At 43.9% G+C, this 52,358-nt stretch carries 44 protein-coding genes, 6 pseudogenes and 1 riboswitch (1 of these 51 only partly in view); of the genes and pseudogenes, 20 read left to right on the top strand and 30 right to left on the bottom strand.

Annotated elements, in window-relative coordinates:
• Positions 1-173: 173 nt before the first annotated feature.
• Entirely contained in the window at positions 174-551 is a 378-nt protein-coding gene (locus IEX81_RS12930; RefSeq protein ID WP_188803972.1) for a calcium-binding protein, read from the bottom strand.
• A gap of 860 nt (positions 552-1,411) precedes the next feature.
• Between IEX81_RS12930 and IEX81_RS12925 the strand changes: the two genes are divergently transcribed.
• The 3 genes from IEX81_RS12925 (at position 1,412) to IEX81_RS12915 (ending at position 4,301) form a co-directional block, all read left to right on the top strand.
• Positions 1,412-1,897 carry a glycosyl-4,4'-diaponeurosporenoate acyltransferase CrtO family protein gene (locus IEX81_RS12925; protein ID WP_229727610.1) on the top strand — a complete coding sequence of 162 codons (486 nt, stop codon included), beginning with the start codon at positions 1,412-1,414 and terminating at the stop codon, positions 1,895-1,897.
• A gap of 26 nt (positions 1,898-1,923) precedes the next feature.
• Positions 1,924-3,069: an MGDG synthase family glycosyltransferase gene (locus IEX81_RS12920; protein ID WP_188803969.1), complete on the top strand. Its 1,146-nt coding sequence runs from the start codon at positions 1,924-1,926 to the stop codon at positions 3,067-3,069.
• A gap of 314 nt (positions 3,070-3,383) precedes the next feature.
• Complete coding sequence (locus tag IEX81_RS12915; RefSeq protein WP_188803967.1) at positions 3,384-4,301, top strand: lysylphosphatidylglycerol synthase transmembrane domain-containing protein; 918 nt, start codon at positions 3,384-3,386, stop codon at positions 4,299-4,301.
• Positions 4,302-4,418: 117 nt separating this feature from the next.
• On the opposite strand, the gene IEX81_RS12910 is transcribed toward IEX81_RS12915, so the two are convergent.
• Together IEX81_RS12910 and IEX81_RS12905 are read right to left on the bottom strand one after the other, a co-directional pair.
• Positions 4,419-4,766 carry a P-loop NTPase family protein gene (locus IEX81_RS12910; protein ID WP_188803965.1) on the bottom strand — a complete coding sequence of 116 codons (348 nt, stop codon included), beginning with the start codon at positions 4,764-4,766 and terminating at the stop codon, positions 4,419-4,421.
• A 45-nt stretch (positions 4,767-4,811) separates the two neighbouring features.
• Entirely contained in the window at positions 4,812-5,009 is a 198-nt protein-coding gene (locus tag IEX81_RS12905) for a hypothetical protein (RefSeq protein WP_188803963.1), read from the bottom strand.
• An 88-nt stretch (positions 5,010-5,097) separates the two neighbouring features.
• On the opposite strand from IEX81_RS12905, the gene IEX81_RS12900 reads away from it, so the two are divergent.
• The gene (locus tag IEX81_RS12900; RefSeq protein WP_188803961.1) at positions 5,098-6,552 is read left to right on the top strand and encodes a PQQ-dependent sugar dehydrogenase; all 1,455 of its coding nucleotides are present in this window, start codon (positions 5,098-5,100) and stop codon (positions 6,550-6,552) included.
• A 210-nt stretch (positions 6,553-6,762) separates the two neighbouring features.
• Here the strand turns inward: IEX81_RS12900 and IEX81_RS12895 are convergent, their stop codons facing one another.
• Positions 6,763-7,320: an ECF transporter S component gene (locus tag IEX81_RS12895; protein ID WP_188803959.1), complete on the bottom strand. Its 558-nt coding sequence runs from the start codon at positions 7,318-7,320 to the stop codon at positions 6,763-6,765.
• Positions 7,321-7,434: 114 nt separating this feature from the next.
• Positions 7,435-7,566: riboswitch (FMN riboswitch) on the bottom strand.
• A 187-nt stretch (positions 7,567-7,753) separates the two neighbouring features.
• A complete protein-coding gene (ppsA, locus tag IEX81_RS12890; protein WP_188803987.1) occupies positions 7,754-10,369 on the bottom strand; it encodes a phosphoenolpyruvate synthase in 2,616 nt (871 codons plus the stop codon).
• A gap of 550 nt (positions 10,370-10,919) precedes the next feature.
• Between ppsA and IEX81_RS12885 the strand changes: the two genes are divergently transcribed.
• The 3 genes and pseudogenes from IEX81_RS12885 to IEX81_RS12875 form a co-directional block, all read left to right on the top strand.
• Entirely contained in the window at positions 10,920-11,378 is a 459-nt protein-coding gene (locus IEX81_RS12885; RefSeq protein WP_188803957.1) for a VOC family protein, read from the top strand.
• A 74-nt stretch (positions 11,379-11,452) separates the two neighbouring features.
• Positions 11,453-11,626 (top strand): hypothetical protein, encoded by a 174-nt coding sequence (locus IEX81_RS12880; RefSeq protein WP_188803955.1) that lies wholly within the window; start codon positions 11,453-11,455, stop codon positions 11,624-11,626.
• Positions 11,583-11,843, top strand: a pseudogene (locus IEX81_RS12875) (IS4 family transposase); the annotation flags it as partial. The gene IEX81_RS12880 and the pseudogene IEX81_RS12875, both read left to right, overlap by 44 nt.
• A 45-nt stretch (positions 11,844-11,888) precedes the next feature.
• Here the strand turns inward: IEX81_RS12875 and IEX81_RS12870 are convergent.
• From IEX81_RS12870 to IEX81_RS12840, 7 genes and pseudogenes are all read right to left on the bottom strand, one after another.
• Positions 11,889-12,356 (bottom strand): annotated as a pseudogene (locus IEX81_RS12870) (transposase); the annotation flags it as partial.
• Positions 12,357-12,693: 337 nt separating this feature from the next.
• Complete coding sequence (locus tag IEX81_RS12865; RefSeq protein ID WP_188803985.1) at positions 12,694-13,686, bottom strand: tRNA dihydrouridine synthase; 993 nt, start codon at positions 13,684-13,686, stop codon at positions 12,694-12,696.
• Between the two features lie 929 nt (positions 13,687-14,615).
• Positions 14,616-15,587: an NAD(P)H-dependent flavin oxidoreductase gene (locus tag IEX81_RS12860; RefSeq protein WP_188803951.1), complete on the bottom strand. Its 972-nt coding sequence runs from the start codon at positions 15,585-15,587 to the stop codon at positions 14,616-14,618.
• 148 nt (positions 15,588-15,735) lie between these two features.
• Positions 15,736-16,053, bottom strand: coding sequence for a hypothetical protein (locus tag IEX81_RS12855; protein WP_188803949.1), 318 nt, complete (start codon positions 16,051-16,053; stop codon positions 15,736-15,738).
• A 137-nt stretch (positions 16,054-16,190) separates the two neighbouring features.
• Positions 16,191-16,694, bottom strand: coding sequence for an acetone carboxylase subunit gamma (locus IEX81_RS12850; protein WP_188803947.1), 504 nt, complete (start codon positions 16,692-16,694; stop codon positions 16,191-16,193).
• 20 nt (positions 16,695-16,714) lie between these two features.
• Positions 16,715-18,988 (bottom strand): hydantoinase B/oxoprolinase family protein, encoded by a 2,274-nt coding sequence (locus IEX81_RS12845; protein ID WP_188803945.1) that lies wholly within the window; start codon positions 18,986-18,988, stop codon positions 16,715-16,717.
• A gap of 21 nt (positions 18,989-19,009) precedes the next feature.
• Positions 19,010-21,157, bottom strand: a complete 2,148-nt coding sequence (locus IEX81_RS12840; protein ID WP_188803943.1) for a hydantoinase/oxoprolinase family protein — start codon at positions 21,155-21,157, stop codon at positions 19,010-19,012.
• A gap of 287 nt (positions 21,158-21,444) precedes the next feature.
• Between IEX81_RS12840 and IEX81_RS12835 the strand changes: the two genes are divergently transcribed.
• Both IEX81_RS12835 and IEX81_RS12830 read left to right on the top strand, forming a co-directional pair.
• A complete protein-coding gene (locus tag IEX81_RS12835; RefSeq protein ID WP_188803941.1) occupies positions 21,445-23,439 on the top strand; it encodes a sigma-54-dependent Fis family transcriptional regulator in 1,995 nt (664 codons plus the stop codon).
• Positions 23,440-23,547: 108 nt separating this feature from the next.
• Positions 23,548-24,792 carry an ISL3 family transposase gene (locus IEX81_RS12830; RefSeq protein ID WP_188803939.1) on the top strand — a complete coding sequence of 415 codons (1,245 nt, stop codon included), beginning with the start codon at positions 23,548-23,550 and terminating at the stop codon, positions 24,790-24,792.
• 345 nt (positions 24,793-25,137) lie between these two features.
• On the opposite strand, the gene IEX81_RS16885 is transcribed toward IEX81_RS12830, so the two are convergent.
• A complete protein-coding gene (locus tag IEX81_RS16885; protein ID WP_373292380.1) occupies positions 25,138-25,335 on the bottom strand; it encodes an immunity protein YezG family protein in 198 nt (65 codons plus the stop codon).
• A gap of 148 nt (positions 25,336-25,483) precedes the next feature.
• Positions 25,484-26,038, bottom strand: a complete 555-nt coding sequence (locus IEX81_RS12820; protein WP_188803937.1) for a DUF1643 domain-containing protein — start codon at positions 26,036-26,038, stop codon at positions 25,484-25,486.
• A 408-nt stretch (positions 26,039-26,446) separates the two neighbouring features.
• On the opposite strand from IEX81_RS12820, the gene IEX81_RS12815 reads away from it, so the two are divergent.
• The 9 genes and pseudogenes from IEX81_RS12815 to IEX81_RS12780 all read left to right on the top strand — a co-directional run bounded on the left by IEX81_RS12815 (position 26,447) and on the right by IEX81_RS12780 (position 32,982).
• On the top strand, positions 26,447-26,962 hold the full coding sequence (locus IEX81_RS12815) for a DUF6431 domain-containing protein (protein ID WP_229727609.1): 516 nt from the start codon (positions 26,447-26,449) through the stop codon (positions 26,960-26,962).
• A gap of 48 nt (positions 26,963-27,010) precedes the next feature.
• Positions 27,011-27,232: pseudogene (locus IEX81_RS12810) on the top strand (helix-turn-helix domain-containing protein); the annotation flags it as partial.
• A 214-nt stretch (positions 27,233-27,446) separates the two neighbouring features.
• Positions 27,447-28,040, top strand: a complete 594-nt coding sequence (locus IEX81_RS16725; protein WP_308424088.1) for a DUF6431 domain-containing protein — start codon at positions 27,447-27,449, stop codon at positions 28,038-28,040.
• A gap of 144 nt (positions 28,041-28,184) precedes the next feature.
• Positions 28,185-29,560 (top strand): annotated as a pseudogene (locus tag IEX81_RS12805) (transposase).
• A gap of 7 nt (positions 29,561-29,567) precedes the next feature.
• Complete coding sequence (locus IEX81_RS12800; protein WP_188803935.1) at positions 29,568-30,359, top strand: ExeA family protein; 792 nt, start codon at positions 29,568-29,570, stop codon at positions 30,357-30,359.
• Entirely contained in the window at positions 30,349-30,540 is a 192-nt protein-coding gene (locus IEX81_RS12795; RefSeq protein ID WP_188803933.1) for a hypothetical protein, read from the top strand. The genes IEX81_RS12800 and IEX81_RS12795 overlap by 11 nt, the downstream gene beginning before the upstream one ends.
• A gap of 297 nt (positions 30,541-30,837) precedes the next feature.
• A pseudogene (locus tag IEX81_RS12790) lies at positions 30,838-31,971 on the top strand (transposase); the annotation flags it as partial.
• Entirely contained in the window at positions 31,964-32,764 is an 801-nt protein-coding gene (locus IEX81_RS12785; protein ID WP_188803931.1) for an ExeA family protein, read from the top strand. The pseudogene IEX81_RS12790 and the gene IEX81_RS12785, both read left to right, overlap by 8 nt.
• Entirely contained in the window at positions 32,761-32,982 is a 222-nt protein-coding gene (locus IEX81_RS12780) for a DUF5348 domain-containing protein (protein ID WP_188803929.1), read from the top strand. The genes IEX81_RS12785 and IEX81_RS12780 overlap by 4 nt, the downstream gene beginning before the upstream one ends.
• Positions 32,983-33,017: 35 nt before the next feature.
• On the opposite strand, the gene IEX81_RS12775 is transcribed toward IEX81_RS12780, so the two are convergent.
• Positions 33,018-33,248, bottom strand: a complete 231-nt coding sequence (locus IEX81_RS12775; RefSeq protein WP_188803989.1) for a hypothetical protein — start codon at positions 33,246-33,248, stop codon at positions 33,018-33,020.
• A 511-nt stretch (positions 33,249-33,759) separates the two neighbouring features.
• Between IEX81_RS12775 and IEX81_RS12770 the strand changes: the two are divergent.
• Positions 33,760-34,122: pseudogene (locus IEX81_RS12770) on the top strand (transposase); the annotation flags it as partial.
• Here IEX81_RS12770 and IEX81_RS12765 read toward each other — a convergent pair.
• The 12 genes from IEX81_RS12765 to IEX81_RS12710 form a co-directional block, all read right to left on the bottom strand.
• Positions 34,087-35,577 (bottom strand): LlaJI family restriction endonuclease, encoded by a 1,491-nt coding sequence (locus tag IEX81_RS12765; RefSeq protein WP_188803923.1) that lies wholly within the window; start codon positions 35,575-35,577, stop codon positions 34,087-34,089. The pseudogene IEX81_RS12770 and the gene IEX81_RS12765 overlap by 36 nt on opposite strands.
• Positions 35,577-37,229 carry an AAA family ATPase gene (locus tag IEX81_RS12760; protein ID WP_188803921.1) on the bottom strand — a complete coding sequence of 551 codons (1,653 nt, stop codon included), beginning with the start codon at positions 37,227-37,229 and terminating at the stop codon, positions 35,577-35,579. The genes IEX81_RS12765 and IEX81_RS12760 overlap by 1 nt, the downstream gene beginning before the upstream one ends.
• A 13-nt stretch (positions 37,230-37,242) precedes the next feature.
• Positions 37,243-38,601: a restriction endonuclease gene (locus IEX81_RS12755; RefSeq protein WP_188803919.1), complete on the bottom strand. Its 1,359-nt coding sequence runs from the start codon at positions 38,599-38,601 to the stop codon at positions 37,243-37,245.
• Between the two features lies 1 nt (position 38,602).
• Entirely contained in the window at positions 38,603-39,664 is a 1,062-nt protein-coding gene (locus IEX81_RS12750) for a DNA cytosine methyltransferase (protein WP_188803916.1), read from the bottom strand.
• Positions 39,664-40,722, bottom strand: coding sequence for a DNA cytosine methyltransferase (locus IEX81_RS12745; protein WP_188803913.1), 1,059 nt, complete (start codon positions 40,720-40,722; stop codon positions 39,664-39,666). The genes IEX81_RS12750 and IEX81_RS12745 overlap by 1 nt, the downstream gene beginning before the upstream one ends.
• 42 nt (positions 40,723-40,764) lie before the next feature.
• Positions 40,765-40,959, bottom strand: a complete 195-nt coding sequence (locus tag IEX81_RS12740; RefSeq protein WP_188803911.1) for a helix-turn-helix domain-containing protein — start codon at positions 40,957-40,959, stop codon at positions 40,765-40,767.
• A gap of 353 nt (positions 40,960-41,312) precedes the next feature.
• On the bottom strand, positions 41,313-42,689 hold the full coding sequence (gene rlmD / locus IEX81_RS12735) for a 23S rRNA (uracil(1939)-C(5))-methyltransferase RlmD (protein WP_188803909.1): 1,377 nt from the start codon (positions 42,687-42,689) through the stop codon (positions 41,313-41,315).
• A gap of 260 nt (positions 42,690-42,949) precedes the next feature.
• Positions 42,950-43,888, bottom strand: a complete 939-nt coding sequence (locus IEX81_RS12730) for a diacylglycerol kinase (protein ID WP_188803907.1) — start codon at positions 43,886-43,888, stop codon at positions 42,950-42,952.
• A 448-nt stretch (positions 43,889-44,336) separates the two neighbouring features.
• Positions 44,337-45,773: an Asp-tRNA(Asn)/Glu-tRNA(Gln) amidotransferase subunit GatB gene (gene gatB / locus IEX81_RS12725; protein ID WP_188803905.1), complete on the bottom strand. Its 1,437-nt coding sequence runs from the start codon at positions 45,771-45,773 to the stop codon at positions 44,337-44,339.
• Positions 45,773-47,233 carry an Asp-tRNA(Asn)/Glu-tRNA(Gln) amidotransferase subunit GatA gene (gene gatA / locus IEX81_RS12720; protein ID WP_188803903.1) on the bottom strand — a complete coding sequence of 487 codons (1,461 nt, stop codon included), beginning with the start codon at positions 47,231-47,233 and terminating at the stop codon, positions 45,773-45,775. The genes gatB and gatA overlap by 1 nt, the downstream gene beginning before the upstream one ends.
• 25 nt (positions 47,234-47,258) lie before the next feature.
• Positions 47,259-47,555 (bottom strand): Asp-tRNA(Asn)/Glu-tRNA(Gln) amidotransferase subunit GatC, encoded by a 297-nt coding sequence (gatC, locus tag IEX81_RS12715; protein ID WP_188803901.1) that lies wholly within the window; start codon positions 47,553-47,555, stop codon positions 47,259-47,261.
• A gap of 190 nt (positions 47,556-47,745) precedes the next feature.
• On the bottom strand, positions 47,746-48,363 hold the full coding sequence (locus IEX81_RS12710; protein WP_188803899.1) for a LysE family translocator: 618 nt from the start codon (positions 48,361-48,363) through the stop codon (positions 47,746-47,748).
• A 103-nt stretch (positions 48,364-48,466) separates the two neighbouring features.
• On the opposite strand from IEX81_RS12710, the gene IEX81_RS16720 reads away from it, so the two are divergent.
• Positions 48,467-48,598: a hypothetical protein gene (locus tag IEX81_RS16720; RefSeq protein ID WP_268239358.1), complete on the top strand. Its 132-nt coding sequence runs from the start codon at positions 48,467-48,469 to the stop codon at positions 48,596-48,598.
• Between the two features lie 434 nt (positions 48,599-49,032).
• On the opposite strand, the gene IEX81_RS12705 is transcribed toward IEX81_RS16720, so the two are convergent.
• The 3 genes in view from IEX81_RS12705 to pcrA are tightly spaced (at most 35 nt apart) and all read right to left on the bottom strand, a layout consistent with a single transcriptional unit that may run on beyond the window.
• Positions 49,033-50,211, bottom strand: a complete 1,179-nt coding sequence (locus IEX81_RS12705) for a CamS family sex pheromone protein (RefSeq protein ID WP_188803897.1) — start codon at positions 50,209-50,211, stop codon at positions 49,033-49,035.
• A 12-nt stretch (positions 50,212-50,223) separates the two neighbouring features.
• Positions 50,224-52,227 carry an NAD-dependent DNA ligase LigA gene (ligA, locus tag IEX81_RS12700; protein ID WP_188803895.1) on the bottom strand — a complete coding sequence of 668 codons (2,004 nt, stop codon included), beginning with the start codon at positions 52,225-52,227 and terminating at the stop codon, positions 50,224-50,226.
• Between the two features lie 35 nt (positions 52,228-52,262).
• A protein-coding gene (gene pcrA, locus IEX81_RS12695; protein WP_188803893.1) for a DNA helicase PcrA crosses the window boundary here: on the bottom strand, positions 52,263-52,358 show its end. Its footprint extends 2,139 nt past the window's final position; 96 of the gene's 2,235 nt are visible here — the last part of the coding sequence; its start codon lies beyond the right edge, outside the window; its stop codon occupies positions 52,263-52,265.

Genomic DNA, 52,358 nt, shown 5'->3' with positions numbered 1-52,358 from the left:
AATGATGTCCTTTTTTGTACAAAAATAGTGCTGATGAACGCTCATCAACACTAAAAAGTTTAGACCCAGATATACATCAGAGCTCATTCATAAGAAGCGTAGGCTTTTTATGAATGAGTTTTTTTCGGCTATGTTTAAGTTCCCAGTTGACTTTATTGTCATAATCACATAGATCACCTGTAATTCCAAAACCACGTATTGTAATCATCTAAGAAACGATAATTTGGATCGTCTGAACTGACTTCAAGTTCTCCCATTGCAATATGCCATGTCTTTCTTCCAATTTTAGCAGAACAAATGAGCCCGTAAAAATCGTCAATATACTCATCAAGTCCTGTAACCTTGACATCGTACGTCCTTGAAGAAAACGGCCCCGATTCTCTTTCATAACTGGCCGCGAAAGGAAAAACAAGATTCTCTTTCAAAAAGTTAGAATATGTTTCAAGGGTTTCGCCTGTAACCATGGGAAGATCATCGTCTTCATCTTCTTTCCCCATTGGACCCAAATCCCCCAATATATTCTTTAGTCGCATCTCCCATGCGTCTTCCATCTGATAACCTTCTTTCCTCGAATTCCATTAAGAAAATTAAAAAAGTAGTTAAAACGGTTGAATCTTTCTGAATCAAAGGGCAGATGACTACCCCCAGCTCCCTACTGATCTTTTCCCAGCAACGCACAACTTTCGATGTACCTGGAGTGTTTATCTTCGGGGGCTCCAACCAACCCAGGCTGCTCCTTCCTACAGATATTGATGATACCTTAAACAAATATGAATATCTATTGAAAAACTATATGGATCAGAAACCTTTCCCTGTGTTCCAGGAAACTTTCCATTTTATCCTCTAACTATATTATTTCCGGACATTCCATGAAATGGAGACAATGGAGTGATCGAATTCTAAACGAGCCTCTGCCAATCACGTGAACCATTGCCGCGGCTTTCTTCACACTATTGTCTATTTTGAAACAAGGTTATTATTACAGCAGTCTTCTCTGCGTGTCAACTGGCATTTGTGCTCGTTCCTTGTGATCCATGTTGATTGTCATTGACTTATAGCCTATAATTTAAGAAAAAATACATTTATTTACTGTCTCGATCGGACAGCATATTCTCGCAGATATCCTGCACGGATTAATTATTATCGCTGTTCGAGCAGCCGCAAAGTCTACATAAGATTATCGAAGCTATGTTCAATAATTCTCCCCTCAAAATGATTCCCGGGCCATTTTCCACCTGGGGTTTTAACAAGAATCTTGATGAACGCCTTCACTGCGCGTTGTTTCTTGGAAAGATCGCAATTGTCCATGGACATACTTTGTCCTGATTATGGGGAGAGCATCTGTTTTTTCCCTTTTCCCGGTTACATTTCCCGATTTTAATTTCTGATATAGAAAAGAGAAATGAGTATTTTGAATTTCCTATCATTTATCTATAATTCATTTGTTTTTTTGATCGTCTCGATTATCAATACAATTATTTCGATAAAACTGCCCGTCTCGATCTTCCATTATGATAGTTGGCTCTTCAGAGAAAGAAGCTGGGAAAAAAAAGGGGCTGTCTATCAGTACTATTTACGCGTGAAAAAGTGGAAGAACCTGCTGCCGGAGCTCAGCGATTTTTTGGCTTTCCTTTTTTCGAAAAAACAAATAAAGCGTTACAACCCGGATTATTTGTACCGATTTGCTTTAGAGACCTGCCGTGCTGAGCTCGCCCATTGGTGCATCATTATCAGCTCGTTTCTTTTTGCGAAATGGGGCGATGATATAGGCAGTTCGATCCTAATCAGCTTCATAGCCGTCGTATTCAATCTTCCGTATATCATCATACAGCGTTATAACCGGCCGAGAATTTTAAGCGTTCTTGCCAATAAAAAGACAAGCTTAAAAGAAATATAAAAGAGCGATAAAAGAGGAATTTTGCTGTGAATAGAATCCTGTTTATCTCATCTGAAAATACAGGCGGCGGACATAAGAGTATCACCGAGGCGCTGAGCAGACAACTCTTCCTTCTATCTCCGGACGTGCAGTTCTCAGTCATCGACGGATTTGAACTTGGAAACGTGTTTCTCCGGCTTTCCAGCCGCAGTTATGACTCCTTTGCGATTAAATTTCCCACGTTATGGGGCTTCGTCTATCGGTTAAGCAACCCGTTCAAACCGCTCGTCAATCATTTTATTGCACGACTCATCAGAAAGTCACTATTAAAACAAATCAATACCTTTCATCCGGATTTAATCGTCTCCGTCCATAATCTGTTCGTCGGGTCTGTTATAAATGTTTTAAACCATGCCGGTCTGAATATTCCTGTCATCTCACTCATTGCCGATCTGGACAATGTAACCAATCTTTGGGCAGACAAACAGGCAAAATATATCATTTGCCCGTCGGACGAAACAAGACAAAGTATGTTGCGGGCGGGTATGACACGCGACCAGTTGTATTTGACCGGATTTCCCGTTCGCAAAGAATTCTGTGATACAGATCTTCCCGAACCTCATCACTTGCCGAATAAAAGCAAAAAATATATTTCTGTCCTTATTATCAGCGGGAGTCAGGGCTCGACCAAAGTGCGGAAAATAGCTGAAGCGCTGTTAAACGATAAAAATATCCATATAACGATAATTGCCGGACATGACACAGCTTTAAAACACGACATGGAAGAAGAATTATCAGAATATGTTGGCAACCGGGTCACGATCTATGGATTTATCAGAGAAATTAAAGAGCGGATGGCGGAAGCAGATCTGTTAATCATCCGGGCAAGTCCCAATGTCTTAATGGAGGCAGTGAACCTGTGTAAACCTGTGATCATTATCGGATCATTGAAAGGCCAGGAGGAAAAGAATCCTCAATTCGTCCGCAAACACCATTTAGGGGTTTGTTGCCCAAACATTAGTGCGCTGCCGGACATGATCGCAACATTATGGGCTAATGATGGTGAAGAGCTGGTCCAAATCTCGCAGAATCAGTACCGATTCAGAAAACCGGAAGCTGCCCGCGCGATCACTGAACTGCTCATTCAAACAGCTAAAGAAACCAATAGGTCTCAGAATCTCCCCATCGCCTGAAATTTGTGCTCATCTTCTTACCCCGGCATAAAACCAGAAAACCATGGTGATCCTGTGTACATGCCGGATCATCATGATTACGGCCCTTCCCCATCTTCCCTCGTTTATGTATCGCTCTGGTTTATGTATCATAAGTATAGGGATGAAAAGTGTCATTCCAGCTTGGTCCCGCCGCAGAGGGTGAAGAAAAAGTTGGCGATTGACAAATCTTTGACGCAGCCGGAGGCTTAGTTTTTCTGACACTTTATTCCGCTAAAATTTTATACTTTTTTGAAGTACAAAAAAGTTTCAGCAGGGAGCCGATCAATAGTCAAATGTCAGTAAAAACAAATTTCAAGCTCATATTAGGTATTCTTGTTACTGTTTTGATCCTACATTATTCATTCAAGACACTTGGCGGCCTGAATCTGCGCAGCCTGTTCAACAGGAACATCAATTGGGTTCTTGTCTTTGTCTCGATTCTCATCAATATCTATTCAAATTATATCCGGGGGCTGTGTTACACACTTGGCATCGACCCGAATATTAAACGCATGGCGGCTTTACAAATCGTTGTCATCGGACACGCCGCGAACATGGTCTTGCCGCTTAATATCGGCGACGGATTACGCTACGCTTTTTTTCCCAGCAATTACAGTGTGCTGCGTCGTACCAAATTGGTGATCATCCCGGCTCTCGCTGATTTTGTTGCCATGATCATGATATCGATTCTCGCAGTCCCTTTTTCCGGATTTGAAGATTCCAAATTAGTCAGCGTGTTATGGACGCTTTCAATTATATGCATCGCTTGCATTGTATTGTATCTGGCCATTATTTATTTTGTACCGCAATTCCGCAAGTATGTTAATGAATATTTAAATGTCGGCATGCTGAAAATGATGCTTTGGGTTACCTTTTCCTATGTTCTTCTTCTGATTGCGACCTGGCTGGGACTCGCTGCCTGCGGTTTCGGCCTGATTCCTTCCTTGCGTATGTCGTTCGCCGTTTTCGCCGCGACGAATATTGTCGGGATTATACCTGCCTCGCCAGGCGCTGTCGGTCTCTTTGAATACGGAGTCGTCGTTGGTCTTGCAGGACTGGGTATCCAGAAGAGTGCGGCGCTGCCGGCAGGCCTGCTGCTTCACTTGATTCAATATGCCGCGCTCGTTCCACTGGGCATCATCCTGTTTATTGCCGCGCTTCACGGGAAATACAGCGGGGCGCTCAAAAATTTGTTGCGCCAGAAACTTTAATGCCCATCTTTCAGGCAGCCCAAGATCAGGATTTTTTATCATTAAAAATCCACCATAAAAACAATACGAAATGTTTCAAAAAATATGTTCGGGATACAATTTCAAATGCAGAGTATCTTATAAATCCCTCAACCGTGCTGGCAGATTTCGGGGCAAATCATCGATTCCCTTAAATTCTCTAACAACGATTGAGGTGATTTTTTCCTTGATTTTGGGAGCAACTTTTGTTATACACATTTGCCATGCTCCGCCTATGCTTTTGCAGTCATCTTTAATTAGTACAGAGGGCTGTATTTTTTCAATCACATCTTTATATGTTTCTCCCTTACTCCGATAATAAAGCTTATCGCCGGCAAACCCGTATCGTTTCAACAGAGATGCAATATTTTGCGCTTGATTGCCTTTTCTTGATGTGCAGTATACAATATTAGCTCCCTGCTCCTGCCATCCTTTTATGATTTTCACACAATTTCCAATGGGTATATAGCTGCTGTGATGATATAGGCTAAACTATGATTTTGGTTTTAAAACAGTACCTTCAGCAAAAATCATAATGGTCAAATCTGTCTGCAATGCTTTTTCTAATTCTATATACGCCATGGCTTTCCTTTCATCCGTTCTCTTGTTAAAAGAGTGGCTTTTTATCCCTTCAAATTCTTTGTCAACAGATAATATCTCTCCACATGCGTAGTGCAATGCATCATCCACATCATCACTCAGCCTCACTTTAATACTAATAGAACAGTTCTAATCATATGCTTTTAACAGAAAACAATAAAAAGGAAGGTAAAGTTAGTTGATAAAAGTTAAAGTCAGTTTGCGGCCCATTGTTAGCAGGCTAAACTTGCCCACTGTTTTGAAAACAACGATACTTCCCGGTGACTCGACCGAAACATTATTTATTGCAACCCAGTTAGGGGAGATCTATTACCTCAGAAACGGGTTTATAGGGAATTTTTTAGATATTCGGCCGCGAATCCTGAAACTAGGTGCTTCTGGCGGCAGGTATGATGAACGTGGATTGATAGGGATGGCGTTTCATCCCAAATTTCATAATAACGGTCTGTTTTATCTTCATTATTCAGCAGCCGGAACACAAGGTCCAGGTGCTCTTACTCAATCAGAAGCTGCAAGAGAAGAACCGGCTGCTCTTCCTGAATTTTTTAAGCCTAACCCGTGTGACCCCGAAACCTTAAACTTAAAGTGGATAAATAGAGAAACTCACTATGACCATATTGATACCGTTGAAGAATGGCTTTTACAACCGAATGGCCAACCTCAAAAGAGGCGGACATTACTTAATTTAAGAAGGCCATTTTTTAATCATAATGGTGTCAATAGCTTAAATTTTTCACCTGAAACGGGAAAACTTGTTTTAACAACCGGAGATGGCGGAATGGGCTATGATCCATTTAATTTAAGCCAGGATGATATGGAAATTGCCGGTAAAATCATTGAAATTGATGTCGTTAAGAATACCTTTATCAATGATTCATCCGTAGTCACACGTTTTAATGAACTTCCCGCACCAATTCAGGAAACACTTACGCTCATTGCCAAAGGAGTCCGCAATATACCCGGCATTTCATTTCAAAGGTTTTATAATCAGTACATCAAATATGTGGGTATTGTCGGACAGGATCTGGCAGAGTCGATTTATTCGTTCGTACATTATAAACCCATACCGGTTACTCAGCTTATTCAAGCTTCTTTAATGCACTCTGAACCTGACCAAGAAGGATTGATTAACTTCGGCTGGCGGGGGTGGGAAGGTGCTTTTCCCACTTCGATTATAAGCGGCTGCTCTGCAAATCCGGCTATGGATGAGAAAGTCATTGCCTACTACAATGATGCAGTAAAAACTTCAGTGCTGCGCATTCAGCCTCTGACCAGTTATTTTCACCAAGATCCCAGGCCCGATAAGTTTGGAGGAACTGCACTCACAGGCGTTCAGGCCTATATGGGCCATGGAATCCCCGATTTAACGGGAAGCGTTGTGTTTACCGATATTGCCCGGAAGGAAGGATCTCAACCTATGGTTAGAGGAGTCTTAGCCTGTACCAGGGTAAGAACAGATGGTAAACTAAGCGATTTTCGTGTTATTGAAACCGATTATAATTTTGGGTCTCAATCAGCTTTTTATGTCAGTTTGGGAACGAATCTGGATCAAACAAGACTCTATTTAGGCGTTTATGGCTCTATGAATGTGAATGATTCTAACCAGGGTACTGTTTTTGAAATTGTTTCATGATTCATAACGATAAAATTCGACGAAATACCAGATAAATCCATTTCCAGGATTGATTGGAATCGAAATAGAAAACAAACTAGAAAGAGCAATCGTGTTCAACCCATTTTTTCTATTTTCAGGGAGTTTAAAACTTGGCCATCTCTTCCGGTGTCGTCTGATTGTAAAACACGATTTAACCTATGCGATCCATGAAAACACGACTTAGTAATTTCAGTGTGTGCCAACATTTTTAAAAGCGAGATCCCCGATTTTTTCATATATAATAAGCGTAATTATACTGTTAATTCCTGCCTTTAGTAGATTAAAAGGAATGATTACGGGGAGGATCATTTGAAAAACTGTATTCCGAGGTACACCCATGAATATCGGAGTTAATAGGATGTTCAAGATGCACATCATGATCGTCATAACGATCACACCCACCATAAGCGCTAGCGCTGCACTCTTTCGGTTCTTTTTGTGACTGTATATAATGCCGGATATTAATGCAAATGAACCCGTAGCAAAAATATGCATGATAATGCCAATGATTCCACTATTGGCGCTTACAGTAACCCCTTGAACAATGCTTACGACTATCGTAAGCATAACACCACTTAATGGTCCGTAAATCAACGAACAAATAAAAATTGGAATATCTGCAGGCTCATATTCTAAAAATGGGGCAGCAGGAAGTAATGGAAATCGAATAAAGTAGACAAGAATAACCGATAGCGCTACCATCATTCCCATTACTGTCAGTTTTCGTGTGGATTGTAATACTTTCATCATAAACAACCTCCTATTTTTGAGGTTTGTCTAGGACGTAGAAAATGCCCTTAACGCACAAAAGTGTTAAGGGCATTTCGGCTACTTATCCCATCATTCTGTAGTTGGAATGGGTAATCGTTTTTCTTTATCCGGACTATACCGTCGGTTTAGGAATCACACCTAATCTGCCTAAAAGGCTCTCGGACTTGTAGCATAAAGCTCATTACCGCCGGTGAGGAATTGCGCCTCGCCCTAAAACAAAACCATTGATTTGATGATAATTCTCGTCAATACAAATGTCAATCGTGAAACATCGAAAGTATGTGTCAAGCTTTTCTCGGAACCCCAGAACAGGGAAGAACGCTCTTTAAGAAAGCGACCCTGATTGGGCGGCCTTCCCAGCTTTCATCTTTTATTTAATTCCACAGAAGGAAGATAACATCTTGCCCGCTTATAGGATTTCAACATAGCCTTCCGTTCCATTGACCCGGATTCTCTGCCCATCTTTTATCAGCTTGGTGGCATTTTCTACTCCGACAACTGCCGGTAAGCCATATTCACGCGCGATCACCGCTCCATGGGTCATCAGTCCGCCAACTTCGGTGACTAAACCTTTTATAAATACAAACGATGGTGTCCAGCTAGGGTCAGTAAAGGAAGTGACTAATATATCTCCATCTTCTAAATCAGCATCTTCCATGTTTAAGATGACACGTGCCCGTCCCTCTATAACTCCGGAAGAAACAGGAAGACCTGCAATAGCTTCGGCCGGGATATTTTCTCGTTTGTACTCCCCTGCAATGATTTCACCATCAGACGTGATCACACGTGGCGGAGTTAGTTTTTCATATAATTTGTACTCGACTTTTCGTTTGCTGATGATCTGGTTATCCAGTTTCTGTGTGCGTACGACTTCGCGAAGTTCTTCAAAAGTGAGGTAGTAAATATCTTCTTTTTCATCAATAACATTGGCTTGCAAGAGTTGTTCGGCTTCTTTCAGTAAAGCCTGCTTATAAACGAAGTAGCGACTGACGATGCCGTATTTGGGATATTCACGATACCCGATGAAATTCCGGATGAGACTGATCATTCGTTTTGTTTCTTTGGCTTTTTGTTCACCATCCGGTAGTTGCCTCAATCGGTCTAATAACTCTTGTTCTTTTTTCAAAGCAACGCGCCGCCCTTGCTCAAATTTCCGATGGCTGGCATGAGGCTCAAAGTTTTTGATGTTACTGAGAATCATCGGGACAAGTGTCGTTGGTTTTTCACTCCAACGCGGTTTAGTAATATCGATTTCTCCGACACATCGCATTCCGTATTTGTTGAGATAAGCATTGATAGCTTCTCGGGCTTCCTGTCCACCATCAAACTTAACTATTTTCTTCAAAAAGTTATCCTCTTTTACATGTTGTAAATAATCAATGACTTCCGGATAAGGACGAATCACATCTGCGACATCCAATAGCGCCAGTCCCATTCCCGAAGTAATATTGTTTGGTACAGATTGAGAAAGCGTGTCTGCTGCGTTTTTTTCGCCCAACCACTTGTTCATTTTTTCATTGATCCATGATGAAGCATCGATAGCAGCCATAAATACACCCGAACTTTGTGGATCAAATAAAATCTTCTTTAATTGCCGGATATCTTCCAGAATAAAATTAAATAAATCCGGCCCTGATTTCGTTTGGATGTTTTGTTTTAACTCTTCTATCGATGTTTGACTACGCTTAATCAAATCGGAAACGATTGTCGGATCGTTTTCGATTGGCGCTTGAAAACCCGCAGACGATATACCTTTATTGCTTTTACTAGGACTCTGTTCTTGCTTATCATCTGGTAACGATTGTATAAAATCTCCCCGCTCTATGATGGTCATGAGTGCGTCTTTTATGAGCGGATCGTGTTGTCCCATGCCATTTAATAAAGCTTGTTTGCTGACAGGTGAAGCCAGCATAGTTGTAACATCAACAAACAACCTTCCACCAGCTGTAAACATGGGGCGTGCAGCCGTTAGCTGCCAGAAAGAGATTCCCAATGGTTTCATGGCGTCAGTCATCATTTGTTGATGACCGACAGAGAGATACGCGTGATTTTCCTGGTCATTGGCATCGGGAATGGGGTATAAAGTAGTGATGGGTCGGCTCTGGACAATAGAAAATGTATCATCAACCAAACACCATTCGATGTCCTGCGGGCAACCGAAATGTTCTTCGATCTTTCTGCCCATGCGCTCAAGCTGCAAAATCTGCTCATCCGTCAGCGCTTGCCTGTTCTGCCGCTCAGGCTCAATCTCCTGTTTTTTCATGCCGCCATCTTTTGCGGCATAAATAGCCAGCTTCTTGGCGGCTATCTTCTTATCGATAACCTTGCCGTTACGCACTTTATAGATATCAGCATTTACCAGACCGGAGACCAGGGCCTCACCAAGTCCGAAGCCGGCATCGATGGACAGCACTTTCCGATTGGACGTGACGGGATCGGCTGTAAACAAAATTCCTGATGCCTGCGGGCAGACCATCTTCTGAACAACCACGGACAGGTAGACTTTTCTGTGATCGAAGCCGTTTTGCAGGCGGTAGGTTACTGCCCGTTCAGTAAACAGCGATGCCCAGCACTTGCTGATGTGCTTGAGGATTGCCTTCTTTCCAATAATGTTCAAATACGTATCCTGCTGGCCGGCAAAAGAGGCCGCCGGTAAATCTTCTGCAGTTGCGCTGGATCGTACAGCATAGGCATTTTTTTCTCCAAGCCTGGAGAGAAAGCGGGTGATCTCTTCAGTAATGTCTTCAGGGATGGCTATTCTATCAATGACCCTGCGAATCTCACCGCTAAGTTCACCTATTTTATCCCGGTCTTCCACCTTTAGAAGCGATAACTGATCAAGTAATTTGTTAATCGACGACGTTTCCACAATGATTTTTTTAAAGGCTTCAGTAGAAATACAAAAGCCATCTGGTACACGTATACCTTCAATTTTGGAAAGTTCCCCCAGATTCGCACCTTTACCCCCAACAGCCATGAGTTTTGTTTTGTCAATGTCCTTAAAACCAAGCACATAGGAACTCACGCTTTTCCCTCCATTGGCGATTTTTTTGAATTTCATGAGAGTACCCCTAAACAAATCGCATTAACGAGCTATTGCATTATAGCACCGGCAAATGAGAACAAACAGTCTGCATTTACGTTTTTTTATATGCTACAATTAGAATGGAGGGGTTTAATCTTCAAAAAGGCAAACGTTAAAGACGCATTTATAATCAAATAAAATAGTTATTTAACGAGCTGAAATAGTTCAAACGATGTAGAGGCTGCCCCATGCCCATCAACTTAAGATTTTTAAGTATCCCTAAAACGAAAATTCCACATGAATATCTATAATTTCATCTCTTTTTTCATCTAATTTGAAAATAAGCTTTCTATTTTTAAAAACCACCGACACCAACTCAAATTATATGAATGAAATCTGTACATTTGAATATTCTCACACTTTTGTAGTAAAGAAAGATTATACAAAAGTAGGATGATTTAAGATATATTTACTTGTATTATAATAACAAAAAGATATCGGCATAAAAATTTACATATTTTAAATTACAATAAAGAAAGGAATAAACATAATGATACAGAGCATATACGAAACTCATTTACATGTAAGAAATTTAGAAAAGTCGATAGATTTCTATCAAAATAAGTTAGGGTTAGCATTAGCAAGAAAACTATCCAAAAGAAAAGTGGCTTTCTTTTGGGTAGGAGAAAATAAAAAACAAATACTTGGACTGTGGGAAGTACATAATATTGAAGACTTTGAGGCGAAGCACTTTGCTTTTGGTGTAGATTTAGAGTTTTTAAAGACTTCTAAATTATGGTTAGAGAAACGTGGAATAGAAGTGGTAGGAAGTCAGGGGAAAGGAAATCAAGAGCCAATTGTCCAAAGATGGATGCCGGCTGCAAGTGTATACTTTCTGGATTGTGATGGAAATAAATTAGAGTTTATTTCTATGTTACATGATGATCCAGATGAATTAGAATATGCATCCTATTTAAGTGAATGGGATGCGGAGCATCAAGAAAAATAAATGAAATTGTATCTATAAACTGAAAAAGACGTTATTCTTTTTGTAAAAATATACAGAAAGGATGACGTTTTTTTATGCATCTTTCGATTCAAAGTGAACTACAATTATTTGCTGAAGAATTATATGAACATCTTACTCCTTCATTTTTAGAAAATCTTGCTAGAGAACTAGGTTTTGTACAACGGAAACGTAAGCTTTCAGGTCATGCGACAATTAATTTTACAAAAGAAGAAACAGGAATTAAGTGAATATAAAGCAATTGGAATGATTCAAGATCATTTACACATTTTATATCAAACCATACAGCAAAACACCCAAGAAACAACAAAGATTCTAATCCGCCTGTTCCACTTACTTCAGAAAAATGGCCGGAAGTCTCATCGATACGAGAAAAAAACAGTCTTTGATATTTTGGGTGTTGTTTATGAGTATAATGGATTGAGAAAACAAAAGAAAGCTGCATAATTTTTGAAATTTAGCCAGTCTTGCATCGTAGCCACCATATTTATTTTAATTTTCTACCGTAAATTTAGGGTACAGCGAGTATAACTTGGTACGGGCATCGGCTGTGGTAAATTGCCATTTGATTGCCATCGACTGACGATTACGATCTTCGCACCAAGCCTTTAGCTCCCGATCCAGTTCTTCGATGGTCGGTATTCTGCGGTTTAAGCATTGTTTTGAAAAGAGATTCAAGCCAATTTCGGCCATATTCAACCAACTGCCGTGTTTCGGGGTATAGTGAATGTCTAGCTTATCCAGAATCCGTTTGGCCTCGGCTGGCGGATACTTCTTATACAACGAACCGATGCGATGCGTGTTCAGGTTGTCCATGACTAAGGCTATTTTCTCGGCTTGCGGATACAAGTCATCCACTAAGTGATGCACCACTTCGGCGAAGTCCATCGCCATTCGGGTGGGTCTGACGTCGACATATTGCTTACCGGTCAAAGGTTCAATGAGCCCGAAGATCGAACAGGAACCTTTCCGTTCCTATTCATAGTCGATTTTTCGGGGACTTTTACTCTGGATCGGTAAAGGCTGAACTTTATCGGCATGCATCATGTAGGGCTTTTCGTCCAGACAGATTAACGGTTTTTGTGGATCGTACGGGCGCGAATAGACGTCCAGCACCTCTTCCATATGCGCTACGAATTCGTTCCTATACCACAATAAGCGTTAATCACCATTTATTCACCGATGAGTGCCGTATACTCAAGAGCTTTTCCATACAATACTTCGGTCTGTATCGGGTTGACCTGGAAGAAAGAACGTGCAGAGATTGCGCAGGTGATGCTGCCAGTTTGATCATAGATCATATCGCGGGCCCCAGATTGTCTTTGTCTTGTTGCCGAACAAAGTGATCAAGCAATGCACGCACTTCATTCGTTGACTCTGTGTTCATCAGTTGATTTCTTAATTCACTTGCCCCTCGAAAACCACGGACATAGATCTTAAAAAAGCGATGAAGAGCTTTAAACGGACGTAGCTCTAATTCTTCCGAATAGTGATCATGGAGATCCAGATGCAACCTTAAGAGATCGAGCAGTTCCTTACTACTATGATCTTTCGGTTCCTTTTCAAAGGCAAATGGATTTGTAAAAATACCACGCCCAATCATAATTCCATCCACACCATATTGATCAGCGAGCTTCAAGCCGGTTTGACGGTCAGGGACATCGCCATTGATTGTCAAAAGTGTATCTGGTGCCACCTGGTCACGAAGTTTCTTAATCTCCGGGATAAGTTCCCAATGGGCATCTACTTTGCTCATTTCCTTTCTTGTACGCAGATGAATAGTAAGATTAGCAATGTCTTGTTTCAATAGGTGTGTGAGCCAGTCGTGCCATTCGTCTACATCACTGTAACCAAGCCTTGTCTTCACACTTACGGGCAATCCCCCTGCTTTTGTTGCTTGTATTATATCTGCAGCGACTTCGGGACGCAGGATAAGGCCGCTTCCCTTCCCATTCGCTGTCACATTAGGCACTGGGCAGCCCATATTGATATCCACACCACGGAACCCTTGTTTCGCCATACCAATACTCATCTGCCAAAAGTATTCAGGCCTATCCCCCCATATTTGGGCGACAATAGGTTGTTCATCCTCTGTAAAAGTCAAACGTCCACGCACACTATTAATTCCCTCTGGGTGACAATAACTCTCCGTGTTTGTAAACTCTGTAAAAAACACGTCAGGTTTAGCTGCTTCACTCACTACATGGCGAAAAACAACATCCGTCACCTCTTCCATTGGTGCCAGTGCAAAAAAAGGGCGCGGCAAATCACGCCAAAAATTATCGATCATATTTAAATTCAAAATCCTCTCATTATGGGATACCAAATTAAAAACTTTATCTCCAAAATTGCTTTCTTTACACTTATAGCACGCTTAAGCACTTTAAATCAAATTACATAAATTTTGGACGAACTAAATAGGTGGACAGAATTGTACTTTGAAAACTGAATATACGGCGTTTGTAAAGTAGATGTTTATTATATTTTGCCTTTAATAAGGCATTCGGAAAACTATGGTATAATTTTTACATGAATTAAATGGAAATGCCTATACTCTCGTTAGAAAAAAGCGTGGGCTTGCTGCAAGGGCAGATGCCATTTTTGAACGGTATTTTCCAAAGTGTCCTACGCCAGCAACACCATACTGTTTTTATCGCTGGTTACCAATTCCAAACATTCCCACCATGTGGAAAAAGAATTAGAACAAGCCGGTATCAGAGTCTATCACTCAGACCGATTTATTGTCAGAAATCCGACAGATAAGCAATTCCTTCGAGTCTTACTTTCTGATGGTAACATGAGCAAACTTGAAAAAGGATTGGCCATTTTAAAAGAATATCTGGAAACATAAAAAGAAGTCTTCTCGGACAAAATGATAAAACATTCTTGAAGCCTCACTTTTTGCAGCCCATTTCCATAACGAACCGAAACAGCACAATAACTCAGCAAAGCTACGGGTTTACATTCAGATTTGACACAAAAGCCGGGCCCACCCTCGTCAGCACCTGGCTTTTGCTATGCATTTCAGGAACGAAGTTGAAATTTACTAACTACGGCGTGAAATCATTCTTTTCAGCGGGGAAAAATGCCACCGATGAGATGAGAGATAGATATTGCGGAGTTATCCAAAGGGGCAACCCTCTTTATTTATACCATTATATTATTTATCCAACCTCACCAATAACAGCGAATCGTTCAATAATATGCTGCGCTTTTTCTCTATAAATTTTGCATGTTCTTATTTGTACTCAAATCAAGATACTCATGCTTTAATTTATCGATAATTTCTGCTACTGTTTCCTCTTTTTTAATTGCTCCTACTCCATGTCCTGCTGACCATATATTCTTCCAGACCTTTGGACCATTATCATTTGCTCTAGACCAATTAAAAGATTCTTTCGTTGGCAATTGCTTTGGATCGATTCCAGCTCTTTGAAGACTCGGGATTAAATAATTCGCATTAACTCCACTAAATACATCGGTATAAATAATATCTTCAATAGTCGATTCAAAAAGGATTTTTTGATATTCACTGTTGGCTAGGCTTTCTTTAGACGCAAGGAATCTAGTCCCCATATAAACTAGATCCGCACCAAGAATTCTTGCAGCCAAAATATCTCTGCCTGTTGAAATTCCACCAGCTAGAATGGTGATTCCATCCCAAAACTCTTTTACCGCATGGATAAATGCGAATGGATTATAAGTTCCGGCATGTCCTCCTGCACCGTTGCAAACAAGAATTAAACCATCAGTCCCTCTTTCGGCAGCTTTTCTCGCATGAACAAGATTTACAACATCCGAGAACACAAGACCACCGTAATCATGAACAATGCCGACAACCCGGCTTGGATCTCCAAGAGAAGTAATGACAACGGGAGGCTTATACTTTCTAATATACTCTAATTCTACTTCATATCTTGCATTAGTATGGTGAACAGCCAAATTAACGGCCCAAGGGGCTATCTTGCTCGTTGGTTCATTACTCCTTGCTGTAGAAAGACCTTCTGTGATACGAATCATCCAGTTATCTAAATCCTCTAAAGTACGAGCGTTAGCCAAAGGAAACGAACCAATGACTCCTGCTTTACAACCTTCAATGACCATTTTAACACTTGAGACTAAAAACATTGGTGAGATTATTATCGGAAGTTCAATCTGAGATATAACAGTGAAAGGTTTTACATTTGTCATGAAAACTCTTCCTTCCCGGAATACGGTTCTAAATTCCACTTTTAAACAAGTTTAAACACTTTTTATTCTTTAAGATTAATTCTAGAATCGACATAAATATATTCGATGTTATTTCAAAAATTCCTATCGAGTCTTTTTATGTGTAAATTCATCTCAGGGAGGAAACAGGGGGTCGAGCACCGGCATCAACACTTGGCAGATGGCCTGTTGGATCATTCGGTCCAGTTCCCGGGGGATGCCCAGTTTGCCGGATCCCGTCCGGCGGCTTAGGAAGATGCACCCGTTTGACCGGTTGGGGCCTGTAGGCGTCCGCTTTAAGTTTCCGAATCAGCGGCCGGTAGTATTTCCGAACCTGACTTTCCAGTTCGTCCACGGTGATGCCGTCAATGCCCGGCGCGCCATGATTCGCCTTTACTTTCTGGATTGCTTTCCATAAGTTTCGAGGGTCCACAACTTTTTCTATCATTGATGCACGAATCCGTATCTGTCGCTGAGTGTTTCCGTTGCTGAGCACTCCTGCATTGCCTCCAGCGGGCAGCTATCTGTCGCCCATGCCCAGTGCACAAGATGATAAGCCGACGGATTATGCCGCCGGCTTACTGGTCATGACTTCGTCTGAGGGAGCGGCCGATGCAGCCACTCAGTATAAAAGGCATCAATATCGGGTTCAAAATCTTGCAATATCGGATACCAAGGCGTGACAGCTTCCACTTCGAGCTGCGTTGCACATGATGGGCAGTAATATTCGCGAATAACCTGCCACTTCGGATCAGGGGCCAGCATGTTTGGATACAGTTCCGCCAGTTTTTCCGGGGTATCCCGAACATAGATCAGCGCATGGAGCTTCCAGTTATCCCCCGCCTCACAAAATTCATGTCCGCAATCACATTTGACCACTCTGCTGCCCTCTGGTTTCTGTACATAATATAAATGCAGACCGGCTGGCAGCAGAATCAGATCCTCCCATTTGACTCTTTCCTGCAGGATACTGATATACTTTTCAAATCGATCGGCATCCTTAAAGTTGGAAAGCATCTCTTTTAGCTTATAAAAATCAATCGTCCCATCGATTAGTTCCTCAATGGTTTTGCGGTCATATTGCGTCATGTTCTCACCCCATTTACTATTTATTTGTTGTTCTTTTTTATTTTCGCCCCAAATACTGGAATTCCCAACTCATCTTCTGTCAGATTCCACTCTTCCGGCAAATTCCAAAACGCTTTAAATTCTTTTGCGAAGTTTTCGTTGAGCGCAAAACTGCCCGCATACATATGCTGGACTTGAACGGATGCTTCTTTCTTTAAAATGTTTTCTTTCTCTGCCTCCATCCACTCGCCTGTGGGAACTCCGCGCCTGAGTCGATCTTTTCTTATTTGTTTGCGGCGTTTTTCCGTCATCTTCTCATCGACAATATACTTTCCTTTCTCATTTTTGCTGACATTCGCGCCATATACATTTTCTGCATAACGCGGCAGAATGAGGCCTTCATTTAAATCGTTTTCAATATTTTTCGGCAGACGTTCAAGCGGATCGCCAAATCCCGGACCTCCGCGGAGGTAGTTCAAATAAAGATCATAATTATCAAAAATGGTTTCAGTCGTAATCGATTGCTTATCGCGAATGATTTCTTTTGCTTCCATTAATTTCTCATATTCAGGATAGTCCGGATCACTGTCTCCTCCGGTCGGAATCGGCAACCCTTTTTCAATCCGCTCCTTCAAATCTGTCCCATGCGCTTCAAAACGGTAACCTGAAGCGGCGGGATAGCCACCCATCAAACCGCAGTCACTGGACATATAGCCGTTGCCCATAAAAAACATTGTCCAATCCTTCGCCCCGTACACCATTCGCAGTGTCTCATAACCGTAGCCGCCACGGTATTTTCCATAACCTGCCGTATTCGGCTTAACGCTGCGTCCTAGATAAAGAAGCGGTTCAGCCAGTTCCCAAATTTCCATGTCACCCATATCACCTTCAGGATTCCAAATCGCCGCCGCATGGCTGATGCCGTCCTTGACTGCACCTGCACCGACCCCTTCCGCCGCCGATTCAAAACTATTCACCGCGTGATTTTCGTTAAACTGATTATATCCGCCGCCTTGCAGCCAATTAGACGTATTTGCATTCCCGGCGTTCACTTCTTCTAAATAACCGCGGGCAAAGTAGTTGCGGCTGAGCGCGCGCCATAATGGACTCCATGCAGAAACAAGAAAATGCCAGGCGTAGCTGTGCGCGGTGCGGATATCATCCGGATTGAGCCATGAACCATACGGGAGATCAAAGCTGCTCGCATACAGCGCCCCGTCATTGACACGATCATTGGGAATGAGCGTTTGGGACATCATGACCCATATCCCGCTCGTAATAGAAACCGGTGTTGCATTATAACTGTGCCATCCCCAACGATTTACCCCTTCAAAGTTGATCTGAAATTTTCCATCTTTGTGAACCGTGAGTTCGGTAGGCGCATGCATAATTGTATTGATGCGGGCGTACGGAGGAACGTCAAGGCTTTCATAAGGAACGTCAACGAATGAAACTTGGCGGTATTTCCCCGGAATCAGCAAAGTCTTCACTTGATTGACAAAGCCTCTCCGGCCATCTTCAATCACTTCGCGAATAAAATGTTTATAGGTGTCCACGCCCTCTTCTTTGATGATGTCGAGAACAAGATCCCGGATCATATGGCACCCAGCAATACGCGTCCGCTCATCAAGCAGCCAGTATTTTGTTGTCCGTACCGAGCGCTGGCTTTCGATGACCCAGTCTTTCAGCAAGGTATCGTCCTTGCCGATTTTCCGGCAGGCTACTTGATAACCGTCGTCATAACGGGTCACCGGCCCGACGGTCATGCTTCCCGGCGCCGTTGCGCCGACATCAATAACGTGCGTGACACCGCCGACCCAGCCTATCAGCTCATCTTGATAAAAAATCGGAACAATCGTATGGACATCGCAAGGGTGAACATTCCCGATTTGGCAGTCATTATTGCAGAAAATATCGCCATCCTCAATACCCGGGTTCACTTCATAATCATTTTTAATCATATATTTAATAGCAGCACCCATTGTACCGACATGAATAATAATACCGGTTGATGTCACAATTGAATCGGCGTCCGGTGTGTAAAGCGTAAAACATAATTCCCCTTCTTGTTCAACAATCGGTGAAGCGGCAACTTTTTTGGCTGTTTCCCTGGCGTGCACAATGCCTCCGCGCAGTTTTGAGAAGATTTTTTCATAGCGGATCGGATCGCTTTCTTTTAACGGCAGTGTCCTTAATCCGGCATAATATCCGGTTTCACGGCTGAGATCATCAATCTCCCTGCGCATTTGCTGAAGCGTTTTCCCGTCCCAGCCAATGTTTTTACGGCTGTTCAATCGTTTATCGATTTTCGCCATGCGGCAAACCTCCTTTTACAGTTAAAGTTCTTTCAAGTGAAAAATGCGATGAGCATCCAGATACGTTTCAAATCCGGTCGGTATAACAAAGGTAGTGGCCGGCGATTCAAGAATGGCGAAGGATTGAATACGATTCCCCGGTTTCAATTTTTCCATTTCCCAAATATCCGCTTTTAGCCATTCTCCTTTCCAGTACACACTGCGTTTGCCAAGAAAAGCGTCTGCCGGCGGCGTTTCACCTTCGGACGGCTCCTCCGAAATTCTCGGCTTGGCGACTTCCACAACACCGCGGATGATTGCGCCTGTGATACTATAACCAAGTTCAGGCGATGTGGCCGCCTTTGCGTAAACTCTCGTATAGGTCGCTTCGAAAGCCTCCACTAGCGCATCCCAGTCATCAACACGGCGAAATGTCTTTATCGGCGCTTCGATTTCCAGATCATTTAATTGTCCCTGATACTGCATCCGGAAATAAAGGCGGAAATCAACATCTTCTTTGTCAAACTGGTTTTTTTCAAATTCCCCGGCTACTTTTTCCATTAATTCATCCCAGACGTGCTGTAATTCTCTGCCGCCGATCAGCTTTTGGTCATCCTCAGCATCGGCGTCAACATTGATATCGAGTGTTTTATCATAGCGGTATTCGAAATCCGCTGCTCCGCAGCCAAATGCGGAAAATCCGGCGGCCCATGCAGGAACAAGCACATCTTCGAATCCGAGGTTCTTTGTATAGCCTGCCGTATGAAGCGGTCCGCCGCCGCCGTATGAAAAGCAGACATACTGTGAAGGTGAATAGCCTTTGCCTAAAATCATTGATTCCAGATAATTGCGCAACTGCGACTCAAGCAAGTCAATCACACCGTAGGCCGCATCCTCCACCGTTAATCCCAGTGGATCGGCAATCTGTTCTTTCACCGCTGCATAGGCGCGATCGGGATCAAGCTGAACCTCGCCGCCAAGAAAGTTATTTGGGTTGATTAACCCGAGAATAACATGGCAGTCGGTGACCGTCACCGTATTCAAACCGCCTTCCGGATAACAGACGCCCACTTTCGAGCCAGCGCTGTCCGGCCCCAGTGTTAAAGATTTGAAATTCGGATCGATTCTGACAAAACTGCCGGCCCCCGCTCCAACTGTATCCATCGCAACAAGCGGCAGTGATAGAACCAATCTTGCCATATCCGGACTTGTATTGATGCTTAAATCTCCTTGAGTGATAAGCGCCATATCAAAGCTCGTGCCTCCGATATCCGAACAGGCGATATTACGGATACCAAGATGTTCGCCAAGATATTTCGCACCAATGACGCCGCCGATTGGGCCGGAAACCAGTGTTCTTGCCAGTTCATTTGCCTGTGTGCTAATCGTTCCGCCGTGGCTCGCCATGACACGGAGATCAAAATCTGCCCCATGCGCTTTCAACATGCGATCGATTTTTGCCAATGTCTCACGAGATGGATCGGCTGCATAAGCTTCTATGATCGTAGTATTGGTCCGATGGGTTTCTTTTCTCACAGGATAGTAGTCAACCGAAGCAAAAACAGGGATGTCTTTTGCCGCTTTCTTTATTGTTTCCCTAGCAATATCTCTGATCCTGCGTTCATGGGCCGGATACTTATAAGAGTGAAGCAAGCTTATCACAATCGCTTCCACATCTTGCTTGAGCAATTCCAAAACAGCCGGTTCGACTTCTTGTTCATAAAGCGGAATGATAACGCTTCCAAAAAGATCCACTCTTTCGGTAATCCCTTTCGTCCATTCCCTGGGTACAAGCGGCGGATCAAAACGGTGAGTATTTAAATGCAGCCGGTCGGAATAGGAATAGCCTAAATAAGACTGAATCCCCCGGCCCATACGGTGGAAATCCTCCATCCCTTTGTTGACGATCAAACCGACACGGCGCCCGTTTCTCGACACGAGACGGTTGAGCATCGCTGTACCGGAGTACACACCGGCCAGGAGCTTCGGAAATTCATCCTCGACACTTGACCCCCAGTATGTGAGTGCATCTCTTGCGGAGTTCAGCAAGCCGATCGATTCATCTTCCGGCGTTGACTGCGCCTTTCCAACGACAAAATCACCGTGATCATCAATGATGAACGTATCGGTCATCGTACCGCCGGCATCGATTGCCAGAATCTGTGCCTTTTTCGTTTTATCTGTCCTCATTTTTTCTCCCCTTTCAAGCTTATTTCGTGCTCAGCAATATTCAATGCAAGGATCGTGCCAATTTCCAAAAGATAAAAACATTCGTCTTTTTAGCTTAATAAACCGGATGAATTGTTGCGGATCGCTACAGCTGTATCGCTACAATTGTTTTATGCATGTGCACAACTGCTCCGTCTTTTTGCTCCTTGTTGTTGCCTAAGCTGTTCACAATTTGAAAGCATTTTCATTTCTTTTTTCAGTATGAAATGTTAAAATGACCTTGAACTCTTCAGGCAGGGAGGACAGAGATGCGGAATCCTTATCTATCCATTTTCTCAACACATGACTTGCCCAGTAAAACAAAGGAATTAGAAAATTTGTGGGATATGTATGTTGTAAAATGTCGAGAAGAGGCTATATTGGATAAGATCAGAGAAAGTGTTTTGCATTCCTGGAGACGTTGTCATCATGCAGGCGTCGATCCTGCGCAGTTGCGAACAAAGCAGATATTAACTGATCAAGAGTTGAACCATTTGCTAAAAACATCGGAGATCTATCGGGTTGCAAAGCCGATTATCGATGAATTATTTCATAAAATGTCCGAAACAGGCCATCTGATCACGTTGTCTGATCAAAATGGCCGAATTATTTACTTAAAAGGCGATCCGCCGACCATTCGCAGCGCCGAAAAAATGAATTTTGCTGCCGGTATGGACTGGAGCGAAAGTACTGCGGGCACGAATGCGATTGGCACTAGCATTGTCACGAAGGTCCCGATTCAGATTTTTTCCGCCGAGCATTTTTGCCACGGCTGCCATCCCTGGTCATGCTCCTCCGCACCTATCTTTCATCCTGTTACACAGGAAATCATCGGAACCATTGATTTCACAGGAATTTGGACCCACGCCCAGCCCCACACATTAGGGCTGGCAGTGTCGATTGCTCAATTGATAGAAACAAAGCTGGCGGAAAGCTACTTGGAAAAAACCTGTCATCTAGTAGAAACTTTTTTCCGCTCAACTGATAAATGGAAAACCGATCATGTTTTGGTGCTTAACCGCGACTTTTTTGTTGTTAAAAGCAGTGAAAAGCTGGCTCACTTTTTCAAACTATCTCCCGCCTCAAAGTTATCTAACCATCCTGATTTTCAATCCTTAATCAAGGACTATATACATGCACCGCAAGATTCCAGCTCAAATCCTGTTGCAAATGCATGCTTGATTCAAAATTTTCTGGTCATCGATATTGAACCCATTTATTTTCATAAGGCTCTTGCCGGTTATTTGATTGTATTAAAAGACGCTGACGCCGGGAGAACATCCGAATCTCCATCAGAAATCGCTGCGCAGGCCGGACCTTGGGCTGAGGTGATTGGACATTCAAAATCTTTTGCGGCGGCAATAAATAAATGCCGCAAGACCGCTTCATCGAATGTGCCGATTATTGTATTAGGCGAAAGCGGCACCGGGAAGGAAAAAATCGCGCGGACCATTCACCGATCAAGCAACAAACACCGTAAACCGTTTTTGGCTATTAACTGCGGTGCGATCCCAAAAGAGTTAGTAAGCAGTGAATTGTTCGGGTATGAACGGGGAACATTCACCGGTGGCATGGCAGGCGGGAAAAAGGGGATCTTTGAAGAGGCAAACGGAGGCACTCTCTTTTTGGATGAGATCGGCGAAATGCCGCTTGACTCACAAATTCACCTGCTCAGAGTTCTGCAAGAGAGAGAAGTCACCAGACTAGGATCTTCTCAACCTATCCCAGTAGATGTCAGGATCATTGCCGCAACGAACAAAAACTTGCTCGCCCTTTGTAAAAATGGAGGATTCCGTAAAGATTTATTTTATCGTCTTAATGTCGTGTCAGTAACCATTCCGCCCCTCCGTGAACGAAAAGATGATATTTTACCGATTACAAATTATTTTTTAAAACAATTCGTTGAAAAATATGAAAAAAGCAGCCTGTCAATTTCGGATCATGCGTTGTCATTTTTTTTAGAATACTCATGGCCGGGCAACATTAGAGAGCTGCAAAATGTTCTGGAACACGCCGTTATTTTCAGCGAATCTTCATTCATCAAAATGGAGCATTTGCCTAGTTATTTAATAGAAAATGGGAATCATTTATCTACGGACGACGCAGTGGCGAATATGTCTCCGTTAGATGCGGAAGAAAAAAAAATATTGCTTCAACTTTTAGAAGAGAGCGGCTGGAACATATCGGCGGTCGCTAAAAAATTGAACATCGCTCGCTCCACTCTATATCGAAAGCTAAAGAAATACAGGCTCAGACTCAGATAACGTTGATGTTAAAAAAATGCCTCTTCGCTAAAAAATATGGGTTTATAGACTAGTTTTATAGTCCATACTGGGTAACAAACTTTGAAAATACCCAGAGGTGAAGAAACAATGAAAGATTTTGATAAAGCCTACTCCGCTTTTGAAATGGCATTGAATATCAAAGCACCATGGTACGTCACGGACTATGAACTGGATCAGAAAAATGGAGGCCTGCACATTTATCTTGATTTTCACAGGGGGTCCTCGTTTACTTGCCCCCATTGCGGACAGCCGCACGCCAAGGCGTATGATCTCGTTGACGAAGACCGAATCTGGCGACATTTGGACTTCTGGCAATACCCAACTTACCTGCATGCCCGGTTTCCCCGGGTGGAATGTGACCGCTGTGGAAAGATCCGGACCGTGTCGATTGATTGGGCACGGAAAGGGGCAGGTTTTACCTGGTTCTTTGAAGCCAAAGTAATGAGCTTAATGAAAGAGATGCCGGTCAATGCCGTTGCCAGGGAAGTTGGAGAACATGATACACGCCTCTGGCGCGTCTTCCATTATTATGTTCAGAAGGGCATGGAAGCATGTGACCTCACCTCTGTGAAAAGAATCGCTATTGATGAGACCTCATCCAAACGCGGCCATCAGTATGTGACGCTTTTTGTTGATCTAGATACAAAACGTGTCCTCCTCGCCGTTGAGGGCAAGGGAGCAGACGGCCTGCGGTCTTTTAAGGATTTTCTCAAAGAAAAAGGCGTGGCACCCAGTCAGATACAGGAAGTGTGTTGCGATATGTCTCAGGCCTTTATCAGCGGTGTTGCGGAATATTTTCCGCAGGCTCAGATCACGTTCGATAAATTCCATATCTTAAAGATGGTCAACGAAGCCGTTGACCGGGTGCGCCGGTCGGAAGCCGCTCATCAGCCTGATTTGAAAAAGACACGCTATATCTGGCTGAAGAATCCGGAGAACCTGACAGGACACCAGCAGGCCAAGCTCACCCAGTTAAAGGATGCCGACTTGAAAACGGGGCGCGCCTATCGCATCAAATTGTCCCTGCAAAGACTATGGCTGCAGAATAAATTTCTAGCCCCGTTTTATTTAGAGGCCTGGTGTGATTGGGCTGTTCGATCACAACTTCAGCCGATTAAGGATGTCGCCAAGACGATCAGAGGTCATGCCCAGGGCATCCTTCGCTGGTTCATCTCAAAAATGACAAACGGATTCCTTGAGGGGATTAACAGCTTAATTCAGGCATCCAAACGCAAGGCCCGAGGGTACAGGTCGATAAAAAACTACGTCTCGATGATTTACGCCACAGTGAATAAGCTGGACATCAAGGTTGAGCCTCCTAAGGCTAAATAATTCCCTTCTTGGACTAATGACACCCCCTCAGTCTTGGGAAAGGCTGTCAAGTGCTGTCCTTGACTGGCTTTCCCAAGACTGAGACACTATGAAACGTCCAAGAAAATTATGATTCAGAGAAACTATGATTTTATCAAGCACTCCACACAAAATGGCGAAGAGCCAAAAAAATCGGCGGAAAAGCCATGCTGAAAGACTTATACAGACAGCTTTTGGAAGATGCCGATGAGAGAACAGCAAAATCACTTGACCATGCCTTTAACGAAATTAAAATCATAAAATGCTCGTCTTGCCTGCCTATCCTTTAACGGCAGGCATTTTTATGTCAGCGTAGTCCATTCATTTTCAAGTCTCTTGTTCCTGCCCATTCTCTTTAAAAACTAACCTGAGTTTTTCACAAAGATCAAACAGTTTCATATCATTATATTCAAATGTATCAGTATCAATATCATATTTAAAAGGTATTTCTACACTATATTGAAATTTATTCAAATCTCCTTCTTTATTATAAAAAAAGTAAGTTCCTCCTCCGGCTTCTGAAATCTGAGCGGGCTCTTTCGTCGTCAGTTAAAGCAATCATGTATTTTATGGGACGCATCATTTCACCTTTTTAAATAGATTCTATAAAAAAAGGAAAAGTGTTACAATTAATTTCAAAATATTGGCTACGATGCACTAATTTTATAATATATTAAATATTGTATTCAATTAACTTCCAGTAACTTTTTAGAAAGACGGGATGTCTAGGCATTATATTTATTAATTCTTCTTTACCATCCCAAAAGATATAGATTTTATTTTGGTAAGCCCTTAGTATTTCTAAAACATTTGAAATTCGTGCATTAATTTCTCTTCTAGTTATAGCATTTACCTTACTAAAGTCCCTACCCCAAGCAATAATTATGATATCAGAATTATCAAAAGCATCTTTTAAAAACTTATCATTTTCCATTTCAAAATTTTGCCTTCTATTTACTAAAAGTTTTGGATCAGTACTACGATAAGCAAACAGATTAACAATTGAATATGAACCATAAGATTCATTCTCATAATCTATGATAAAATTATGAACATTCATTATCGTTGTATCAAATTTCAGATGAGTTGCCTTACTGGGATTTAACATAATTACTGTTGCCTTCTTTTTATTACTATCCCATTCCCTTGTTAGTAAATACCTATACTCATGATTCTGGTCTTCTGAAAAAACTGCAGTTGATTTGATATTCTCGGAAACTATTTTCATTCTTGAACACCGCCGATTCAATTTACTACCTATTATCTTATAAGACCAACAAAGTAGTATCTATCTTTGACTCCTACCCAGTCCATCTATAATTTTATATATTTCCCCTTCGTTATTTTCCAGTTATTACTCCTTTTAACAGCCCACCAAATAGATTTTTGCATTGCTGTTTTATGATATGATTGAACAATATTGTTATTGATGCCTGATTTTGACCGAAAGTTGACGGTATTGCCTGTCCAATAAGTGCCAGCTATAATGTCCGTAGGACTTTATAGCTGGCACTTATTTTGCGAAAGGAAAAAGGTATCCCTTTATCGTGTAATGCGACTTACACGAGGGATACCCCCTAAACCAACAATATGATTATTATATCAGACTATAGCCTCGTTGATAACCAGGCAACTGGTGTTTTCTGTTAAGGGTGCGGGAAAGGTTCCTTGTCCTTGTTGCGGAGGAGAACTTAAAATTATTGGAAGCCGGTTGAGAAAATACATAGAAGACTCGGGAAAGTGTGTGTCGTTGCGGATTCGTCGTTTGTGCTGTGTCACTTGTTCCAAGATTCATCATGAACTTCCTGATCTGCTTATTCCTTATAAACGTTATGAGTCCCGTTGCTTTGAAAAAGCCATTTCCCAGCCCCACAAAAATGATGTCGCTGCAGACAATTCAACTCTATATCGGTGGAACCGCTGGTTCCTTGAGTTTATCGATTATTGGCTGGCCTGCCTTCATTCCATCGTTCTCCGCTTTCAACAAATGGATTCAGCCCCGGTGGTTCCTTCGTCCATGGAGTCACTGACCGTACTCGAAAGAATTGGGCGACTATTCGGCGATGCGCCGGGCTGGTTGGCGAGAATGGCCAGACCGATCGTTAACGTTCATCTTTGGGTACAGACCCGTTCTGCATTCTTGTCCGGCTGACTCCTGTTTAAACTTCATGATGAAGGTTAAAACGAGGAGAGATGTATGATGAGAGATTCTAGAAAGCTGGACGAGATTGCCTCTCAACGTTTCCAGCTGATCGCCCCACTGTTATCCGGTGATCTGGATACCGCCAGGGCGACTGAAGTAAAGAAACAGATCTGTAAGCAAAGTGGACTCTCAGAAAGAACGATCCGACGCTATCTGGGCAGCTATCGAGAGCGTGGACTCGAAGGGCTTAAGCCCAGCCGTAAGCAGGCCGGCTTGATGTTTGCAGCCTAATTGAATGTCGCTATATCGATAATCACGGTCACAATTATTGGCGGATAAATCATAATAAAATAGCCGACAATCAACTGACCTATGTATAATGGTCAATAGAGTTGTCGGTTTTTGTTGTATTTGTTATATTTTGAGAAAAGGAAAGAGTTGTTCGTCTCCCTTACGCTTCCAGGCCGAGAGATGACAAACAACTCTATCACTTATGATCATGATCATTGTACTTGAATGTCCGCTTACGATCAAGAAATATATTAAATTTGTTGCTGCTTATCGTCAGAATGTTCCCTGCCCGTGTTGTGGACAAAACACGCGACGACACGGTAAGTATGAACGGACGGTGCATACTCACCGGCGATCTTTTCAGGTGCCTATTATGCGCCGTAGATGCGTAGGTTGTAGAAAGACCCTCTCTTTAATCCCCTGTTTTCTTGCCCCTTGGGCGAGATTCATAAACCCCATCTATGAATGCTTTGGTCGCGCCCTGATCAGTGGTATTCCCATCTTTAAACTACCTGAACGCTTAACGACTGAAGGGGTTTCTGTTGTCTCGCTAAGAACGCTTTATCGGTGGAAAAACAAGCTTCGGAAATGGCTAAGTCTATGGTGGATCAATCAACGCCGTATCTGGGCGATGGAGAACCAGGAAGGCGATCGCCTGCTTTCTCTTTATCGGGAAGGAATCAACTCATATGAAGAGATTCAAGGCCTGCTGGCCTTTGCTTTCAGAGGAGACATCCCTCGAAGAGGAAGGCTCTTATCCCTGCTCCATCTCCGCCGACCGATAGGATCTGGATGAAGTCGCCCAGGGTGTCGGTTCATTTGGAATAGATTGAATGATTTTCCTTTTTATTACTCCACAAAGTTTGTCTCTTTCTCTATGGGTCAATTTAACGAAAAATAGAGATTGTGTCCCATTCTGATGATGTGAGAGGAGAAAGAGATGAACGAAACGATTCGAGAGGAGATCGCTGCGTTTCGGTTCGGGCTGAGGCCCCAGTCGTTCAGCGGCAACTTCAGCCAGGGGAGCAGTATGCCCTTTTACGAGAAATTGCGAGACAGACCTACACCATCCCGGGCAGCGAGCGCACCACAGTGAGTCTCCGCTCACTGGAAAGATACTTGAGGACTTATGAGGAGCAGGGATTTGATGGACTTAAACCACAGCTGCGGGCGCACAAAGGCAGCCTGCATCAATTGGACCTGACGGTCCTTCAGCGGGCTATTGATTTGCGTAAAGAACTCACGAGCCGAAGTGTGGAACAGATTATTCGTCTCCTGGAACTGGAGGGAAAAGTTCAGCTCGGTGTGTTGAAACCACGAACATTATCCCGTTATTTTCAGGAGCAGGGCTGGAGTCGGCGAGATCTTTCCCATACCGTGAGAAAGGAATTCCATGCTTTTGAACATGGGGCGCCAAACGACTGCTGGCAAGCGGACACACAGCACACGCTCTACCTGCCGGATCCCAGACATCCGGAACGGCGAAAAAAGGCTTACCTCATTGCGATTATCGATGATCACAGCCGCCGAATCATGCATGCTGAATTTTTTATGGAGGAGCGCTATCCAAGACTGGAACGGTGTATTCAAAAAGCGGTGCTAAAGTTTGGTGTTCCCCATCTTTTCTTTTGCGATAATGGGTCAATCTACAATGCCAAACAGCTTCCCATTATGTGTGCCCGCATGGGCACCAGACTGGCCCACGCAACAGCGTTCTCGCCGGAATCAAAAGGGAAAATTGAAAAGTTTTTCCAATATGTAGATAGCAGTTTCACGGGTGAAGCGAATCTATTGATCAACCAGGGGAAATTGACGACTTTGAGACAGTTAAATGATTATCTGTATTCCTGGTTGGAGGCCTACGATAACCGTGTTCATCGAGGAACCAAACAGACACCAAAAAAGCGCTTTGAATCCCAATCATCGAGCCTTAGGCATCTTCCGGCAGAAGCCCTGAAAGAAATCTTTTTATGGGAAGAGGAACGCACGGTAAGAAAAACATCAGTGATTGAACTGGAGGGCAACACGTTCGATGTGGATCCTTCTCTTAGGGGCCAGCGAATCCAGATTCGGTACAATCCCTTTGATCTTTCCACCGTTCAAATTTGGAAAGATGGAGAACGTTTTCCCAATGCGAGTCCGGCAGAGCTCAAAAATCAGTCACACCATAAATGGTTAAATGATGAGGATGACAGCACTCCTGCCGGAGTGTCCAATTTCCTGGAGCAGCTAAAAAAAGAGCAGGATGAAATCAAGCGCAAACAACTGGGCACGACAAGTTTTGCGCAATTAAGAAACAAAAAAGAAAAGAGATGAATCGAGAATGCTTGATTTCTTTGAGATGAAAGGCCTACCGTTTACGCGTGAGATTGAACCCCAACATTTGTTTTCATCAGCCTCGCAAAAAGAAGCGAACGCCCGATTAGAGTATGCGGTGCAGCACCGTCAATTCTGTCTGCTGACCGGAGAAGCCGGGATGGGAAAGTCAACGTCGATCCGATCTCTCGTTCATCAGTTGGATCCCACCCGTCATCCCTATTTGTATCTCTGTGACTCTTCCCTGACGCCGAAGCTTTTTTACCGGGAAGTGCTCCAACACTTTGGGATTAAACCGGCTTTTCGCTCTACAGATGCTCGTCGCCAATTTCAATCTTTGATGCTGGATCTCTATGAAAACGAGAAGAAGGTGTCCGTCCTTATTTTGGATGAAGCACACTATTTTTCTGAAACAATGCTTCAGGAGTTGCGGTATATCCTCAATTTTAAAGAAGACTCGTTGTCTCCGCTCGCCCTGATTCTCGTGGGTCAGCCCAGCCTACGCCATCTGCTTCGAATTAAACTCCTGGAAGCGGTCGATCAGCGCATACAAATGCGTTATCAGATGAACGGGCTCACTGAAAAAGAAACACAGGCCTATATCCATCATCAGCTCAAGGTGGTTGAAACACCCCATGAAATCTTCTCCGAAGAGGCTGTTCAAGCTATTTATCAGTTCAGTCAGGGCATTCCACGAAAAATCAATACCTTGTGCAGTCAAAGCCTGATGGATGCCCTGATTCAAGGACATAAAATAGTAGGTGAATCGCATATACAGAGGGCGATCAATGAGTTCTGAAAAGGAACGTGTGCAGAAGAGAGACTTCGAGATAGAGGAAACCATCGGTATCCTCGAGACAGAAATGGAAGGGTTAATCGACGAGATTAACGAGTTAAGGAAGCAACGGGATACGCTCATCAAAGTGAATGCTTTTCTGAGAGATGAGCTGAAAGAGGTGCTGGATCAGCTCTCTTTCTGAATCACAAAAGATGGATTCATCCCATCACGTTTGTCTGGCAGAGGTGTGAGCATCGACTTCTCTTCGGATGGTTTGCCGTCCCGAAGGGAAGCTTTTTATTTTCTCCAGTTAATCTAAGTGTCCTTTTAGGGATTTTTCCAAAAATCCGTGTAAACAAAAAAATCCTGTATGGATGAGCCGACAGCCCAACTGGCTGAAACAAATGCCATTCGCAATGTAGGTGACCGTGGTTAAGGAGCCACGTCACTGCCACTGGCTATTCAACCGCCATCGAACGAGGCTGCGGACAGCTTGATCGAAAGCGCGTTGAGAAATGAATTAGTGGAGGAAGCCATTCTGCTCAGGAGAGAAGCACCCCAACGGAGTGTCCGGCAGATTATCCAAATTATGGAGTGGGAGGGACGCGCCAAACCTGGTGAAATCAAGCGGTTAACACTGCAGGAACGACTTACAGAACGAGGTTACAGTTCCAGGCAAATGCGGCTCTACCAGTCCACAGCAGGAGCCGCTCGACGGTTCCAACAATCTCATCGGAATAAGCTCTGGCAGTCGGATATTAAATTCGGGCCTTCCCTCCCCATCGGTCAAGGTGGCATCAATAAACAAGTCTATCTTGTTTTATTTATTGATGACGCCACCCGTTTCGTCCTTCATGGTGCTTTTTATCCCACTTTGGATCAGCGGATCGTTGAAGATGCTTTCCGCCAATCCGTTCAGAAATATGGACGGCCGGAAGCTGTATTTTTTGATAACGGGAAGCAGTATCGCACCAAATGGATGGCTCGCACCTGTTCTAAACTAGGGACCAAGCTCCTCTATGCCCGTCCGTACTCACCTAGCTCAAAAGGCAAAGTAGAACGGCTGAACCGTGTTGTGGATGCTTTTTTGGGAGAGGTCGCCTTAGAGAAGCCCAAGTCACTGGATCAACTGAATGATCTCTTCCAAGTCTGGCTCAGTGAATGTTATCTGAACAAGCCTCATTCGGCTCTGGGCGAGCATGTCACACCGGAGATGGCTTACCGCAGCGATAAAAAGGTCCTACACTTTCTAGATGCGGAAACCCTCCGTTTGGCTTTTCTTCATGCGGAAAAAAGAAAAGTGGATAAATCCGGATGTATCAGTTTTCAGAACCAACTGTATGAAGTGGGGATTCCATTTATCGGCACCACCGTGGATGTTGTCTATGATCCATCAGATCTTTCACAAATCACCGTTGAAAAAGAAGGTTACACGCCCTGGCCGGCTAAGAAACTTGAAATAGGGACACACATAGGAAAACGTCCGGAATTACCTGAAAGCCTTCAACCCAAACCAACAGATACCTCCCGACTCTTGCGTGCAGCCACTCAAAAGCATGGGGAACGACAAGACGTGCAGAAACCGGCGGTTTCTTACAGCAAGGTGATGAGAGAGGGTGAGCACCTTGTTTGAGCCATTTTATCAGATGAAGCAGCCCCCCTTCTCCCGGTCGATCCCTTCAAGTCATCTCTATACCTCCCAATCTGTGGATGAGATTCTGGGACGCCTGATTCACGCGGCGGAACGGCAACTCTTCGCGGTCTTAACCGGTGACTGTGGCACAGGTAAAACGACAATGGTCCGACGTTTTACGCGAGAACTGGATCCAGGGCATTATAGCGTTCTCTACTTGTCCGATTCAAAGTTAACGCCTCGTCATTTCTACAAGGGACTCCTGGAGCAGCTGGGCTGTGAGGCTAAATTTTATCGGGGCGATGCGAAAAGGCAACTGCATCATGAAATCGAACTCATGCGTGAGATTCATGGCATCCAGCCTGTCTGTGTTGTCGATGAAGCGCATCTGCTTAGCCGTGAAATGTTGGAAGAAGTTCGGTTCCTTTTGAACTTTAAAATGGATTCACAAAGTCCAATGGCCCTCATCATGGTCGGTCAAAGTGAGCTCTGGGACCGCTTGAAACTTCAAAGTTTCGCCGCGATCCGTCAGCGTATCGATCTTCAGTGCAAGATCGGCCATTACGACCGCTCAGAAACCAGCGCCTATATTGAGTGTCAACTCAAGTTTGCCGGCTGCGACCGTCCTATTTTTACAGAGGATGCCATTGAAGAAATCTACCGATTTTCCAGTGGTACGGCCCGGCTGATCAATAAGGCGTGCACGCATTGTCTCATATACGGTGCTCAAAATGGTCATCCGATCATTGACGATCGGATGGTCAAGCGAGTGATCGAGGGGGAACTCTCATGAACACACCTGATGAAATGTTTTACAATCCGGAACGGGATCGGTGGACTGTAGACTATCAGGGGCATCCCTGTGAGCTGCACTGTGGGATAGGATTTGATCTGATCGTGGGCTACTATTACCTGAACTGCACTCTGGAGTTCGGCAATTGTTGGTATGTCATCACCGAAGGTGTTCGTTTCAACCTCAATGAAAAACAAAGATATCAGGTTATTCTATAATATTTGGTTGATTGACTGTCTTTTTTAAGACGGTCTTATTTTTTATGATCATCGGACAGTATCCTCGTCAAACTGCGGACAATAGCCACCGTCATCTTCTGGACATTAATGAATAGCAGTAACACAATATCTTTGTAATAAGAGGACAATTCCAATAGTTTTACTAATTCTTTATTCGTATTAACTTTACCCTTCTCTACTTTCTTTTCAAAATCAAGTATAAAATTAAGGGTTTCTTCATTAAGATTATACTTTTCAACTTTCATCAATGAAATCTCCCCTTTTAATAATGTATATTGCCAAGAAGAGGTATGAAACATCCATGTTCATAACCTTCCATATAGCTGGCCTCTTGATCTACATCATCCTCTGAAAAGATTTTGCTATACTTTTCAAATTCTTTTGACGTTGTTACCGAATTAAATAAAATTCTTTTCCGATGTCCATCTTTTCTAACAATGACACAAACCCCGTGCCCTTCTTGTTCATTAATCTCCCATACATAACCCCTAATTGGATCAATTTTATAGAACTTCGAATAAGTATATCCGCATTTATCACAAATAATATACTTTTCATCTGACTTATAATAAAAATCTTCAATTGCAGAACAAGCACAATGAGGGCATTTAATGACAGTATAAATAGTGGATACTTAATAATTCTGTAATTCCTTATAATAAACAATTAATCACGTATTTAGTGTATAATAAATGCATGGAATAACGCGTCCTGACGCGATTTTCTGTGCATTTTTCAATGGATGGGGTGCTGGGGATGGTTTATCGTACAAAAACGGTTCAACTTTCGATAGAGTCTTTCGGACAGGGACTGGGTGTCTCCTTAAGCCCGGACAACAAATGGGTTCAGCTTGCGGATCAGCTGCCGTGGACTCAGTTGGAGGACGCCTATCGTGAGGTTTTTCCGTCTCCACTTGGCCGAGCGGGCAAACCTTTCCGACTCCTTTATGGGGCGCAGCTCATTAAGCAAGCCACTGACCTTTCTGATGCTGATTTGGTCAAAGCCATTCGAGATACTCCGGCGTATCAATACTTCATGGGGTGTCCCACGTATACGGTCAGATTGCCGTTCAATCCGTCCGCCCTATCCCATTTCCGAAAACGGATCGCCCCCATCAGCCCCCAGTAACCCTATATCCATTTTTTCACTAGATAGATAGTGTGTGAACATAATATCTGCGGGTAATTGTCTTATTTGAATGCTCTGTAACCCTATGACATCTAATATTTCCATACTGACATACCCCTTGACAATAATGCTTTGTTGTTCGGTTGGCATCAAAAAGCAATTCTTTACATCTTGGATGCCATGGTCATTAACAAACTTTTTATACGCTAACTGATAGAGATACTGTTTTGTAATATCTCCAATTCCAGGTTGCCCTCGAAGTTCTTTCCCTTTCTCAAGTTGAACGTTATAATATTTAGCATCAAAAATGATGAACTGATGTGAGTTATTCAACTTATGGATTGACACAATATCTGGAACAAGGGTTTCCTTGGCGATTTTTTGAAATTCTGTACTGTCTTGCATATAACCATTCCACTTTGGCTTTTCTATTAGTGAAATGAGCAAATCTTGAGGATCGTATCCATCTGCTAAAGATATAGGGAGTGAGCCGAGTGGAGTCTGCAATTGATTGTCCAAAACTTCAGCACACACCTTTTCCCATACCAGATTAAAACTATTTGAACCAAACATAGTGAAACAATCAATATCTGCAAGAGTGCTGCTATGAGCGATATAGGCATATAACGTCTTTAATAACAGCTGCTTTCTTGTATTAAACTGTAAATTCAATTCATTCTGTATGCGGTAGAGTATATAGTCTGTTTCTCCAAAATCATCTAGTTCTTCATCAGACACTTCAACCGGAAGTATGTCAAACAAATCCAACAAATCTGCATCTTTCAGCTCCCTTGAACAAATACTGATAATTGATTCATGGAGCCTTTTAAAGTAATCAAAATCATCATTAATACGTTTTTTCGTAAATAGTTCAATGTAATATGGGCGATTATTGCTGAGGTAAGTAAAGGTCTCATTAATTGTCTTATCCCATAGTATTTCTCCTGAGCCGTTTGATTCAATGATATCTTGTGTATTTGTATATGCACCATTTTCATAGTAGTCTTGTAGCAAAAAAATCATCACAGCAAGCAGATTAAAAGAGTTACTCTCACTGTTATCGTTATACATACGGATGATCTGCTCTTTGGCGTTATACTTTTCAAGTACTTTTATTATTGTTTTTAATTCTGCCAAAGGTTCATTGTTGCTAAAGATATATTTGGGATAGCATTTCAAAACACAACCCGAAACGGTTATTACACCAACAAAAGTAAATGCATATAGGTACTCATTATCGCCTACTTCAACATCAGCAACTTCGATATCTTCATCCACTAAGTCCGACATATCTTTCTGAGCATCCGTGGCTTTAACAGCCTTTAGCACCCCATATTCTTTCAAACGCTTAATAATACCGACCGTCTTTTCTTCCGAGCATTGAAAGATGCTTTTTAACATAGATTGAGTATATCTTTTCTGTTCTCGAACAAACTTCGATATCATTATTTATACTCCTCTGCAGATTCAGCTACTACTGATATAGTCCTCGGAAATTTATCTCTAATCTCCTTACAGAAAATTTCTACACCACGCTTATCAAATTCCTCACAAATAGAAGAATACTTCGTTGTTTCCTTACAACCATCAAAAAGAGATGATCTTTTCTGCTTAGCTGCATCATCAAATAAATACATTAGAACTTTACTCTTGAAGGCAGAAATAAAGATATCTGCATTAATTTCATTACCCACGCTTGGAACAACAATTTTTCTTGAAAGGAAATATGGTCCTAATAACTTATCCTCATTGATTTTGTAAGAGGAAAGGGTATCATTGATTGCCTTACGTAGTTCATTCCATTCAATCACACGACGATAGATTCCACTGCCCAATTTAACAAAATTCCCCTTAATGTCATTCTCATTGTGATTTATACCAAGATAGGTGAAGTCCCATCTACGTTTGAACGCAGTATCCATAGGGAATACGCCTTGGTCAGCACTATTCATAGTTGCCCATATAAACATATTATCTGGAATTCTTATCTCTGCATAATCTTCAGGGGTACCACCAAGCTTATCAACCAAGTGTTTTTTAATATCTTCAGATGCTTGTACTGAATATTCACTAACTTCTGAATCATCTCGGTCTAACAGCTGGAATATATCTCCAAAAATAGCTGCTACATTGGCTCTGTTGATTTCTTCTACTATTAGCAAGAATGGCTTCGGTTCGGCAGTTTTACTATTTTCCAACGCTTTAACATATGTACGCATGAATGGACCTGGTACATATTCGTATGTGATAGCATCTTTCCCATCACTATCCTTGCATGGCACTGGCTTATATGTACCTACAAAGTTAGCATATGAGTAATCTGGATGAAACGTTACACGTTCATACTCTCCGCCATTAGCTAATAATTCATCCTTTTCCTTGTTCAAGGTGAAACTTTTACCAGTACCTGGCGCCCCAAAGATAATACGATTTCGGGAGAAATCACTAAAGTAACTAGTCACAAAGTTAAATGTTACACTAGAATCTTCTTCAGGTATTGTATGATCTGCAAGTTCAGTAACATGACCAGTATGTAACCAATCAGAATTATTCAAATAAAAATATATAAACTCTTTTCTAAAAGCACAGGCATATTCTCCACGCCCTTTATCTTGTTGAACAAAACCTTCAGTTAAGGCTTTGGCGATTGTTTGGATTTTTATCTGTTTTGATATAGATGTCTCTGGAGAAGCTGCGTTTGAGCGAGATAATTTCCATGCACAGAATACAACAGCATTATCTTTTTTGTATACTCCTATTGATATAGCTTTCTCACCGTTTTCTTTCTTATCAACAGCATAATTGAGATATTTAGCTTTCTGTTGGATTCTCTGTTCATCCATAAGATTATTTCTGCCACCCGGAGTTGTACCTTTTGCAGATACATAAACTTCAGTAGAACCATCTATCACAGGAATAACAATTTTATAAACCTCACTCATTTCTTCACTTACTGGTGTTATTTCAACACTGTTTCCTAATGAATCGAATGCGTTTTTTAATTCACTCTTCACTTGTTCCGCATTCAATGACATCGAGCGATCATAATCAGCTGTAACAATCTCGCCATTATTTATTGCCCATTGGTATTCAGGCATCTCAATCCCTCCCTTATGTTTCTAATACTTTTATATGTTTCGCAGCCAACGATTCTCTATTAAAAATACTCACTATTTTTGTAGGTTCATGAACAATATCGTCTATGTCTGACCCCTCAATAATGATAATACATAAATTCATGGAACGCATAATCTTATTGGCATACTCCCTTGCATTCTCAGACACAGTTCCTGTGGTCATTATGACGATTGCATTAGTTTTTAGTACGTGTGATAATCCAACCTCTTTCGCTACTTGATCTAAGGAAACCTTGCTTGTATTCTTGCATTGCACCTGCCAACGTGAATAGAGCAAACTGCTTGAATCAAAAAGAACATCCACTTCCGCTCCGCCAGTTTCGCTACCTTTTAACCTTGTCTGAACAAAATCAAGACCTATGATACTCATAATCTTAATAGCTAAAGCCTCTAAAGCCACCCCTTTTACATATGTATCAGTTGAATTAACATCATTGCGAATTTCTTGTAATGTTTTCTGATAGTATCGTGACACATCTTCTCCTATAATACCTGACATTTGTTCTAAAAAGGGGATGACGATATCTCTTTTAGTAAGTTCAGTCAATTTGACTTGGGGTGTTTTTGCTCCACGTCCTTCGGTAGTTCTTTGTTTTTCAATTAATCCTTTTTCTTCAAGCGGATTTAGTACAGCGGTACCAAACGCTTTTTCCTGAAAAGTAATGCCATATGTGGCTGTTGCTAAATCTCTCACATCTGCCGCTTTTTGAAATTCATCAGAACCAGTATTACACAATGCTTTTAAGAAATAATATTGTTCTGGTCGTAATTCCTTTAATAACTCCATTTCACCTTCCGATAGATCAACCAATTCATTTATCTTATTCTCGTTTATACGCCATTTTGCAAGAACCCCAGCTTTTTCTAGCCAAAGTTTCATACTCTGAGGATTATTTGCAGTTTTTTTATAATTAAATCCTCTTTTGTTTAAGGCATCAATTACTGACTCATTTGTGATGCGAATTCCTTCACGATTTAATTTTCTAATTGTGTCAATAAGAACTAGACCATTGAGATTCTTCAAAATATGCCGGGCAAACGCATCATACAACTCTATATCATCAGTAATACCATACAAGTAATCACCGAATTCTGATATATGAATACCGCCGCTAGTCCTTAAAATTCCATATGCCACTAAAGAGTTTTTACAATTACCGGCCATAGTTTTTTGTGAGTTCGCTGCATTTGAAGAAAAAAAGGCTGCGACCAGCCTATCAATGAAAGCGCTGGTCTCTGCACCCTCGTTATCTTTAATCAGTTGTAGGATAACACGCAAGTCAACAACATTCGGGGTAAACTGTGTACCATAAGGTAGTTCATTACTTTCCATCTTATTCCTCCTTAAAATATTGCTTTTTAATAGCCGTTGCTATTACCTCAGCCATCTTAACAGGTACAGCATTACCTACTTGTCTCCACTGTTCTCTGAAGTCTCCGCACAATTCATAATCATCATCAAAAGTTTGTATTCTCTTAATTTCAGAGATCCTTAAAAATCTATTCTTCCAATGGAACGGCCCCATATTATTAGAAAAACTAGCTTGAATGGTCCATGACGGCTTTTCAGGTGATAATTTCAGTAAAAACGACCAGTATCTTGACCTCCATTTAAAAATAGGGTTAGGATATCCGCGTTCAGCTGTAAAATACAAATAATTATCGCCAGGTGGAACTAGCTTAAGTAAATCTTTATGTTTAGATCCAGCCTGCATTTCTGCATCCTCCGGCAAGTCATAATCTAAGTCGCCTATAGCCTGCCCACAAGTCACCCAAGGAATCTTGTCACCTATTTGATCTTCGGGAGTGTTTTCTGGGTCATAGTGTGTTTCTTCAGGAAAGATAAATTTTTCGCCTTCACCTCGTTTAATTCCAACACAGATAAACCTCTCTCGCTTTTGAGGTACACCATAATTCGCTGTATTAACTACCTTGTAACTTATATCATATCCGTATTCGTCTGCTTTTTCTTTTAGCAAATCAAAAGCAGCTTGGTGCGGTTTATATACGAAACCAAACACGTTTTCAAAAAAGAAAACTTTAGGTCGTATTTCATCTAAAGCACGGAAATATTCATAAAGAGTAAACGAGTTCTCATCTTCCAATGCTCTTTTCTTTTCTGTACGATAGAATCTCGATTTTGAATATGCAGGGCAGGGAGGTCCTCCAACTAGCACATCTATATCAGATAACTTCATCCCTAATGTTTCTAATGATCCTACGTAATCAATATTTCTTATATCATCGCAAACAACCATTTTTCCGACTTTATTACGTTCCAAAGTATCGCAGGCAGGTTTCCAAAAATCTGTTGAAAAACAAATATCAAAACCTGCTTTCTTAAATCCACAATCAATTCCGCCTCCACCTGAAAATATACTTAAGACATTTGGCATTATTCTAAACTCTCCTTCACAAACTCAATCATAGCTTTTCCCATTAGACATGGTACAGCATTTCCAATCTGCTTTTGAATGGATCTTCTGCTACCAACAAACTTATATCCTTTAGGAAAGGTCTGTATAGCTGCAATCTCTGGAACTCTTAATCTTCTATTGCCCCAATGAAATGGGCCGACCCAAGGACCTGGTTGAGCAGTAATTGTCCAAGATGGGAGGTCTGGTGATAATTTTAGTAGGAAACTCCAAAATCGCTTGTCTGCAACAAACTTAGGATTTGGATATCCCGCCCAAGCTGTTAATGCCTTATAATTTTTGCCGGGTGGAACTTCACATAAATCTTCATAATATGTACCACCCTTTGTAACTTCATATTCCTCAAAATATTTATCGCCTTCAAAACCTTGAATAACCTCTCCAACATTGACATATGGTTTGAGTCCTGTTTCCTCACATAAGCTTGGATCGCAATGTGTCTTTTTTGGTTCATCAGACTTGAAGTTACTTTTAGTCCCTAAAATGAACAGTCTCTTTCTTTTTTGAGAAACTCCGTAATCTAATGCATTTGCTCTGACGATTTTGCATGTGTAACCCGCATCATTTACAATCTCAAGAAACTTTTCGACAATGATTTTATTTGTTGGATGTAAGAGGCTTTCCACATTTTCAAACACAAATCCATCCGGAAGAATGTCCGTTACAACACGCAAATACTCATCCACGAGAGTTGCACGTGGGTCGTTTATTCCTCTCCTTGTCTGGTTTCCAACCCAATATCCCGCTTTGGAAAAAGGCTGACAAGGAGCGCCTCCAATTATAATAAACTTATTAGCCTTCCGTTTTTCAACGCAAGCCTTAAAGACTGAACTTTCGATATCGTGTAAATCCCCCTCAAAAATATCAGAATCCTTAAACATTTCATTTGCTTTTAATGTTTGAATGCAATCTGAATCTATATCTGTACTTGAAACTACAGGAACTCCGGCCATAATGCTGGCAATATCCAATCCACCTGCACCGGAAAATAAACTCACTGCAACAATATCTTCATTCATGTTAATCCACCTATTGTAGTTGTATATTTTAACAACATTACTTCATTCAATGGCACTTTTACCGCTCTTAATCCATTCATCTAATTCGGAACGCTTAAATTTCCATAGCTTTCCGATTTTTTGAGCAGGTATGTCATTCTTTTTTCTAATCCAATTTCTAATAGTCACAGGCTTCACGCCTAAATACTCAGCTGCTTCTTCAATGCTAATCCAGTTATCACTGGGTATTTCATTCATTTTCTTTCACCTCAATGTGTTACTATTTGACGATAAAAACCCGACAATATTCTACCACACAAACTCAATATTTTCAATATATTTGATTATATTAAATGATATTTAGTTATATTTACTGATAAGAGGAATCTTCTAGTATGCCTGATAAAACTCATAATCTGCCATCTATCCTATCTCCACAACCCTACGAATTTATCTAATCTGTCAACTCAACCCTACGCACATTTTTACAGTCGACCTGTTTCCTCAATAAACAAAAATAAGGATTTTCAAGGTTAAAAGGTGCTGCCAGACATCAGGCAGAAAACCCTCTAACCTCGAAAACCCTTTATTTATCAGTATTTTTATTAGACCTATTTCCCCACCCTTGACATCAAGACAACACACTCAATGTGCATCGTCTGCGGGAACATGTCGACGGGCTGAACCTTTTTGATTTCGAACCCGCCCGCCGTAAGCAGCTTCAGATCGCGGGCGAGTGTGGCGGGATTGCAGGAAACATAGACGATCCGCTTCGGCTGCATGGCAATCATCGTGTCGATCAGCGCGGCGTCGCAACCTTTGCGCGGCGGATCGACGACGATCACATCCGGCTTGATACCCTGTTCTTGCCATTTGGGTATGACTTCTTCCGCTTTTCCTACCTCAAAATGGGCGTTGGTGATTTTGTTCAGTTCCGCATTTTGCCGGGCATCATCAATGGCTTCCGGAACGATTTCGACGCCATAGACTTTTTTAGCTTTTTTCGCCAGGAAAAGGGAGATTGTCCCGATACCGCAGTATGCGTCGATAACCGTTTCTTCTCCTGTCAGCCCGGCATATTCCAGCGCTTTTCCGTAGAGAACTTCCGTCTGAATCGGGTTGACTTGAAAAAAGGATCGCGCCGAGATGGCAAACGTCACGTCCCCGATCTGATCGTAAATCACATCACGGCCCCATAACGTTTTCGTCTTTTCGCCCATTATGGCATTAGTCCGCTTTGGATTCACATTTTGCACGATCGATTTGATCTGCGGATACGCATCAGTCAATGCTTTGATCAGTACTTTTCGGAAGGGCAATTCCTCTGTTCTCGTAATGAACACGACCATGACTTCGCCTGTCTTTTTCCCGGACCGGGCCATGACATGGCGTAAAACACCGCGGTTTTTCGCTTCATCATAGGGCGTGATTCCTTTTTCTTCAGCAATCCTTCTGGCGGTTTGCACCACTTCATCAATGATCGGTTCCGTGATGATACAGTGATCCATATTGACAATGTCGTGGCTCCGTTTTTTGTAAAAGCCAAAAGCGAAATGCCCGTCCTGCTGGGCCACAGGAACCTGAATTTTGTTTCGATAGTGCCAAGGATCATTCATACCGAGTGTTTCATCCACCTGAACGCCGGATAATCCGCCGATCCTCTCGAGTGCGTTTCTGACAATTTCCCTTTTATAATCAAGCTGTCCTTTGGCACCGATATGCTGAATGGCGCAACCACCGCACTGATCATAAATCGGACACGGCGGGGTCGTCCTTTCTTCACCGGCCTGCGTCAATTCTATGATACGTCCGTAACCATACCCTTTTTTCGTCTTCAAGACCTGGACCATCGCTTTCTCGCCGGGCAACCCGCCGGGTACAAACAGGGTGTAGCCGTCCACTTTGGCTACACCGGATCCGTCCTGTGTCAGATCGGAAAAAGTAACTTCGATTTGATCATTCTTTTCAACAGGTATGGATTCAGGCATGATTTTTCTCCTTCTAGTGATTCGTGTGATGAAATCTGATGTCATGTGTTCATGATTTGGTTTAGAGTCTTTTCAGCACTCTTCCGGCCAGTTTTTGAACTCTACCAGCCAAACTCGCGGCTTCACCGGCCAATTCGATATTTTTGCTGGATTGGAACTTCCGCTTATTTTTTTATGAAAAAAGTGCCCGTTCCTGATCGGTTTCCGGGCGCACTTTTAGTGAAAAACCCTTACGGGAAATATTCGTTCTGCCTAATGGATCAGACCGGGTCCTGAACTTCCTGCTTGTTTTCCGTCTGCTGCATTTTGGCCAGTTCTTTCGGAACCATGAGGTGGAGGTGCCGGTAGAGATTGACGATTTCGCCGGGAAGATCGCCGCCGTATTCTCCGTCAAGATTCAGCTGCATTTTTTCTTCGGTTTTTACTTTGATACGGCTGGCCTGGGCATAGATCACTTTGGGATCTTTCATGTGCTCGCCGCGAAGGGCCATGGAGGCCAGACGAATGAATTCGCCGAGATTGGTTTCCTTCAATATAATCAGATCAAAAACACCGTCGTTGAGCTGGGCTTCCGGCGCCAGTCTCTCGAAACCGCCGACTGAATTGGTGTTGGAGACGAGAAAGAGCATGATGTCTCCTGAGAATGTCCGGTCGTCGTAATCAATTCTGACTTTGGTCGGTCTGAGGGAGGGGAGCATTTCAATGCCCTTCATATAATAGGCCATCTGTCCAAGCATCGTCTTCAGCTTGCTTGGGACGTCGTAAGTCAGCTCAGTCAGTTTGCCGCCGCCCGCCATGTTCACGAAGTAGTGATCGTTGACTTTTCCGATGTCGATCGGTATTTCATACCCTTCGCAAAGGACATCACACGCGCCGACTATATCGCGAGGAATGCCGACGGCACGGGCAAAATCGTTCGTCGTGCCGAGCGGAAGCACACCAAGTCTCGGACGGAATTCCTTTTCGGCCAGTCCGTTAATCACTTCGTTGATCGTGCCGTCTCCACCCGCCGCAACGACGAGATCAAACTTCCTTCTGACTGCTTTCCGTGCGCCTTTCGTCGCATCCCCTTTTCCTTTCGTCGCATAGGCTGATGCTTCATATCCCGCGCTTTCCAGGCGGTCCAGAATATAAGCGATGTTCTTTTTTGCCAGCTCGCGTCCGGATGTTGGGTTGTAAATAATTCGCGCCTTTTTCATGTTTATCACCCGACTCAAACATCTATCTAACAGCCGCTTCCCCTGAAAAACATCGATACGACGCAGTTTAAGCGGTGATTATTTGATTCAACCATCACATTCAATTATATTGTAAACAATTTTTAAAAGCAAAAAGCTGAAGCGGCAGCCGCACGGGTCCAAGCAAGGGACTTTGCTCGGATCAAACCGCCGTTGATGGTCCTCCGCCGCAGAAAAAATGAAAATCAATAGAATTTTGCACCATCAACTTAAGACCGGCCCGTTTTCTAACGCCAAAAGGGTAAGTGGGACTTTATGGCAAAGAGAGGCCGTCCTTAAATGGTTATTAAAGAAAAAACTTAACGCTCAAATTGTTGATCTGTCACTATTTATAAAATTAAAAAGATCGCCTCATAACTGTCGAAAATCGACTGATGAGACGACCTCTTTTTTCATAAACTTTGTGTTCTTAAAGCTTTTCAATTTCTTCGAGAATAATTTTGTTGACCATGTTCGGGTTGGCTTTCCCATGGGACTGTTTCATCACCTGACCGACGAGGAAGCCGAGTGCGCGATCTTTGCCGTTTTTATAGTCGATCATCGATTGTTTATTGGCGGCGAGAATCGGGTCCATCAATTCGTGAAGCGCGCCTTCATCGGAAATCTGGACGAGTCCTTTGGCCTGGACGATTTCTTCCGGATCGCCGCCTTCTTCAATCAAAGTCTTGAAGATTTTCTTGGCGATTTTGCTTGAAATCGTTCCTTTTTCGATCAGTTGAACCAGTTTCGCCAGGCCTTGCGGCGTCATCGGCACCTGATCGATCGTTTTGTAATTGCTGTTCAGATAGGCCGAGACGTCACCCATCAGCCAGTTGGAAACAAGCTTCGGATCGGCTCCTTCACTGATCGAGTTTTCAAAGAAGTCGGACATCGTCTTTACCTGCGTCAGTACCATGGCGTCGTATTCCGGCAGGCCGAGTTCTTCGATGTAGCGCTTCTGACGGGAGTCCGGCAGTTCCGGTATTTCGGCCTCAATACGGTCGATCCAGTCCTGATCGATTTTCAGTTTGATGATATCCGGTTCCGGGAAATAGCGGTAGTCATCGGAACCTTCCTTGCCGCGCATCAGCGTCGTCGTCTTCGTCGCGTCGTTGTAACGGCGCGTTTCCTGTTCGACCACACCGCCGGAGAGCAGGATTTTTTCCTGGCGTCTTTCCTCATAAGCAAGCCCTTTTTCAACAAAAGCGAACGAATTCAGGTTCTTCAATTCGGTCTTTGTACCGAATTCCGTCTGGCCATAAGGCCGGATGGAGATGTTCGCGTCGCAGCGTAGGGAACCTTCCTCCATCTTGACATCGGAAACGCCGATGTATTGCATAATGGCTTTCAGTTTATCCAGATAGGCATAGGCTTCCTGCGGCGTGCGCATATCCGCTTCCGACACGATTTCGATCAGCGGCGTACCCACGCGGTTGAAATCAACGAGCGAGCCTGAGCCGTCCGCCAGGTGGTTCAGCTTGCCGGCGTCTTCCTCCAGATGCAGACGGTGCACGCCGATTTTCTTCTTTTTGCCGTCGACTTCGATTTCGATGAAGCCGTTTCTGCCGATCGGCTGATCAAACTGCGAGATCTGATAGGCCTTCGGGTTGTCCGGATAAAAATAATTCTTGCGGTCGAATTTCGTTTCGCGGGAAATCTCGCAGTTCAGGGCGAGCGCCGCTTTAATGGCGAAGTCCACAGCCTCGCGGTTCAGAATCGGCAGAACGCCGGGATGACCAAGGCAGATCGGGCAGGTGTGCGTGTTCGGCGGCGCGCCGAATTCATTGGCGCAGCCGCAGAAAGCTTTCGTCTTCGTTTTCAGCTCGACGTGGACTTCGAGGCCGATCACTGTTTCAAAATTGCTCATTATTCATTCGCCCCTTTGAATGCCGGCGTCAGCTGAAAACCGGCGGTCTGTTCATAGGCGTGCGCCGCCTTGTAGAGCGTTCCTTCCGCAAACGGTCTGCCGATCATCTGCAGACCGACAGGCAGGCCGTCCGCCAGCCCGCACGGCAGGCTGATTGCCGGAACGCCGGCAAGATTGACCGGAATGGTGAGCAGGTCATTGGCATACATCGTCAGCGGATCATCCACTTTTTCACCGATTTTGAACGCTGTTGTCGGCGTTGCCGGTCCAACGATAATGTCATGGTTTTCCAGAACTTTTTCAAAATCCTGTTTAATCAGTGTGCGCACCTGCTGCGCCTTTTTATAATAAGCGTCATAATAACCTGAACTTAAAGCAAACGTTCCGAGCATGATCCGGCGTTTGACTTCGTCGCCAAAGCCTTCGCTTCTCGATTTTTTATACATGTCGATCAGATCGTTCGATTCCGCGCGCACGCCGTACCGTACACCGTCGAAGCGGGCCAGGTTCGCCGAAGCTTCCGACGACGCGATGACGTAGTAAGCAGGAACCGCGTATTTCGAATGCGGCAGCGAAACTTCCTCGCAGACGGCGCCGAGCGCTTCCAGCTGCCGGATCGCCGCCTTGATTTTATCCTTCACCGCCTCGTCGATTCCTTCGCCAAGATATTCTTTGGGTACGGCGACCCGCAGCCCCTTAATGTCTCCGGTCAGTGTCTCGGAATAGTGAGGCACCGGGACATCGGCACTCGTCGAGTCGTGGCGGTCAAGCCCGGCGATCGTCTCCAGCAGATAAGCGTTGTCTTCAACCGTTCGTGTAATCGGCCCGACCTGGTCAAGAGATGAAGCAAAGGCGACGAGGCCGAACCGCGAAACGCGCCCGTAAGTCGGCTTCATACCGACAACGCCGCAGAACGCGGACGGCTGCCTGATCGAACCCCCGGTATCCGATCCCAGCGCAAACAGTACCTCTCCGGCAGCAACGGATGCCGCCGAACCGCCGCTTGAGCCGCCCGGCACCCGTTCCAAATCCCACGGATTCCGTGTCAGCGCAAATCCCGAGTTTTCCGTTGAAGAGCCCATGGCGAATTCGTCCATATTCAGTTTGCCGATCATGATCCCTTTCTGCGTCCTGACTTTCTCGATTACCGTTGCGTCATAGAGCGGATCATAATTCTCAAGGATGTGGCTCGCGCAGGTTGTGCGCAGGCCCTTGGTCACGAGATTGTCCTTGATACCGATCGGCATGCCGAAAAGCAGGGTGTCTTCATCCGTACCGTTTTCATCGATCGTCCGTGCTTCTTCTCTGGCCGCCTCTTCATTCAGCGTCAGAAAAGCCTTTACCTTGCCGTCCACTTCATTAATGCGGGCATAAGCCTCATCAATGAGGTCGGATGCCTTGATTTCCTTGCTATGTATCTTCTTCTTCAGATGCACAAGGCCTTCTTCAAAAAGTGGCATCTTTGTTGTCCTCCTTCTTTTTGGATCAGTCCGCTTCCATAATCAGCGGTACTTTGACCTGCCCGTCCTCTTGGACAGGCGCGTTCTTCAGCGCTTCTTCGCGCGGAAGGGACGGTTCAACGACGTCGTCGCGCATGACATTATGCATATCCAGAACGTGCGTCGTCGGTTCGATGCCTTCCGTATCCAGCTCGTTCAACTGCTCGGCAAAACCGATAATATCGTCCAGCTGCGTCGTGAACTTTTTGATCGCGTCATCGTCAAACGACAATCTGGCAAGGTTGGCAACATATCGGACCTGTTCTTCATTTATCCGGCTCATAACAGTCATCTCCATCTCGTTCGTCCGGGATTTTTACCGTCTTCGGCAAATCCCAACAATGTCTTAATCATATCAAATTCCATTGACTATAATCAATGGAAGACCGCTGAAAAACCAAACCCTGCAAAAAACCTCCGCTCTCTCATGTTGCGCTCACGCAGATCCGGAAGCCTGCTTGTTTCCGGAACTTTTACAAGAGACAGCTGCCCAGTGAAACCAGTCCAAAACCGAGGATGGTTAAACCCGATAAACGATTGATCCACACCAGTGAACGAAGATTCAGCTTATCTCTGAAAAAACCGACGCCCAGGCTCAGCAAAAGCCACCATAACGCCGACCCGGCGAAAACGCCCAGGACAATCTGAATGGAAGAAAAATATCCCCGCTGAGCGCCCGCAAGCCCGAGACCGGCGAAAACACTCACAAAGGAGAGAATCGTCATCGGATTTGTCAATGTCAAAAATAAAGTTGACGTATAGGCAGTCAGCAAGTTCCCTTTGCAGGCGTTCGCCGCATGGTCTGCCGGTTTGGCGCGGAGCGTCTGAACGCCCAGATAGCACAAAAAAAAGCCGCCAATGACCTGAAGCCATATTTTCCCGCCCATCAGAAATCCGGTGATGACGGTGAGACCAAAGCCGGCAACCGATCCATAGAGGGCATCGGCCGTTGCCGCTCCGAGTCCGGAAAGCCACCCGTACAGCCTGTCCTGAATCAGGGACCTGCGGATGCAGAGCACACCTATCGGCCCCACAGGAGCCGCAATGGCAAAACCGATCAACAGCCCTTTCACAAAGTAGGATAAACTCATTGTTTTCACTCCCCCCGAGCCGCTGAAACATCCTTCAGGCTGACTCATGTTGTTCAAGATTTGTCCAAAATGCTGAATGCGGTCAAGCAGATACGGCGATAAAATGGCGACGACCGATAAACTTGAGTTGACGACTGATAAATCTCAGCTGATGACCGATAAATTGAGTCAAACGACTGATAAACTTGTATCGACGACCGATAAATCGAGCACAACGACCGATAAGCCGCACTAAAAGAGAAGAACAAAGGAATTAGATTTAACAAATTTTTATTCAAAAGCATTATAAATATATAATATAGCAAAGCAAACTATATTTAAATATAATTTATGATTATAAATAATATAGCCTTATTTATTTTTGAAATTAATGTTAACAATACGCCTGCACAGCAGGAAGCAACTGAGATGCTCCCGAGCAAACGGGCAGTGTTTCCAAAGGATGAACCCGAAGAAATTGTCATACGGACGCTGCCGCAAAAAAATTCACCCAGTCAGGCCTCGTTTGGTGTACCCTTTTTTTTGGCTGGAAGCCTCTGAAGATTCCGCTATCCGCCAATTATTTTACTAAAGGGCTTGACTAATGGTAGAAAAAAAAAGAGCCCGCAGTTTTTTCTGCGCACCCTTCGGCTTTGTCACGTTTTCCCTCTTACCGGTCATCATCCCCGGTCAGTGCTGGAAGACGTGCACGTAGGCTGTATCCATAGTCGGCGTTCTATCGATCAAAGCTTCCTGAACGTCGCCGGATGTGATATAGACGTGAATCGGAACTTCTCGGCCAAATCCGAATCCATTGTTGACAATTGAGGCAACATAATTGGCAAAGCCGATGACTTCCGTTTCATCCATAAATCGGATATTGATATTCAGTGTCAGATCGGTGAGTGTCTGGTTCTGATAAAAGCCTTTCCCGATGACGCCTACAAAATCTGGATAGTATTGCTGTACATCGTTTTTAAATGTATTGAACTTGGCAAGATCCGCTTTATACTGTCCTGATGCCGCATTGGACGGAAACAGAACGTGCTGGTCATCCACCTGTGTCCATTTATCAATGGTTGTCGAGCCGGCTGGAACCATTGCTTTAGCGAAATAATCACCCGGGATTAGGGAATCGGGAGCGGCAGTCATATATAAAGTAAGGAAAATGGGTACCTGGCTCAGGCCTTTGACGCTGCGCACGCGCTGCAGAATTTTCGGTGCGACGTTCTCGCCCCATGTTTTAACCGTGGCGGGATTCAGCTGTTCCTGGATCGGGTTGATGTTCTGGTTCTGATCCATGATTTGATCTGTGTACACCGAATTAAGCGAAACGGCGATGGATACCCCTCCCAGCACATATTTTCCGTTCCCCGATTTTTTCAGATAATCCTGCTCAAGCACGTAATTTAAATATTTCGGGCTGCTCTGAGCCTGCTGCAGGGCTGTCTGGCCCGGTCCGAGCGGGGGATTGAGGCCCGGCGGCGTGCTGTTCGTCTTGTTTCTTTCCTGGCCCTGGCGGTAAAGCATGCCGTTAATATCGTTTCCCGTCAGATACTGGCCGCTTTGAAAGACGTACTGATCGGGACTGAAAACGCTTTTCGACATATCCATCAGCCCGAGTTCCAGCTGGTCAACGTCCACCCGATTGTTTACGCCGTAATTGATATATCCGCGCATTTGATCGTTGGACAGCGGACGTAGCGACTGATAATCCTTAGTGTTTGAACCCGGTATCAGCTGGGTAGTTTGCGTCCCTCCGTTGTTTTTTACAACACTATTCTGTGAGCTGCTTTGCGAACAGCCTGCAAGGGCAAGCTGTAGGCTCAGAATGATCAGTGCAGCCGCACCGAATCTTCTTCTTTTCAATCATGACACCCCTCAATCCTTAAGTGCTTCCAGAAAACGCGCCTCATCCCAGATGTCAATATTGAGATCCCGGGCTTTTCTGAGTTTTGATCCCGCTGCTTCGCCGGCGACAACAATATCCGTACTCGCACTGACGCTTCCTGTGACTTTGCCGCCCCGCTTCTCAATTTCGCTTTTAGCTTCCGGGCGCGACATCTCCTCAAGTTTTCCGGTCAGTACGACCGTCTTTCCGCTGAACGGAGAATCGGCGGCGCTCACTTCCTGCGGATCAGGGCCCAGATAGCTCATATTCAGCCCGGCTGCCTTCAGTTCATCGATCAGCGCAGCGACTTCTGGTTTTGAAAAATAAGCCATGAGGGAATCCGCCATTTTTTCACCGATCTCATCAACAGCCATCAAATCATCCATCGATGCCGCCGACAGTCGATCCATAGTTTTAAAAGCCCGGGCAAGAACAAGCGCCGCTTTCGACCCGATATAGCGGATACCGAGGCCGAATAAAAGTCTCTCCAGGGAATTCTGCTTCGACCGTGATATGGCGTCAAGCAGATTGGAGACAGATTTTTCTCCCATTCTTTCCATAACAATCAGGTCATCATATTTTAACTGGTAGAGATCAGCGACGTCGTGAATCAGGTGCTTTTCAAACAGCTGAGTCACAACCTTTTCTCCAAGTCCGTCAATATTCATCGCATTGCGCGAAACAAAATGAATCAGTCCCTCGCGGATCAGCGCCGGGCATTTCGGATTGATACAGCGAAGTGCGACTTCATCTTCAAGCCTGACCAGTGCGCTGCCGCATTCCGGACAGTGGGTCGGCATGACATATGGCTTCTCTGTCCCGACCCGTTCTCCCGTCAGCACATTAACGACTTCGGGAATAATGTCGCCCGCCTTGCGTATGACGACGCGGTCGCCGATCCGCAAGTCTTTCTCCCGGATCAAGTCTTCGTTGTGCAGCGTGGCTCTTTTGACCGTCGTTCCCGCAACGGATACCGGCGTCAGAATGGCCGTCGGCGTCACCGCGCCCGTCCGGCCGACACTGACTTCAATATCTTCCAGTGTCGACACGACTTCTTCAGCAGGAAATTTGTAGGCGATCATCCACCGGGGCGATTTGACGGTGTGCCCAAGCTCCCTCTGTTGGTCCATGGAATCCACTTTAACAACAATACCGTCAATGCCGTAAGCCAGTGAATCGCGTTTTTCCGTGTATTCTCTGATATAATCAAACACTTCCTGCATGGTCCGGCAGCGGCGCGATTCCGGATTAACTGGCAGGCCGAGTGTCCTGATGTGCTCAAGCAGGCCATAATGCGTCTGAACTTTCTCCCTGTCGAATTTTCCCGCACTGTAAAGAAAAACGGCAAGCCGCCTTTTCGCTGTAATCTTCGGGTCAAGCTGGCGGAGAGAGCCGGCCGCCGCGTTGCGCGGATTGGCGAACAGCGTCTCACCGCTTTGCTGCCGCTCCTCGTTCAGCTTCTCGAACGATTTTTTCGGCATATAGCATTCGCCGCGCACCTCGATGTCCACTTCTTCCGGAAGAACCAGAGGAAGGCTACGCACCGTGCGCAGATTATTCGTGATATCTTCGCCCGTCGTCCCATCGCCCCGTGTTGCGCCAAGGACAAATCGCCCCTTCTCATAGGTCAGCGAAATGGCCAGTCCGTCAATCTTCAATTCGCAAACATAGGTCACCTCATTTCCGACAGCCTGGCGGACGCGGCGGTCGAAGTCCAGCAGCTCTTCCTCGCTGAATACATCGCCGAGGCTCAGCATCGGAACGTCATGTGTGACCTTTTTAAACGCCTTGAGCGGGGAGCCGCCTACGCGCTGGGTCGGCGATTCCGGTGTGATCAGCTCCGGATGTTCCTCCTCAACCCGGATCAGTTCCTGCATCAGCCGGTCATATTCACTGTCCGGGACGCTCGGATTATCCTCGACATAGTATTCGTAGCTGTATTGGTTCAGTTGCCTGTGCAGCGCGCGGACGCGGCTAGGCAGGTTGTCATCCATGATTCCGCTTCTCCTTTAAGATTGTGTTTTACCAATTATTTGGCTTTCTCAATTGGCGCAAAAGCGCCGAGCAGCCGTTTCAGCCCGATTGGATTAGGAAAGGCGATATCCAGTTCGACATTGTCGCCGCT

It is taken from the genome of Sporolactobacillus putidus (assembly GCF_014647035.1).
GTDB classification, from domain to species: domain Bacteria; phylum Bacillota; class Bacilli; order Bacillales; family Sporolactobacillaceae; genus Sporolactobacillus; species Sporolactobacillus putidus.
The sequence above is the reverse complement of the archived record's forward strand: the minus strand, read 5'-3'. Positions and strand labels throughout refer to the sequence as shown.

Excerpts from the sequence above, each read along its gene's own strand:
- IEX81_RS12930 (WP_188803972.1), bottom strand. The coding sequence starts at position 551 with ATGGAAGACGCATGGGAGATGCGACTAAAGAATATATTGGGGGATTTG.
- IEX81_RS12915 (WP_188803967.1), top strand. The coding sequence starts at position 3,384 with ATGTCAGTAAAAACAAATTTCAAGCTCATATTAGGTATTCTTGTTACT.
- IEX81_RS12895 (WP_188803959.1), bottom strand. The coding sequence starts at position 7,320 with ATGAAAGTATTACAATCCACACGAAAACTGACAGTAATGGGAATGATG.
- IEX81_RS12885 (WP_188803957.1), top strand. The coding sequence starts at position 10,920 with ATGATACAGAGCATATACGAAACTCATTTACATGTAAGAAATTTAGAA.
- IEX81_RS12880 (WP_188803955.1), top strand. The coding sequence starts at position 11,453 with ATGCATCTTTCGATTCAAAGTGAACTACAATTATTTGCTGAAGAATTA.
- IEX81_RS12865 (WP_188803985.1), bottom strand. The coding sequence starts at position 13,686 with ATGATCGATAATTTTTGGCGTGATTTGCCGCGCCCTTTTTTTGCACTG.
- IEX81_RS12860 (WP_188803951.1), bottom strand. The coding sequence starts at position 15,587 with ATGACAAATGTAAAACCTTTCACTGTTATATCTCAGATTGAACTTCCG.
- IEX81_RS12855 (WP_188803949.1), bottom strand. The coding sequence starts at position 16,053 with ATGATAGAAAAAGTTGTGGACCCTCGAAACTTATGGAAAGCAATCCAG.
- IEX81_RS12850 (WP_188803947.1), bottom strand. The coding sequence starts at position 16,694 with ATGACGCAATATGACCGCAAAACCATTGAGGAACTAATCGATGGGACG.
- IEX81_RS12845 (WP_188803945.1), bottom strand. The coding sequence starts at position 18,988 with ATGGCGAAAATCGATAAACGATTGAACAGCCGTAAAAACATTGGCTGG.
- IEX81_RS12840 (WP_188803943.1), bottom strand. The coding sequence starts at position 21,157 with ATGAGGACAGATAAAACGAAAAAGGCACAGATTCTGGCAATCGATGCC.
- IEX81_RS12835 (WP_188803941.1), top strand. The coding sequence starts at position 21,445 with ATGCGGAATCCTTATCTATCCATTTTCTCAACACATGACTTGCCCAGT.
- IEX81_RS12830 (WP_188803939.1), top strand. The coding sequence starts at position 23,548 with ATGAAAGATTTTGATAAAGCCTACTCCGCTTTTGAAATGGCATTGAAT.
- IEX81_RS12820 (WP_188803937.1), bottom strand. The coding sequence starts at position 26,038 with ATGAAAATAGTTTCCGAGAATATCAAATCAACTGCAGTTTTTTCAGAA.
- IEX81_RS16725 (WP_308424088.1), top strand. The coding sequence starts at position 27,447 with ATGATCATGATCATTGTACTTGAATGTCCGCTTACGATCAAGAAATAT.
- IEX81_RS12800 (WP_188803935.1), top strand. The coding sequence starts at position 29,568 with ATGCTTGATTTCTTTGAGATGAAAGGCCTACCGTTTACGCGTGAGATT.
- IEX81_RS12795 (WP_188803933.1), top strand. The coding sequence starts at position 30,349 with ATGAGTTCTGAAAAGGAACGTGTGCAGAAGAGAGACTTCGAGATAGAG.
- IEX81_RS12780 (WP_188803929.1), top strand. The coding sequence starts at position 32,761 with ATGAACACACCTGATGAAATGTTTTACAATCCGGAACGGGATCGGTGG.
- IEX81_RS12775 (WP_188803989.1), bottom strand. The coding sequence starts at position 33,248 with ATGAAAGTTGAAAAGTATAATCTTAATGAAGAAACCCTTAATTTTATA.
- IEX81_RS12765 (WP_188803923.1), bottom strand. The coding sequence starts at position 35,577 with ATGATATCGAAGTTTGTTCGAGAACAGAAAAGATATACTCAATCTATG.
- IEX81_RS12760 (WP_188803921.1), bottom strand. The coding sequence starts at position 37,229 with ATGCCTGAATACCAATGGGCAATAAATAATGGCGAGATTGTTACAGCT.
- IEX81_RS12755 (WP_188803919.1), bottom strand. The coding sequence starts at position 38,601 with ATGGAAAGTAATGAACTACCTTATGGTACACAGTTTACCCCGAATGTT.
- IEX81_RS12750 (WP_188803916.1), bottom strand. The coding sequence starts at position 39,664 with ATGCCAAATGTCTTAAGTATATTTTCAGGTGGAGGCGGAATTGATTGT.
- IEX81_RS12745 (WP_188803913.1), bottom strand. The coding sequence starts at position 40,722 with ATGAATGAAGATATTGTTGCAGTGAGTTTATTTTCCGGTGCAGGTGGA.
- IEX81_RS12740 (WP_188803911.1), bottom strand. The coding sequence starts at position 40,959 with ATGAATGAAATACCCAGTGATAACTGGATTAGCATTGAAGAAGCAGCT.
- rlmD (WP_188803909.1), bottom strand. The coding sequence starts at position 42,689 with ATGCCTGAATCCATACCTGTTGAAAAGAATGATCAAATCGAAGTTACT.
- IEX81_RS12730 (WP_188803907.1), bottom strand. The coding sequence starts at position 43,888 with ATGAAAAAGGCGCGAATTATTTACAACCCAACATCCGGACGCGAGCTG.
- gatB (WP_188803905.1), bottom strand. The coding sequence starts at position 45,773 with ATGAGCAATTTTGAAACAGTGATCGGCCTCGAAGTCCACGTCGAGCTG.
- gatA (WP_188803903.1), bottom strand. The coding sequence starts at position 47,233 with ATGCCACTTTTTGAAGAAGGCCTTGTGCATCTGAAGAAGAAGATACAT.
- gatC (WP_188803901.1), bottom strand. The coding sequence starts at position 47,555 with ATGAGCCGGATAAATGAAGAACAGGTCCGATATGTTGCCAACCTTGCC.
- IEX81_RS12710 (WP_188803899.1), bottom strand. The coding sequence starts at position 48,363 with ATGAGTTTATCCTACTTTGTGAAAGGGCTGTTGATCGGTTTTGCCATT.
- IEX81_RS16720 (WP_268239358.1), top strand. The coding sequence starts at position 48,467 with ATGGCGACGACCGATAAACTTGAGTTGACGACTGATAAATCTCAGCTG.
- ligA (WP_188803895.1), bottom strand. The coding sequence starts at position 52,227 with ATGGATGACAACCTGCCTAGCCGCGTCCGCGCGCTGCACAGGCAACTG.